General features: G+C 58.7%; 55 protein-coding genes and 1 CRISPR repeat array (2 of these 56 only partly in view). Of the genes, 24 read left to right on the plus strand and 31 right to left on the minus strand.

Annotated features, from left to right (window positions below; genetic code table 11):
• On the minus strand, positions 1–880 hold the 5' portion of the coding sequence (locus LG383_RS13065; protein WP_225759305.1) for a zinc-dependent alcohol dehydrogenase. It extends 359 nt beyond the left edge of the window; 880 of the gene's 1,239 nt are visible here — the first part of the coding sequence; its start codon is at positions 878–880; the stop codon falls past the left edge of the window.
• Positions 881–1,105: 225 nt separating this feature from the next.
• Here LG383_RS13065 and uspG point away from each other — a divergent pair, with 225 nt between their 5' ends.
• Positions 1,106–1,534, plus strand: coding sequence for a universal stress protein UspG (uspG, locus tag LG383_RS13070; RefSeq protein ID WP_106992310.1), 429 nt, complete (start codon positions 1,106–1,108; stop codon positions 1,532–1,534).
• Positions 1,535–1,590: 56 nt separating this feature from the next.
• Here the strand turns inward: uspG and ahpF are convergent, their stop codons facing one another.
• Together ahpF and ahpC are read right to left on the minus strand one after the other, a co-directional pair.
• Positions 1,591–3,153, minus strand: a complete 1,563-nt coding sequence (gene ahpF, locus LG383_RS13075) for an alkyl hydroperoxide reductase subunit F (protein ID WP_106992309.1) — start codon at positions 3,151–3,153, stop codon at positions 1,591–1,593.
• A 149-nt stretch (positions 3,154–3,302) separates the two neighbouring features.
• Positions 3,303–3,866: an alkyl hydroperoxide reductase subunit C gene (gene ahpC / locus LG383_RS13080; protein ID WP_106992308.1), complete on the minus strand. Its 564-nt coding sequence runs from the start codon at positions 3,864–3,866 to the stop codon at positions 3,303–3,305.
• 637 nt (positions 3,867–4,503) lie between these two features.
• On the opposite strand from ahpC, the gene LG383_RS13085 reads away from it, so the two are divergent.
• Complete coding sequence (locus tag LG383_RS13085) at positions 4,504–5,418, plus strand: LysR family transcriptional regulator (protein WP_225759306.1); 915 nt, start codon at positions 4,504–4,506, stop codon at positions 5,416–5,418.
• Positions 5,419–5,514: 96 nt separating this feature from the next.
• Here LG383_RS13085 and LG383_RS13090 read toward each other — a convergent pair whose 3' ends face one another.
• The gene (locus tag LG383_RS13090) at positions 5,515–6,675 is read right to left on the minus strand and encodes a pyridoxal phosphate-dependent aminotransferase (protein WP_225759307.1); all 1,161 of its coding nucleotides are present in this window, start codon (positions 6,673–6,675) and stop codon (positions 5,515–5,517) included.
• A gap of 120 nt (positions 6,676–6,795) precedes the next feature.
• Here LG383_RS13090 and LG383_RS13095 point away from each other — a divergent pair, with 120 nt between their 5' ends.
• The 3 genes from LG383_RS13095 to LG383_RS13105 are packed head-to-tail and all read left to right on the plus strand — an operon-like array spanning position 6,796 to position 8,635.
• Positions 6,796–7,410 (plus strand): methylthioribulose 1-phosphate dehydratase, encoded by a 615-nt coding sequence (locus LG383_RS13095; RefSeq protein ID WP_225759308.1) that lies wholly within the window; start codon positions 6,796–6,798, stop codon positions 7,408–7,410.
• A complete protein-coding gene (gene mtnC / locus LG383_RS13100; protein WP_225759309.1) occupies positions 7,407–8,096 on the plus strand; it encodes an acireductone synthase in 690 nt (229 codons plus the stop codon). Before LG383_RS13095 ends, mtnC begins: the two co-directional genes overlap by 4 nt.
• A complete protein-coding gene (locus LG383_RS13105) occupies positions 8,093–8,635 on the plus strand; it encodes an acireductone dioxygenase (protein WP_106992303.1) in 543 nt (180 codons plus the stop codon). Before mtnC ends, LG383_RS13105 begins: the two co-directional genes overlap by 4 nt.
• A gap of 103 nt (positions 8,636–8,738) precedes the next feature.
• Here the strand turns inward: LG383_RS13105 and mtnA are convergent, their stop codons facing one another.
• Positions 8,739–9,767, minus strand: coding sequence for an S-methyl-5-thioribose-1-phosphate isomerase (gene mtnA / locus LG383_RS13110; RefSeq protein WP_225759310.1), 1,029 nt, complete (start codon positions 9,765–9,767; stop codon positions 8,739–8,741).
• Between the two features lie 105 nt (positions 9,768–9,872).
• Between mtnA and mtnK the strand changes: the two genes are divergently transcribed.
• Positions 9,873–11,072, plus strand: a complete 1,200-nt coding sequence (gene mtnK, locus LG383_RS13115; protein ID WP_225759536.1) for an S-methyl-5-thioribose kinase — start codon at positions 9,873–9,875, stop codon at positions 11,070–11,072.
• A gap of 58 nt (positions 11,073–11,130) precedes the next feature.
• Here the strand turns inward: mtnK and LG383_RS13120 are convergent, their stop codons facing one another.
• The 4 genes from LG383_RS13120 to LG383_RS13135 form a co-directional block, all read right to left on the minus strand.
• The gene (locus LG383_RS13120) at positions 11,131–12,372 is read right to left on the minus strand and encodes an LVIVD repeat-containing protein (protein ID WP_225759311.1); all 1,242 of its coding nucleotides are present in this window, start codon (positions 12,370–12,372) and stop codon (positions 11,131–11,133) included.
• Between the two features lie 84 nt (positions 12,373–12,456).
• On the minus strand, positions 12,457–13,521 hold the full coding sequence (locus LG383_RS13125) for a sugar ABC transporter substrate-binding protein (RefSeq protein WP_106992299.1): 1,065 nt from the start codon (positions 13,519–13,521) through the stop codon (positions 12,457–12,459).
• 19 nt (positions 13,522–13,540) lie between these two features.
• Complete coding sequence (locus tag LG383_RS13130; protein ID WP_032616998.1) at positions 13,541–14,536, minus strand: ABC transporter permease; 996 nt, start codon at positions 14,534–14,536, stop codon at positions 13,541–13,543.
• Positions 14,533–16,035 carry a sugar ABC transporter ATP-binding protein gene (locus LG383_RS13135; protein ID WP_106992298.1) on the minus strand — a complete coding sequence of 501 codons (1,503 nt, stop codon included), beginning with the start codon at positions 16,033–16,035 and terminating at the stop codon, positions 14,533–14,535. The genes LG383_RS13130 and LG383_RS13135 overlap by 4 nt, the downstream gene beginning before the upstream one ends.
• A 161-nt stretch (positions 16,036–16,196) precedes the next feature.
• Between LG383_RS13135 and LG383_RS13140 the strand changes: the two genes are divergently transcribed.
• The 4 genes from LG383_RS13140 (at position 16,197) to LG383_RS13155 (ending at position 18,971) form a co-directional block, all read left to right on the plus strand.
• Positions 16,197–17,294 carry an oxidoreductase gene (locus tag LG383_RS13140; RefSeq protein WP_225759312.1) on the plus strand — a complete coding sequence of 366 codons (1,098 nt, stop codon included), beginning with the start codon at positions 16,197–16,199 and terminating at the stop codon, positions 17,292–17,294.
• A 61-nt stretch (positions 17,295–17,355) separates the two neighbouring features.
• Complete coding sequence (locus LG383_RS13145; protein WP_225759313.1) at positions 17,356–18,099, plus strand: SDR family NAD(P)-dependent oxidoreductase; 744 nt, start codon at positions 17,356–17,358, stop codon at positions 18,097–18,099.
• 190 nt (positions 18,100–18,289) lie between these two features.
• Positions 18,290–18,592 carry a type II toxin-antitoxin system RelE/ParE family toxin gene (locus tag LG383_RS13150; protein ID WP_225759314.1) on the plus strand — a complete coding sequence of 101 codons (303 nt, stop codon included), beginning with the start codon at positions 18,290–18,292 and terminating at the stop codon, positions 18,590–18,592.
• Complete coding sequence (locus tag LG383_RS13155) at positions 18,567–18,971, plus strand: helix-turn-helix domain-containing protein (RefSeq protein WP_106992294.1); 405 nt, start codon at positions 18,567–18,569, stop codon at positions 18,969–18,971. Before LG383_RS13150 ends, LG383_RS13155 begins: the two co-directional genes overlap by 26 nt.
• Here LG383_RS13155 and LG383_RS13160 read toward each other — a convergent pair.
• The 7 genes from LG383_RS13160 to entC form a co-directional block, all read right to left on the minus strand.
• On the minus strand, positions 18,968–19,165 hold the full coding sequence (locus LG383_RS13160; protein WP_106992801.1) for a YbdD/YjiX family protein: 198 nt from the start codon (positions 19,163–19,165) through the stop codon (positions 18,968–18,970). The genes LG383_RS13155 and LG383_RS13160 overlap by 4 nt on opposite strands.
• A gap of 104 nt (positions 19,166–19,269) precedes the next feature.
• Positions 19,270–21,375, minus strand: a complete 2,106-nt coding sequence (gene cstA, locus LG383_RS13165; RefSeq protein ID WP_225759315.1) for a pyruvate/proton symporter CstA — start codon at positions 21,373–21,375, stop codon at positions 19,270–19,272.
• Between the two features lie 271 nt (positions 21,376–21,646).
• Positions 21,647–22,060, minus strand: a complete 414-nt coding sequence (entH, locus tag LG383_RS13170) for a proofreading thioesterase EntH (RefSeq protein ID WP_166181828.1) — start codon at positions 22,058–22,060, stop codon at positions 21,647–21,649.
• Positions 22,061–22,816, minus strand: coding sequence for a 2,3-dihydro-2,3-dihydroxybenzoate dehydrogenase EntA (gene entA, locus LG383_RS13175; RefSeq protein WP_225759316.1), 756 nt, complete (start codon positions 22,814–22,816; stop codon positions 22,061–22,063).
• Positions 22,816–23,670, minus strand: coding sequence for an isochorismatase (locus LG383_RS13180; RefSeq protein WP_106992287.1), 855 nt, complete (start codon positions 23,668–23,670; stop codon positions 22,816–22,818). The genes entA and LG383_RS13180 overlap by 1 nt, the downstream gene beginning before the upstream one ends.
• Before the next feature lie 10 nt (positions 23,671–23,680).
• The gene (gene entE, locus LG383_RS13185) at positions 23,681–25,279 is read right to left on the minus strand and encodes a (2,3-dihydroxybenzoyl)adenylate synthase EntE (RefSeq protein WP_225759317.1); all 1,599 of its coding nucleotides are present in this window, start codon (positions 25,277–25,279) and stop codon (positions 23,681–23,683) included.
• 9 nt (positions 25,280–25,288) lie between these two features.
• A complete protein-coding gene (gene entC, locus LG383_RS13190; protein WP_225759318.1) occupies positions 25,289–26,464 on the minus strand; it encodes an isochorismate synthase EntC in 1,176 nt (391 codons plus the stop codon).
• Positions 26,465–26,651: 187 nt separating this feature from the next.
• Here entC and fepB point away from each other — a divergent pair, with 187 nt between their 5' ends.
• Positions 26,652–27,611 (plus strand): Fe2+-enterobactin ABC transporter substrate-binding protein, encoded by a 960-nt coding sequence (fepB, locus tag LG383_RS13195; RefSeq protein ID WP_225759319.1) that lies wholly within the window; start codon positions 26,652–26,654, stop codon positions 27,609–27,611.
• 94 nt (positions 27,612–27,705) lie between these two features.
• On the opposite strand, the gene entS is transcribed toward fepB, so the two are convergent.
• The gene (gene entS, locus LG383_RS13200; protein WP_225759320.1) at positions 27,706–28,950 is read right to left on the minus strand and encodes an enterobactin transporter EntS; all 1,245 of its coding nucleotides are present in this window, start codon (positions 28,948–28,950) and stop codon (positions 27,706–27,708) included.
• Between the two features lie 111 nt (positions 28,951–29,061).
• Here entS and fepD point away from each other — a divergent pair, with 111 nt between their 5' ends.
• From fepD to fepC, 3 genes are read left to right on the plus strand one after another with little or no spacing between them, the layout of a single operon-like run.
• Positions 29,062–30,066: a Fe(3+)-siderophore ABC transporter permease gene (gene fepD / locus LG383_RS13205; RefSeq protein WP_225759321.1), complete on the plus strand. Its 1,005-nt coding sequence runs from the start codon at positions 29,062–29,064 to the stop codon at positions 30,064–30,066.
• Entirely contained in the window at positions 30,066–31,055 is a 990-nt protein-coding gene (fepG, locus tag LG383_RS13210; RefSeq protein WP_225759322.1) for an iron-enterobactin ABC transporter permease, read from the plus strand. Before fepD ends, fepG begins: the two co-directional genes overlap by 1 nt.
• A complete protein-coding gene (gene fepC / locus LG383_RS13215; RefSeq protein ID WP_225759323.1) occupies positions 31,052–31,852 on the plus strand; it encodes an iron-enterobactin ABC transporter ATP-binding protein in 801 nt (266 codons plus the stop codon). Before fepG ends, fepC begins: the two co-directional genes overlap by 4 nt.
• 99 nt (positions 31,853–31,951) lie before the next feature.
• Here fepC and entF read toward each other — a convergent pair whose 3' ends face one another.
• The 3 genes from entF to fes are packed head-to-tail and all read right to left on the minus strand — an operon-like array spanning position 31,952 to position 37,244.
• Complete coding sequence (gene entF / locus LG383_RS13220) at positions 31,952–35,818, minus strand: enterobactin non-ribosomal peptide synthetase EntF (RefSeq protein WP_225759324.1); 3,867 nt, start codon at positions 35,816–35,818, stop codon at positions 31,952–31,954.
• Entirely contained in the window at positions 35,815–36,027 is a 213-nt protein-coding gene (locus LG383_RS13225) for an MbtH family NRPS accessory protein (RefSeq protein WP_166181817.1), read from the minus strand. The genes entF and LG383_RS13225 overlap by 4 nt, the downstream gene beginning before the upstream one ends.
• A 14-nt stretch (positions 36,028–36,041) precedes the next feature.
• Positions 36,042–37,244: an enterochelin esterase gene (gene fes, locus LG383_RS13230; protein WP_225759325.1), complete on the minus strand. Its 1,203-nt coding sequence runs from the start codon at positions 37,242–37,244 to the stop codon at positions 36,042–36,044.
• Positions 37,245–37,498: 254 nt separating this feature from the next.
• Here fes and LG383_RS13235 point away from each other — a divergent pair, with 254 nt between their 5' ends.
• Positions 37,499–39,739, plus strand: a complete 2,241-nt coding sequence (locus LG383_RS13235) for a TonB-dependent siderophore receptor (RefSeq protein ID WP_225759326.1) — start codon at positions 37,499–37,501, stop codon at positions 39,737–39,739.
• 318 nt (positions 39,740–40,057) lie between these two features.
• Here the strand turns inward: LG383_RS13235 and LG383_RS13240 are convergent, their stop codons facing one another.
• The 9 genes from LG383_RS13240 to LG383_RS13275 form a co-directional block, all read right to left on the minus strand.
• Entirely contained in the window at positions 40,058–40,255 is a 198-nt protein-coding gene (locus LG383_RS13240; protein ID WP_320530791.1) for a CPCC family cysteine-rich protein, read from the minus strand.
• Between the two features lie 2 nt (positions 40,256–40,257).
• Positions 40,258–40,512: a pyocin S6 family toxin immunity protein gene (locus LG383_RS13245; protein WP_166181814.1), complete on the minus strand. Its 255-nt coding sequence runs from the start codon at positions 40,510–40,512 to the stop codon at positions 40,258–40,260.
• A complete protein-coding gene (locus LG383_RS13250; RefSeq protein ID WP_225759327.1) occupies positions 40,509–40,691 on the minus strand; it encodes a colicin E3/pyocin S6 family cytotoxin in 183 nt (60 codons plus the stop codon). The genes LG383_RS13245 and LG383_RS13250 overlap by 4 nt, the downstream gene beginning before the upstream one ends.
• Before the next feature lie 79 nt (positions 40,692–40,770).
• Positions 40,771–41,028 (minus strand): bacteriocin immunity protein, encoded by a 258-nt coding sequence (locus tag LG383_RS13255; protein ID WP_139565432.1) that lies wholly within the window; start codon positions 41,026–41,028, stop codon positions 40,771–40,773.
• 4 nt (positions 41,029–41,032) lie between these two features.
• Entirely contained in the window at positions 41,033–41,482 is a 450-nt protein-coding gene (locus tag LG383_RS23030; RefSeq protein ID WP_341850036.1) for an HNH endonuclease signature motif containing protein, read from the minus strand.
• Positions 41,483–41,870: 388 nt separating this feature from the next.
• Positions 41,871–42,128 carry a bacteriocin immunity protein gene (locus tag LG383_RS13260; protein ID WP_225759328.1) on the minus strand — a complete coding sequence of 86 codons (258 nt, stop codon included), beginning with the start codon at positions 42,126–42,128 and terminating at the stop codon, positions 41,871–41,873.
• A gap of 1 nt (position 42,129) precedes the next feature.
• The gene (locus LG383_RS13265; RefSeq protein WP_225759329.1) at positions 42,130–42,822 is read right to left on the minus strand and encodes an S-type pyocin domain-containing protein; all 693 of its coding nucleotides are present in this window, start codon (positions 42,820–42,822) and stop codon (positions 42,130–42,132) included.
• 130 nt (positions 42,823–42,952) lie between these two features.
• Entirely contained in the window at positions 42,953–43,204 is a 252-nt protein-coding gene (locus LG383_RS13270; protein ID WP_225759330.1) for a bacteriocin immunity protein, read from the minus strand.
• The gene (locus LG383_RS13275; protein ID WP_225759537.1) at positions 43,205–43,837 is read right to left on the minus strand and encodes an S-type pyocin domain-containing protein; all 633 of its coding nucleotides are present in this window, start codon (positions 43,835–43,837) and stop codon (positions 43,205–43,207) included.
• A gap of 228 nt (positions 43,838–44,065) precedes the next feature.
• Between LG383_RS13275 and entD the strand changes: the two genes are divergently transcribed.
• The 5 genes from entD (at position 44,066) to LG383_RS13300 (ending at position 49,023) form a co-directional block, all read left to right on the plus strand.
• Entirely contained in the window at positions 44,066–44,710 is a 645-nt protein-coding gene (gene entD / locus LG383_RS13280; RefSeq protein ID WP_225759331.1) for an enterobactin synthase subunit EntD, read from the plus strand.
• Positions 44,711–44,845: 135 nt separating this feature from the next.
• Positions 44,846–45,787: a D-ribose ABC transporter substrate-binding protein gene (locus tag LG383_RS13285; protein WP_166181810.1), complete on the plus strand. Its 942-nt coding sequence runs from the start codon at positions 44,846–44,848 to the stop codon at positions 45,785–45,787.
• Between the two features lie 11 nt (positions 45,788–45,798).
• Positions 45,799–46,407 carry a DUF2291 family protein gene (locus LG383_RS13290; protein WP_106992273.1) on the plus strand — a complete coding sequence of 203 codons (609 nt, stop codon included), beginning with the start codon at positions 45,799–45,801 and terminating at the stop codon, positions 46,405–46,407.
• Positions 46,407–47,933 carry a sugar ABC transporter ATP-binding protein gene (locus tag LG383_RS13295; RefSeq protein WP_225759332.1) on the plus strand — a complete coding sequence of 509 codons (1,527 nt, stop codon included), beginning with the start codon at positions 46,407–46,409 and terminating at the stop codon, positions 47,931–47,933. The genes LG383_RS13290 and LG383_RS13295 overlap by 1 nt, the downstream gene beginning before the upstream one ends.
• Position 47,934: 1 nt before the next feature.
• Positions 47,935–49,023 (plus strand): ABC transporter permease, encoded by a 1,089-nt coding sequence (locus LG383_RS13300; RefSeq protein WP_225759333.1) that lies wholly within the window; start codon positions 47,935–47,937, stop codon positions 49,021–49,023.
• Positions 49,024–49,122: 99 nt separating this feature from the next.
• On the opposite strand, the gene LG383_RS13305 is transcribed toward LG383_RS13300, so the two are convergent.
• Entirely contained in the window at positions 49,123–50,073 is a 951-nt protein-coding gene (locus LG383_RS13305; protein WP_225759334.1) for a sugar-binding transcriptional regulator, read from the minus strand.
• Positions 50,074–50,368: 295 nt separating this feature from the next.
• On the opposite strand from LG383_RS13305, the gene LG383_RS13310 reads away from it, so the two are divergent.
• From LG383_RS13310 to LG383_RS13325, 4 genes are read left to right on the plus strand one after another with little or no spacing between them, the layout of a single operon-like run.
• Positions 50,369–51,199: a transketolase gene (locus tag LG383_RS13310; RefSeq protein ID WP_166181807.1), complete on the plus strand. Its 831-nt coding sequence runs from the start codon at positions 50,369–50,371 to the stop codon at positions 51,197–51,199.
• Complete coding sequence (locus tag LG383_RS13315; protein WP_225759335.1) at positions 51,192–52,142, plus strand: transketolase family protein; 951 nt, start codon at positions 51,192–51,194, stop codon at positions 52,140–52,142. The genes LG383_RS13310 and LG383_RS13315 overlap by 8 nt, the downstream gene beginning before the upstream one ends.
• Before the next feature lie 32 nt (positions 52,143–52,174).
• Complete coding sequence (locus LG383_RS13320) at positions 52,175–53,593, plus strand: L-fucose/L-arabinose isomerase family protein (RefSeq protein ID WP_225759336.1); 1,419 nt, start codon at positions 52,175–52,177, stop codon at positions 53,591–53,593.
• A 14-nt stretch (positions 53,594–53,607) separates the two neighbouring features.
• Positions 53,608–55,107, plus strand: coding sequence for an FGGY family carbohydrate kinase (locus tag LG383_RS13325; RefSeq protein ID WP_225759337.1), 1,500 nt, complete (start codon positions 53,608–53,610; stop codon positions 55,105–55,107).
• Positions 55,108–55,232: 125 nt separating this feature from the next.
• Positions 55,233–56,340: a CRISPR direct-repeat array (repeat unit 28 nt; unit sequence TTTCTAAGCTGCCTGCCCGGCAGTGAAC).
• Positions 56,341–56,469: 129 nt separating this feature from the next.
• Here LG383_RS13325 and cas6f read toward each other — a convergent pair.
• Positions 56,470–56,834, minus strand: the 3' portion of a protein-coding gene (gene cas6f, locus LG383_RS13330; RefSeq protein ID WP_225759338.1) for a type I-F CRISPR-associated endoribonuclease Cas6/Csy4. The gene runs 190 nt beyond the window's last position; the window shows 365 of its 555 coding nt (coding positions 191–555); its start codon lies beyond the right edge, outside the window; the stop codon is at positions 56,470–56,472.

Genomic DNA, 56,834 nt, shown 5'->3' on the forward strand with positions numbered 1-56,834 from the left:
ACTGCCGCAGGGCTTTACCGCTACTGCCCTCAAGTTTGAGGTTGGTCAGCACCGTTTCCGTGGTGCTCCCTTTCGCCTCAAAGCCGACCGCATCAATTACTGCGTCCACCCCGCGCTGGCCTTTGGTCTGCTCGATGATTTTTTCTGCGGCGTCGTCGTCGCGGTCAAAGTTGATCGGGATCGCGCCGTAACGCATCTCGGCGAAACGCAGCCGGTAGTCGTGGTGATCGACAATAAAAATCTGCTCAGCCCCGAGGTAGCGGGCACAGGCAATGGTCAGGAGTCCCACCGGCCCGGCACCAAACACCGCGACGCTGCTGCCCTTAGTAATCTGGGCATTTTTGACGGCCTGCCAGGCGGTGGGCAGGATGTCCGAGAGGAACAGCGCTTTATCATCTGACAGCAGCGGCGGGACTTTGAAAGGCCCGACGTTGCCTTTTGGCACGCGGACGTACTCCGCCTGGCCGCCGGGCACGCCGCCGTAGAGGTGGCTGTAACCAAAGAGCGCAGCCGGAGGTGGGATCTGTTTTTTGTTCAGCGCCGCGCCATGCCCGTCGTTGGTTGTTTCACAGGCGGCGTACTGCTGCATGCGACAGAAAAAACAGTCGCCGCAGGCGATGACAAAGGGGATCACCACCCGATCGCCCTTAACGAGATTTTTCACCTCCCGCCCGGTCTCCACCACTTCGCCCATAAACTCATGACCGAAGATATCGCCATGTTCAACCTTAGGTATCTTCCCGCGATAGAGATGCAAATCAGAACCGCAGATCGCGGTTGCAGTGATGCGCAGAATGATATCGTCAGCTTGCTCAATGACCGGATCGGGTACTGTTTCAACCTTAACGCTGTGTGGTCCGTGATACGTCAATGCTTTCATTCGACCTCCGGATTCAGAGAAAAAATGCGGGTTTACCTTAAAAGGGTAGCCATCAGCGGGGATATACCGGGAAATTGCACGGCTTTGGGATTATTCCTGGCTGCAAAGCGATACGGCAAAACGCTCACCATCGGGGCGATATTAAAAAGTGTCAGCGAGCTATCAGAATCTGAATATATTTTGTGTTTGAATGGATTAAGCGTAAATAAACAGGGAGAAACGGTTATGTACCAGACGATTATTATGCCGGTGGATGTTTTTGAGATGGAATTGAGCGACAAGGCGATCCGCCACGCTGAATTCCTGGCGCAGCAGGATGGCATTATTCACTTACTGCATGTTTTACCGGGCTCTTCCAGCTTTGGTTTGCATCGCTTTGCCGCCGATATGCGCCGCTTTGAGGAGCATATCCAGAACGAGGCACAAACCCGGCTGAAGACCATGGTCAGCCATTTCAGCATCGATCCGTCGCGGATCAGGACCCATGTCAGCTTTGGAAATGTGCGCGACGTGGTCAACGAGATGGCCAGCGAGCTGAAAGCGGATATCGTGGTGATCGGGTCGCGTAACCCGTCGATTTCCACCCATCTGCTGGGCTCGAATGCCTCCAGCGTGATCCGCCACGCTTACGTTCCGGTGCTGGTGGTGAGATAAAAAAAAGAGGCTACCGTCAGGTAGCCTCTTTACGTTGCAGGTGTTGTCTTACGTTTTTATGCTTTGGTACGAATCAGATGATCAAAGGCGCTCAGGGACGCTTTCGCCCCTTCGCCGGTGGCGATGATAATCTGTTTGTACGGTACGGTGGTGCAGTCGCCCGCCGCAAATACGCCCTTCACGCTGGTTTCACATTTGGCATCAATGATGATCTCGCCCATGCGGTTACGCTCAATCGCGCCTTCCAGCCAGGTGGTGTTTGGCAACAGACCAATCTGTACGAAGATCCCCGCCAGCGGCACGCTGTGCACATCGCCGCTCACGCGGTCACGGTACTCAAGACCGGTCACTTTGCTGCCATCGCCTTTCACTTCGGTAGTTTGCGCGTTCAGGATGATATCGACGTTTTTCAGGCTGCGTACTTTATCCTGCAGGACCTGATCGGCCTTCATCTCTGGTGCGAACTCCAGCAGCGTGACGTGCTCAACGATACCCGCCAGGTCGATAGCTGCTTCAACACCGGAGTTACCGCCGCCGATCACCGCCACGCGCTTGCCTTTAAACAGCGGGCCGTCGCAGTGCGGGCAGTAGGTCACCCCTTTGGTGCGATACTGGTCTTCGCCAGGCACGTTCATGTTGCGCCATTTGGCACCGGTGGCAATGATGATGCTGCGTGCTTTCAGCACCGCGCCGGATGCGGTTTCAATCTCATGGAAGCCGCCTTCCTGCGCCGCAGGCACCAGTTTGCTGGCGCTCTGGCTGTCAATCACATCCACTTCATAGTCATTGACGTGCGCTTTCAGGGCGCCAGCCAGTTTCTGACCTTCGGTTTTCGGCACGGAGATATAGTTTTCGATATCCACGGTATCCAGCACCTGGCCGCCAAAACGTTCGCCCATCAGACCGGTACGAATGCCTTTACGCGCGGAGTACACCGCAGCCGCAGCACCCGCCGGGCCGGAGCCGACGATCAGTACATCGTAGGCGTCGCGCTTGTTCAGCTCTTCCGCTGCGCGTTTTTCCGCGCCGGTATCTACTTTGGCGACGATTTCCGTCAGCGTCATACGACCCTGACCAAACTCTTTCCCGTTCACAAATACCGCCGGAACGCCCATCACGTTGCGATCGGTGATTTCGTTCTGGAACACGCCGCCATCAATCGCGGTGTGTTTGATGCGCGGGTTCAGCACCGCCATCAGGTTCAGGGCCTGCACCACGTCCGGGCAGTTGTGGCATGAGAGCGAGTAGTAAGTTTCAAACTCAAAATCACCGTCGAGGTCGCGGATCTGCTCCAGCAGCGCCTGGGCCTCTTTCGACGGATGACCACCGGTCCACAGCAGCGCCAGGACCAGAGAGGTAAATTCGTGTCCCAGCGGGGAACCGGCAAAGCGCGGGCCCTGGGTAGAGCCTGGGTTGGTGATCAGGAAGGACGGCTTGCGCACCGGCAGGCTGTTATCTTCTTTAAAGGTCACTTTCGCAGACAGTTCGGCAATTTCAGCCAGCAGTTCCTTGATTTCTGCCGATTTAGCGCTGTCATCCAGCGTGGCAATCAGCTCAACAGGCCTGGTCAGTTTCTCAAGGTAGGCCTTGAGCTGGGTTTTCATGTTGGTGTCGAGCATTATTCATCTCCTGCTTAAAAAACATCATCATGCAAGCGGCCTTATCCGGGCTGCCTGAATGCAACTTGCATCATGGTGTTGGAATGAAATGGGCGCAGATGCGCCCATTGATTGCCCGTGCAAGCGCAGCGCTGCCGGGCTTTTCAGACTTAGATTTTGCCAACCAGGTCCAGGGATGGAGCCAGAGTCGCGTCGCCTTCTTTCCATTTCGCCGGGCACACTTCGCCTGGGTGAGAAGCAACATACTGAGCCGCTTTGATTTTGCGCAGCAGGTCGGATGCGTCACGGCCAATACCTTCAGCGGTAACTTCGATGGCCTGGATGATGCCCTGCGGGTCAACGATAAAGGTGCCGCGGTCGGCCAGACCTTCATCTTCACGCATGTTTTCAAAGTTACGGGTCAGGGCGCCAGTCGGGTCACCGATCATCGCGTATTTGATTTTAGCGATGGTTTCAGAGCTGCTGTGCCACGCTTTGTGGGTGAAGTGGGTGTCGGTAGAGACAGAGTAAACGTCTACGCCCAGCTTCTGCAGTTCGTCGTAGTGATCTGCAACGTCACCCAGTTCGGTCGGGCAGACGAAAGTAAAGTCAGCCGGGTAGAAGAAGAACACGCTCCAGCGGCCTTCGGTATCTTTCTCGGTGATCTCTACGAAGTCGCCGTTTTTGAACGCCTGGTTTTTGAAAGGTTTGATTTTGGTATTAATTAAAGACATCTGTACTTCCTCCGTGTTTTCGTTGAGAGCTAAGGTAACCAACTTTGCCGTTTCGGGCTAATGCGTTTGCCGTATCAAATCAATCAGCAATACCTAACAACCCGTGCAGAGGCCACAAAGTAAAAAGGCCGCCTGACGGCGGCCCTGATACCTGAGCTACCCGAAGGTAACATCAGTGCCAGTCGAAGCTGGCGATGCGTTGCGCTCTACATTACCTTTAGCAAGGTCGTAACAGCGAAGGGATTACACCATCCTGCCAACGAAAGGGCAATTGGCTAACGGGGTGAAAATCCCTATGACTGTGATAGGTTTTACCGAACCTTCGCTTTAATAAATAGATAACAAACATGAATTATGCCCGGATATGGATACACCCGATAACAGCCTACCAGACAGGATGATGGCCACGTTAGTACAGGAGTGAAGGCGTAAATTCAACATGGGCTCCCGACTTTTGTGGATAAAATTATTTAAACAATAGCGTCGCTTTTATTTTATTAATCTGTAGCCATGATATATTAAGCTGGAATTTAAAATTAGTTAAGTTATCCAATCAAATGGATGGAGAATGGCTAACTAACTTCTATAGTTATCGTGTATAAGATTACGGTAACAGCACAGCTAATCAGGACGAATCATGGCTAATCTCTACGATCTAAAAAAATTTGATTTAAATCTGCTGGTCATATTTGAATGTATCTATCAGCACCTGAGTATCAGCAAGGCCGCTGAGACCCTGTTTATTACCCCTTCAGCCGTAAGCCAGTCGCTGCAGCGTTTACGCAACCAGTTGAACGACCCGCTGTTTATCCGCTCCGGTAAAGGCATCACCCCCACCACCGTGGGCGCCAACCTGCATAAGCACCTTGAAGAGAACCTGAATCAGCTTGAGCAGACGATTAACATCATGCATGGCTCGTCGCTGGAGAAGAATATCATCATCTACGCCCCACAGGTGCTGACGCCAGATCGCCTGTTCATGCCAATGAAGATGCTGATACGGGAACACAATTACGAGATCGAATATCATGATCTACTGCTCTCCAAGGATACGGCGGAAGATTTGCTGGCCTATCGTAAAGCCGATCTCATCTTTTCATTTTTCCCTATTAATAACCGCTCGATTATCTGTACCCATTTTTTGACCTTGCCCATTTCCATCGTTTGTCGACAGGATCATCCGCGCATCGGTGACAGTGCCACAATGGAGCAGTTGAAGGCAGAGAAATTCACCTATTTCATCGCTAATGAGCCCGGCATCAGTCACTTCCGCACCGAGACAGAAAAGCACTTACCTGACAGAAAAATCGGTTTTCGCAGCGACTCCTTTTTCTCGCTTATCAATATGATCAGCTCTTCTAATTTGCTGGGTTATGTTCCAGATCTAGCCTATCAACAGTATCGTGACACCTTGAAACTGAAAAAGGTGAGTACGCCCTTTGAATTGCCTCCAGTGAACATTTATATGATGTATAACCGTGCGGCATTAACCAGCAAAATATTCTCCAGCTTTATTGAAAAGATCAGCACGGAAGGGTTTGAATATGACTGATGCTAAAAATTATATTTCCGATTTATTTTTAGCATCAACAAAATACACCGGAGTTATTTTATTATTCCGGTGTATTTAATATAACAGGCTAACGGTTCAGAGCGTTACCAGCCGTTCCGCCGCCGCCAGTAATGTCGCTTCCTGCTTGGCAAAGCAGAGTCGAATCAGCCTGTGCGGGAACGGATCGGCGCAGAAGACCGATAATGGGATCGCCGCCACCCCCACCTCTTTGGTTAACCACTGGCAAAAACTGACGTCATCCAGATCGGAGATGGCGCTGTAGTCTGCCAGCAGGAAATAGGTCCCTTCGCAGGGTAAAATCTCCAGCCGGCTTGCGCTCAGAGCGTCGATAAACCGATCCCGGCGGGCGCGATAGAAGTCCGGCAGTTCCCGGTAATGTTCCGGCTGGTGACGTAGCATATCGGCAATCGCCAGCTGTGCCGGGGTGTTGACCGCAAAGGTCAGGAACTGATGCACCTTGCGCAGCTCGGCGCTGATGGCCGCCGGGGCCACACAGTACCCCACCTTCCAGCCGGTCATGTGGAAGGTTTTCCCGAACGACGAGACAGCAATCGCCCGCTCCCGCAGCTGCGGATGGGCCAGCACGCTGAAATGCCCTGCGTCGGCAAAGCAGATGTGCTCATACACTTCATCGCTCAGGACATAAATTTCACGCTCGGCAATGGCCTGCCAGAGGGCGGCGAAATCCGCCTGCTGCCACACCGTCGCCGACGGGTTATGCGGCGTGTTGAGGATCACCAGCCGGGTTTTATCGCTCAGCAGCGCCGCGAAGGCCTGCCAGTCCGGACGGAAGTGCGGCGGCTGGAGCGCCACGCGCTTGACCACGCCGCCAGATAATTCAATCGCCGGGGCATAGCTGTCGTAGCTCGGGTCAAAGCAGATCACCTCATCGCCGGTACGCACCAGGGCGGTGATCGCCGCGTACAGGGCTTCGGTGGCCCCGGCGGTCACGGTGATCTCCGCATTCGCATCGGGTTGATAGCCGTACAGCTCGGCGGTTTTATCGGCGATCGCCTCACGCAGCGGCTGCGCTCCGGTCATCGGCGCATACTGGTTGGCACCGTTCGCCACATGGTAAGCCAGCCGTTGTTGCAGATAGTCCGGGCCATCGAAATCGGGAAAACCCTGCGACAGGTTGATCGCCTTGTGCTGCTGCGCCAGAGCGCTCATCTGGGTAAAGATGGTGGTGCCGAGACCGGGAAGTTTACTCTCTGGAATCAATGGGTTATTACGCATGTCGACGGGCCTGTATGTAATACATATGTTGCTGCCACTATAACACGATGTTAGTATTTGGCAATCAAGACGCTTAGACGTCTAAACCATAATGATATTCCTGCCGAAGAGGTAAGAAGGATGACAGACAACCTGCAACTCACATCCCTGGTCGAAGCCTGCCACTGGATCGGCGCAAAGGGCTGGGCTCCGGCCACCGGCGGCAACATGTCCGTGCGGCAGGATGATACCTGGTGCTGGCTCAGCGAATCCGGTAAAGATAAAGGCAGCCTGACCCCCGATGACTTCCTGCAGGTTGAGATTGCCACCAACCGCGCCCCCTCCGGGCGAAAACCCTCGGCGGAAACCGGGCTGCATACCCTGGTCTATCGCCTCTACCCGGAAGCCAACGCGGTGCTGCATGTCCATACGGTGAATGCCACGGTGCTGTCACGGCTGGTTAAAGAGCCTGAGCTGCATCTCAGCGGCTTTGAGATGCAGAAATCCCTCCGCGGCCAGACCAGCCATCTCGATACCCTGCCTATTGCCGTGTTCGATAACGACCAGGACATCGACGCCCTGGCCGCCCGAATCGCTCACTACGCTCAGGAGCGCCCGCTGAATTATGGTTTTCTTCTGCGCGGTCATGGCTTAACCTGCTGGGGACGTGATGTGGCAGAAGCCCGGCGTCACCTTGAAGGCCTCGAATTCCTGTTCGAGTGCGAGATGCGTTTACGACAACTGGAGAGAGTATGATTCGCGCGATTGTGACGGATATTGAAGGCACCACCAGCGATATTCGTTTTGTCCATAATGTCCTGTTCCCCTATGCGCGCGAGCGGCTGGCGGCCTTTGTCAGCGCCCAGCAGTATGCCGAACCGGTCAACACCATTCTGGATAATCTGCGCGAAGAGATTGCTCAGCCGCAGGCCAGCACCAGCGACCTGATCGCTACCCTGTTCACCTTTATGGACGAAGATCGCAAATCGACGGCGCTGAAAGCGCTGCAGGGGATCATCTGGCAGGATGGCTACGTCAACGGCGACTTCACCGGCCACCTCTACCCGGACGTGCTGCCTGCACTGGAAAAATGGAAGTCGCAGGGCATTGATCTCTATGTTTATTCCTCCGGCTCCGTGGCAGCGCAAAAACTGTTATTTGGCTACAGCGACGAAGGTGATATTACTCATCTGTTCAGCGGCTATTTTGATACCCATATCGGTGCCAAGCGTGACGTCCAGTCTTACCAGAATATTGCGGCACAGATTGGCGCAGCCCCTTCGCAGATCCTGTTCCTGTCGGATATTCATCAGGAGCTGGACGCCGCAGAACAGGCGGGTTTCCGCACCCTGCAGCTGATTCGCGGGGATGAGGACGGCGCCAGCCATCATCATCAGGTGCACCAGTTCGACGACATCAATCCGGAGCAGATCCCTTCATGAGCGCATTGACCATTTTTTCCGATAAAGAAGCCAGTGAGCCGCAGTGGCACAGCACCGACCCTGAGGCGATCCAGCAGCAGCTGAATGCCCGTGGCGTCCGCTTTGAGCGCTGGGAAGCCGACCGGGATTTAGGCCACGATCCGGCTCCCGACGCCGTGATTAATGCCTATCAGCATGCCATCGACAGGCTGGTGGCAGAGAAAGGCTACCAGAGCTGGGACGTGATCAGCCTGCGGGCGGATAACCCGCAAAAAGAGGCCCTGCGCGCGAAGTTTCTAAATGAACACACCCATGGCGAAGATGAAGTGCGTTTCTTTGTCGAAGGTGCCGGGCTGTTCTGCCTGCACATTGATGACCAGGTCTGTCAGGTGCTGTGCGAGAAAAACGACCTGATTTCAGTCCCCGCCGGCACGCCGCACTGGTTTGATATGGGTTCCGAGCCGAACTTTACCGCCATTCGTATTTTCGATAACCCCGAAGGCTGGGTGGCGCAGTTTACCGGCGACGCGATTGCGGATAGCTATCCAAGATTGCCTTGAGGCTTTTCCCCTCACCCTAACCCTCTCCCCATAGGGGAGAGGGAACTGCACGGAGCCATCTTTTCTCCCTCGCCCCTATGGGGAGAGGGCCGGGGTGAGGGGCTCAGACCGCACTATTATCAAAAATCCCGCGCTCTACATCCTCCGGTAACACCACCCCACTATCCAGTACCCAGCCGCTAATAAGCGCCGCGGGCGTGACGTCGAATGCCGGGTTATAGACCTGCGCATCGTCCGGTGCCCACTGCACCGCGCCGAAGCTCCCTGCCACGCCGGTCACTTCCCGGGCATCGCGCTGCTCAATCGGGATCGCCTCCCCGTTCGGACACGCTGGATCGAGGGTGGTTTGCGGGGCCGCCACGTAAAATGGAATGCCGTGGAATTTCGCCAGCACCGCCAGAGAATAGGTGCCGATTTTGTTCGCCACGTCGCCATTGGCGGCAATCCTGTCTGCCCCGACCCATACCGCATCCACCTGCCCTTTCGCCATCAGGCTGGCGGCCATCGAATCGGTGATAAGTTGATACGGCACGCCCAGCTCGCCCAGCTCCCAGGCGGTTAATCTGCCGCCCTGCAACAGCGGACGGGTTTCATCCACCCAGACGTTACTGACGTTGCCCTGCTGATGCGCGAGGGCTATCACCCCCAGCGCGGTGCCGACGCCCGCCGTCGCCAGCCCGCCGGTGTTGCAGTGGGTCAGCAGGCGACTGCCCGGCTTCACAAGCTGACTTCCCGCCTGCGCAATGGCATCGCAGAGCCGCTTGTCTTCATCAATCAGACGCAGCGCCTCCGCCACCAGCGCCGGGACAAAATCCTCCTGCCACAACGCCTGCTTCATGCGGTCGAGATTGTTCATCAGATTCACCGCCGTCGGACGCGAGGCGCGCAACGTTTCCAGCGCGGTTGCCAGTTGGTCCCGGCTGTAACCGTTCTCCGCCAGCAGCGCCAGCAGCAGGCTGGCAGAGAGACCAATCAGCGGCGCACCGCGCACGCGCAGGGCGTGAATATGCCCCACCAGCGCCTCTACCGTCGAGGCATCCAGCCAGCGTTTCTCCTGCGGAAGGGCCTGTTGATCGAGAATAAATAACTGATTGTCCGCCACTCGCAGGCTGGTCGTCTGTAATCTCTGCATGTCGTTAATTCTCTGTTGCGTTGTTGTAGCACATTGTGTCAGGATAAAATTCAGATGTATAGACGTCTAAATGTCTTTATTACCGGAACAGATGAGGAACTGGCAATGTCGCAATACCGTACCTTTACCGCTCAGGACGCCGTGGCTTATGCCCAACAGTTTGGCGGCCTCGAAGACCCCTCGTCACTGGTGGAGGCGCAGGAGGTAGGCGACGGCAACCTCAATCTGGTGTTTAAAATTTTCGACCACGCAGGCGTGAGCCGCATCGTGGTTAAGCAGGCCCTGCCCTACGTGCGCTGCGTGGGTGAATCCTGGCCGCTGACGCTGGATCGCGCCCGTCTCGAAGCGCAAACCCTGGTGGAACACTATCAGCACAGCCCGCAGCACACGGTGAAAATCCATCACTTCGACCCGGATCTGGCGGTGATGGTGATGGAAGATCTCTCCAGCCATAAGATCTGGCGCGGCGAGCTGATCAACAATGTGTTTTATCCCCAGGCGGCACGCCAGCTGGGGGAATACCTGGCTCATACCCTGTTCCACACCAGCGATTTTTACCTCCATCCGCATGCCAAAAAAGCGCAGGTAGCGCAGTTCATCAACCCGGAGATGTGTGAGATCACCGAGGATCTGTTCTTCAACGATCCGTACCAGATCCACGAGCGCAATAACTACCCGGCGGCGCTGGAAAACGACGTCGCCGCTCTGCGCAACGACCATCAGCTGAAGATTGCCGTCGCTTCCCTGAAGCACCGCTTCTTCTCCCAGGCCGAAGCATTGCTGCACGGCGACATCCATAGCGGCTCAATTTTTGTCGCCGACGGCAGCCTGAAAGCCATTGACGCGGAGTTCGGTTATTTCGGCCCGATCGGGTTTGATATTGGCACGGCGATCGGTAACCTGCTGCTGAACTTCTGCGGTTTACCGGGCCACCTTGGCATTCGCGATGCGGCAGCCGCACGCGAGCAACGCCTGATCGATATTCAGCAGCTGTGGACCACCTTCTCGGAACGTTTCCAGGCGCTGGCTACGGAGAAATCCCGCGATGCAGCACTGTGCGTGCCGGGCTATGCCAGCGAGTTTCTGAAAAAGGTATGGCATGACGCGATTGGCTTCTGCGGCACCGAACTGATCCGCCGCAGCGTGGGTCTGTCCCACGTGGCGGATATCGACACCATCCGCGATGATGAGATGCGCCACGAGTGCCTGCGCCATGCCATCACCCTCGGCAGGGCCTTGATTGTGATTGCGGATCGGATCGACAGCGTGGATGAGCTGGTGGCAAGGGTGCGTCAGTATAGTTGAGTGCGGCCTGTTGCCCTCACCCCAACCCTCTCCCACAGGGAGAGGGAGAAAACCTCACTCATCCCAGATACTCAATCACCGACAACCCGCCGTTGTAATCCGTGCTGTAGATAATCCCTTCTGCATCAACAAACACATCGCACGACTGGATCACCTGCGGACGACCAGGCCGGGTATCCATCATCGTCGCCGGTGCCGCCGGGACCAGCGCCCCGGTTTCCACCGGACGATACGGATCGGAAATGTCATATGCCCGCACGCCCGCATTCTGGTACGTGGCAAAAATCAGCGTTGAGCTGACAAAGCTGCCGGGACGATTTTCATGCAGGTTGTGCGGCCCGAAGTGCGCCCCTTTGGCCACGTAATCCCGCTCTTTTGGTTGCGGGAAGGTGGCGATACTGACCGGGTTCGACGGCTCGCGAATATCAAACAGCCAGATCAGCTTTTCGCCATCCTCCTGATTGTCGAGCACCGCTTCGTCCAGCACCACCAAAAGGTCGCGATCCGGCAGCGGTAGCGCGGTATGGGTGCCGCCGCCAAACGGCGGGCTCCAGTTGCGGTGGCTGATCAACTTCGGCTGGCTGCGATCCTTCACATCCAGCAGCGTCAGGCCGCCGTCACGCCAGCTGCCGTAGGCGGTATCCCCGGCGATAATGGCATGATGCAGGGCATAGCGCTTGCCCTCCGGCCAGGCCGGTTTTTCGCCTGCCGCCTGGTTCATCCCCGGCAGCCACCAGCGCCCGGCAACTTCCGGCTTGCGCGGATCCGCCAGATCGATGGTCAAAAAGATGTAATCGGTAAAGCCGTCGATCAGCGCCGAGACATAGGCCCAGCGCCCGCCCACATACCAGATGCGGTGAATACCGATACCACTCAGCGAGAGAAAACCGATCTCCCGCGGCTTATCGGGGGTGGAGATATCAAAAATGCGCAGCCCGGCGCTCCAGCCTCTGTCCTGCACATCGCTGACCGTCTCCCCCACCTGGCGGGTGTAGTAGACCTTTTCGTCAGCAAAGCGGGCATCGGCAAACAGATCCCGGGCGTTGATCACCAGCAGTAGATCGTCATGTGCCTGGAGATGTACATTCCAGGTACCGGGCGGCGCAGGCACATAGCCTGCGGCCTTTGGGTTCTTCGGGTCGCGCACGTCGACAATCGAAAAGCCCTGCGACACCATATGGCCGATATAGGCAAAGCCGCGATGGACCATCAGCTGCACGCCGTCCGGGCGACCGCCCTGATCGCTGTGGCCGATTAAGCGCATATTGCGGCTGTATTCGGGGGTGGGTAAGGCAGACACGCAACCTCCTGATGCCCGGTGGCGCTGCGCTTACCGGGCCTACGGACTGTAGGCCGGGTAAGGCGCAGCCGCCACCCGGCAATGTTATTTTGCCTTCGCTTCTAAAGTAGCGAACCACGGGGCGATAAAGTCTTCGGTCTGGCCCCAGCCCGGGATGATTTTCCCTAGCGACGCTACGTTCACCGCGCCCGGCTGGGCCGACAGCAGCGCCTGCGGAATAGCCGCCGCTTTAAAGTCATAGGTCGCTGGCGTCGCTTCCCCGGCAATCTTGTTGGCGATCAGACGCACGTTGGTGGCGCCAATCAGCTTCGGATCCACCGCCACGCTCACCACCCACGGGCTGCCCGCCTCGCGCATCAGCTGCAGATCCTGATTGGAGATGTCGATGCTGTAGAGTTTAATCTCGGTACGACCGTTCTCTTTCAACGCTTTATACGCGCCCTGGCTGAAGGCATCCCAGGTGCCCCAGATGGCGTCGATCTTGCCTTTCGGGTATTTCGCCAGCACCGCGCCCACTTTGTTGGCGGTGTCACCCTGCACGTCGGACGACACTGCGCCGATGGACTCCAGCTCTTTGATGCCCGGGTTCTGCTTCAGCAGTTCCTGATAGGCGGTCTGACGACGCTCCATCGGCGGGAAGCCGGCCACCCACAGTTTGATGATGTTGGCCTGGCCGTTGAAATCTTTCACCAGCTGGCCGAAGGAGAGGTTGGTCAGGGAGGCATCATCCTGCTGGGTCACGGTCACGCCCGGGATCTCCCCGTTTACCGCGGTATCGAATACCGCCACCTTGATCCCGGCATCAACCGCCTTTTTCACCAGCGCGGTGGAGTACGGATCGCGCCCCTGGGAGAGGATAATCCCGTCATATTTCTGGGTGATCGCCTGGTTAACGAAGTCCTGGAATTTAGCGTCGTCGCCGTTGCTTAAAAAGGTGCTGACCTTAAAGCCGAGCTTTTTCCCTTCCTGGATGGCACCGGCCACAAACTGGGTGGTGTTGTCGTCAGAGCCGAGGTTACGGATCACCGCGATGCGGATCTGCCCGTCGTGGTTGGCGATGGCTGCCGGCACCGGCGCAGGGGTCGCCGCATAGCCCGGCAGTGAACTCAGTAATCCCAGGGTCAGCAAAGAGAGTGCAATTTTTTTCATTTTTATTCCCGTCGTGTTGTTAACGTTTTTGTACGTAGGTGATGGCCAGCGCAATCGCCAGCACCAGCCCTTTTATAATGTCCATGGCGTAATACGGCACCGAGAGCATCACCAGCCCGTTGGAGAGCACCCCGAGGATCACCGCCCCCACCAGGGTGCCCAGCGCGTTTGGTTTGCCGGAACCGGCGAGCGAAAAGCCGATCCACGCCGCCGCCACCGCATCCATCAGATAGCCACCGCCCGCATTCACCTGGGAGGAGCCAATGCGCGAGGCCAGCAGAATGCCGCCGAGGCCCGCCAGCAGCGAGGCAATAACGTAGGCCGCCACCTTATAGCGGGTGGTGCGAATTCCGGACAGCCGCGCCGCTTCCGGGTTGCCGCCAATGGCGTACATGCGGCGTCCGTGAGTGGTCAACGACAGCCCCAGCTGCGCCAGCAGGGTCACCGCCAGCATGATAATGACGATGGTCGGCACCTGCCCCAGCGCGCCAAACGCCGCCGGGATAGTCCCTTCCGCCATATCACCGCTCGGCAGGACCATGTTTTCGGTGATCGACCCGCCGTAGCTGTAGGTCATCGCCACGCCCTGGATCACAAACAGGCTGGCCAGCGTCGCGAGCATGTCGGGAATGCGCAGGATGACGATTAAAAAGGCGTTAAACAGCCCCACCAGGGTACAGAGCGCGAGGGTGATCAGAATGGATTCGGTAGTGCCGAAGCCGTGCCAGACAAACAGCGAGATCACCAGCGCATTGGCCAGCGAGGCGGTGGACCCCACCGACAGGTCAAACCCGCCTATGGTCAGCGAGATGGAGACGCCGATGGCAATCACCGTCACGATGGCGATGGAGCGCAGAATGTTGATGATGTTGTTCGGATCGAGGAAATTCTCTGACGCCACGCCGAAAATGGCCACCAGCGCGACCACCGTCAGCAACATGCCCCATTTGTAGAGAAAATCGAAAATTTGCTGACGGCCAGACGCCGCCGCCGTCACTGAAAGGGCCTTGCTCACGACGCCGTTCCTCCGGTTGAATAATAAAGTAATGTCTCTTCGCGGGCGGTTGCCCCTTCGAGTTCCGCCACGATGCGCCCGTCCCACAGCACGCAGATGCGGTCGCACAGGCCCACCAGCTCGGCGAATTCCCCCGAGGCATAAATCACCCCTTTGCCTTCCCGCGCCAGGCCGTCAATCAGCTGGAACAGATCGGTTTTGGCCTTCACGTCCACCCCTTTAGTGGGCTCGTCGAAGATCAGCACCTGGGCGTTGCCGCGCAGCCATTTGCCGATCGCCACCTTCTGCTGGTTGCCGCCCGACAGACGGCGCAGCACCTGCCCCGGCCCGCGGGTGCGCACGCCCACCCGGGCGATCACCTCTTCCGCCCAGCGCCACGCCTGGCGATGACCAAACAGGCTCCAGCGCGAGAAGCTGTTATCCGCTGACACCGCCAGGTTCATGCTCACCGGCTCATCGATAAAAATACCCTCTTTGCGTCGCTCTTCGGGCACCAGCGCCAGCCCGCGCAGGACGGAGTCCGCCGGGTCGCGCGGTTTCCACGCTTTTTGATTCAGTTCACCGCGCGCCACGCGGCTTTTGCTGGCGCCAAACAGCGCCTTGCAGAGCTCGGTTTTTCCGGCGCCCGCCAGCCCGGCAATGCCGAGAATTTCGCCCTTGCGCAGGTGCAGGGAGATATCCTTCAGCAGCCCTTCGTCATGTAATCCTTCCACGCGCAGCAAGGTTTCGCCGCTGTGTGGAGGTCGCGCAGGCGGGTAGATATCACTCAGCTGATGGCCCAGCATCTTCTCGACGATCGCTTCTCCGCTGAGATCCGCCATCGGGCCGGACTCAATCAGCTTCCCGTCCCGCAGCACCGTTAAGGTGTCGCAGATGGCCTTCAGCTCGTGAATGCGGTGAGAGATAAACACCACCCCGATCCCCTGCTGCTGCAGGCGTCGCACCACGGCGAACAGCCGCTCGCTCTCGTGGGCGTCCAGCGGGGCGGTGGGTTCATCCAGAATTAAAAAGCGGCAATGATGGGACAGCGCCCGGGCCAGCAAAATTTGCTGCTTTTCCGCCAGGGTGCAGCCGTCGATGGAACGCCGCACGTCAAGGGTGACGTCCAGCTGCGCCAGCGCCTGTCGGGCCTGCTCGCGCAGTTTCCCCCAGTGGAAGCGGTGTCCCGGCTGCGCCAGATGATCGAGCATGATGTTTTCCGCAATGCTCAGGCCGGGGATCAGCGCCACGTCCACCTCCTGCTGCACCAGATGGATACCCAGCTGTTTAGCATCCACCGGCTCGCGAAGGGTGACGAGCTGGTTATTGATGCTGATTTCGCCTTCATAGCGCGCGTGCGTACCGCACAGGACCGCCATCAGGGTGGATTTCCCGGCGCCGTTCGCGCCCGTTAGCGCGTGTACCGATCCGCCCGTCAGGGTGAAATCGACGCGCGACAACGCCTGAAAGCCAGAAAAAGCCAGGCTGATGCCGCGCATCTCGAGCCGACTGGTTGACATTCGCTGCGATCCCTTATCATTAATCTTTTGATTTATGGAATTTTTCACAGCCGGGACTGGCTGGCAACGAAGGAAAAAGCATAAGATAAAGCAAAATAGTATTAGCCATCTGGATGTCTAGCCATAACATCGGGTTAGCGCTTCATAAAAAGGACACCATCATGAGCAACACCGATATCCGCGTCGTACCTGGCCCGGCCAACTACTACTCTCACCGCGGAGCCCTTGCCCGCCTGGACGCCTTTTTCACCCCGGAACAGCTCTCCCGGGCGGTATGGATCTACGGTGAACGCGCCCTTGCCGGGGCGAAACCCTTCCTGCCGGAGAGCTTCCATACCGAGGGAGCCAGACATCTGCTGTTTAAAGGCCACTGCAGCGAGCACGATGTGAATCAACTGGTGCAGGAGGCGGGCGATAACCGCAGCGTGGTGATTGGCCTCGGCGGCGGCGCGCTGCTGGATACCGTCAAAGCGGTGGCCCGTCGTCTGGGCCTGCCGGTGGTTGCCATTCCCACCATCGCCGCCACCTGCGCCGCCTGGACCCCGCTATCGGTGTGGTACAACGATGCCGGTCAGGCGCTGCACTTCGAGATTTTTGACGACGCTAACTACCTGGTGCTGGTCGAGCCGGAGATTATCCTCAATGCCCCTGCGGAGTACCTGCTGGCGGGGATCGGCGATACCCTGGCGAAATGGTATGAAGCGGTGGTGCTGGCCCCGCAGCCCGAGCTGCTGCCGCTGACGGTCAGGCTCGGCATTAACGGCGCGCTGGCGATCCGCGACGTGCTGCTGGAACAGAGCGAGCAGGCGCTGGCGGACCAGACCCGCCGCGAGGTCACCCGGGAGTTTCATGACGTGGTGGACGCTATTATCGCCGGCGGCGGCATGGTGGGCGGGCTGGGAGAACGCTACACCCGCGTGGCGGCGGCGCATGCGGTGCATAACGGCCTGACGGTGCTACCGCAGACTGCGCAGTTCCTCCACGGCACCAAAGTGGCGTACGGCATTCTGGTGCAGAGCGCCCTGCTGGGCCAGGACGAGGTGCTGCGCGAGCTGATTGCGGCGTACCAGCGCTTTAACCTGCCGACCACCCTGCGCGCGCTGGAGGTGGACATCCACAACCGCGACGAGCTGGATCGGGTGATCGCCCATACCCTGCGCCCGGTGGAGTCGATCCACGCCCTGCCGATTGCCCTGACGCCAGCGATCCTGCGCGCCGCGTTTGAGAAAGTGGAAAACCTCAGCCACCCGGCGCATTGACGCCGGACACGCGCCTTCTATACCTAATGAGGGTTCTCATCACTCTTGAGTTGAGGTCATCATGCAGATCGATTTAACAGGTAAGAAGGCGCTGGTTACCGGTGCCAGTCGGGGTTTAGGTCGCGCCATTGCGCTCTCGCTGGCGAAGGCGGGTGCCGATGTGGTTATCACCTACGAGAAATCCGCCGATAAAGCCCAGGCCGTTGCCGATGAAATTACGGCGCTGGGGCGTCTCAGCGAGGCGATTCAGGCTGACAGCGCCAGCGCAGAGGCCATTCAGGATGCCGTCACCCATGCGGCGCGTACCCTGGGTGGGCTGGATATTCTGGTGAATAACGCCGGGATTGCGCGCGGCGGCCCGCTGGAGTCCATGACCCTGGCGGATATTGATGCCCTGATTAACGTCAATATTCGCGGCGTGGTGATCGCTATCCAGGCCGCGCTGGGGCATATGTCCGACGGCGGACGCATTATTAATATCGGCAGCTGTCTGGCCAACCGCGTCGCCCAGCCGGGTATCGCGGTCTATTCGATGACCAAATCGGCGCTCAACTCCCTGACCCGCGGCCTGGCGCGCGACCTTGGCCCGCGCGGTATTACCGTCAATCTGGTCCACCCCGGCCCTACCAACAGTGATATGAACCCGGAAGATGGTGAGCAGGCCGCATCCCAGCGTCAGCTTATTGCCACCGGGCATTACGGTCAGCCAGAGGATATCGCCGCCGCGGTCACCTTCCTCGCCAGCCCCGCCGCCGGGCAGATCTCCGGCACCGGGCTGGACGTGGATGGCGGCCTGAACGCCTGACGCCTGCTCGCAAAGGTTATGCATGCCTCTGTCGCCCGACAGAGGTATTTTCGACCCGCCTCGACGATCCACCTTTTGCCGCTTTCTCCGCGCCAGACCCCGACCTACAGTACCTCATAAGACATTCGGAATTTATCTAATAGTCTTATTATTTCCTTATATTTTGTGTGGGCGTACAGTGGAGGTACGGATGAAGATTGTGTGGTCAAATGCGGCAAAAAAAGCACTTTCCAGAATTGATAGTCGTTATCAAAAACGCATTGAGGCGAAATTAGCTGAGCTGAACGACCGCTCCGCCCCACCGCCTGATATTAAAAAAATGACCTTTCCAGACGATCACTATCGTTTGCGGGTAGGTGAATACCGAATCATTTTTACTGTCGGTGAGGAAACGCGAAATGACTGTTACGTTTTATCTGTGAAGCGCAGGACAACAACAACTTATCTACATGAGGAACATGTAAATTATGACAGTCCAGTTCATAAAGGATGATGAAGGAAAAACGCAGTTTGTCGTAATCCCCTACGATGAATACTTTCGTATGTGTTTGCAGTTATCGGAAATCGACGACGAAACAGATGACGATCTGGAAGATATCGAGATCGAGCACAATATCTACGATGACGTTGAATTACCCGGTGAGGTGTGCAGCATCATGACCTGGCAGGAGGTCAGCCTGCAGGCCGCCTGGCGCATCCTGCGCGGCTTATCGCAACAGGAGGTGGCCGACAAACTGGGCATCAGCCAGTCCGCCGTGTCACAGCTGGAAGCCGTCGACTCTCGTCCGCAAAAACGCACCCGTGAAAAACTGGCGGCTATTTACGGCTGTAAGCAAGAGCAGATCAGCCTGTACTTGCCGAAAGAGGGTTAACAGCACTTCGCTCCGCCTTTGGCGCCGTAACGGGCATCCTGGCGATCGCGGAAAAACGCTTCATAGGTCATTGGCGTCTGGTCAGGATGGTTGATGCGCATATGCTCAACGTAGTTGTCGTAGTCCGGCACGCCGATCATCATTTTTGCGGCCTGGCCTAAGTACTTACCTGCTTTGGATAGGGTGTCGAACATGATGTTTCTTCTCTGTTTGTATCCCCTCACCCCGCCCTCTCCCAAAGGGAGAGGAGGATAAGGCTCGTAGGCCGGGTAAGCGCAAGCGCCACCCGGCATTGTCTTTAATGGGCACTTTTCGCCTGGGTCACAATCTCTTCATAGTTGGCAGGCATCGGCTCATACGGTGTCTCTTTCGCCGTTGGCTTGTCCTGCTTCAGGGCGGCCAGCGCGGTCTTCAGAGAATACAGCGCCAGTACCACAACCACCACCATAAAGAAGATGGTCAGCCCGGCATCCAGACGGTTGTTAAACACCAGCTGTGACAGCTGCGACTCGGTGTACTGCGCCGGAATCTTGCCGCTGTCGATCATCCCCTGGAACTTATTGGCGATAGCAAGGAAGCCGACTTTCGCATCCGGGCTGAAGGCTTTCTGCCAGCCGGCGGTCAGGGTACAGATCAGCAGCCAGGCCGTTGGCACCAGGGCCACCCAGGCATAACGCTGACGTTTCATCTTGAACAGCACCACCGCGCAGAGCATCAGCGCCATACCGGCCAGCATCTGGTTAGCAATACCGAACAGCGGCCACAGGGTGTTGATGCCGCCCAGCGGATCGACCACCCCCTGATGCAGGAAGTAGCCCCACGCCAGTACGCAGAGTGCCGTCGCCAGCAGGTTGGCCGGCAGCGATTCGGTGCGTTTCAGCCCAGGAGAGATGACCCCCAGCAGATCCTGCAGCATAAAGCGTGCCGCACGGGTTCCCGCATCCACCGCCGTCAGGATAAACAGCGCTTCGAACAGGATCGCAAAGTGATACCAGAACGACACATCCATCAGGCCGCCCAGCGCGCCGTGCAGAATGTACGCCATCCCTACCGCCAGGGTCGGCGCCCCGCCCGCACGGGAGATAATCGACTGCTCACCCACCTCATTGGCGATATGAGTCAGGGTTTCCGGGGTAATAGCAAAGCCCCAGCCGCTCACCACCTGGGCCGCCGAGGCCACCACGTCCGCCGTACCGGCTGGAGCCAGCACTGCAATCGGGCTGTTCATCGCAAAGTAGACGCCCGGATCGATAATGCATGCCGAAACCAGGGCCATAATGGCGACGAAGGACTCCATCAGCATGCCGCCGTAGCCGATAAAGCAGGCCTGGCTTTCATTGGCCAGCATCTTCGGCGTGGTGCCGGAGGCGATCAGGGCATGGAAGCCAGAGACCGCACCACAGGCGATGGTGATAAACAGGAACGGGAACATGTTGCCGGACCAGACCGGGCCGGTGCCGTCAATAAACTTGGTCACCGCAGGCATGGTCAGGGTCGGACGCATAATCAGAATGCCGATCGCCAGGCCGACGATGGTGCCGATTTTCAGGAAGGTGGAGAGGTAATCGCGCGGAGCCAGCAGCAGCCACACCGGCAGCACCGCCGCCACAAAGCCATAGCCCACCAGCATCCAGGTCAGCTGGACGCCGGTATAGTCAAAGTACGGGGCCCAGGTTGGGCTCTCGGCCACCCAGCCACCGGAGATAATGGCGAAAATCAGGAAGAACAGACCAATCACCGACACTTCGCCAATGCGCCCCGGGCGCAGATAGCGAATGTAGATCCCCATGAAGATCGCCAGTGGAATAGTAAAGGCGACGGTGTAGGTTCCCCACGGGCTGTGGGTCAGGGCTTTCACCACGATCATCGCCAGCACGGCGAGGATAATCACCATGATCATAAAGCAGGCCACCAGGGCAATCACCCCGGCGGTAGGGCCCATCTCCTCTTTCACCAGCTCGCCGAGCGAGCGCCCGTCGCGGCGGGTGGAGACGAACAGCACCATAAAGTCCTGCACCGCACCGGCCAGCACCACCCCGGCGAGGATCCAGATCATCCCCGGGAGATAGCCCATCTGTGCGGCAAGCACCGGCCCGACCAGCGGCCCGGCCCCGGCAATCGCGGCAAAGTGGTGACCAAACAGCACCTTTTTGTCGGTCGGCACATAGTCCAGACCGTCGTTATGCCGCACCGCAGGTGTCATGCGCGTCGGGTCGACAGAAAGCACGTTACGGGCGATAAACTTACCGTAAAAACGGTAGGCAATCAGATAGATACAGACCGCTGCGACGACTATCCACAGCGCATTGATCTGTTCACCGCGGTTGAGGGCGATATAGCCCAGCGCAAAGGCCCCCACCACGGAGAGCCCTGCCCAGATGAGGTATTTCCCTGAGTTGTTCATGATATGGTTTCCATCATCGCAGAAGTGAGATGTTACATTTTGTATCTATAACACTCGCTTAAGATTTAACAACTCAACTACACGTAAAAACAGACATCCAACCAGTCATTTACATAACATTGTTAAGCCGATCACTTTCACCCAGGATGAGGTTGTTAACTCGGTGCACGAAATGCCCGGTGGCGCTTCGCTTACCGGGCCTACAACAGCCACGAACCGTAGGCCGGGTAAGCGTCAGCGCCACCCGGCAACAGCGCACAACCTACCCCAACTACCCCAACACCATGGTACTCAACCTACAGGTACAGCAACGCCGCCCTTGCTCGTCATACACCACAATCTCCCAGCTCTGGCTGGTGCGCCCGAGGTGAAGCGGCTGACATACTCCGCGCACGATCCCCTGCGACACCGCCCGGTGATGGGTGGCGTTCAGCTCGGTCCCCACCACGCTCTGTCCGTCGCGGGTCATCAGAAAACCGGCCATCGACCCCAGGGTCTCCGCCAGTGCCGCCGAGGCGCCGCCGTGCAATAAACCAAACGGCTGATGGGTGCGGGTATCCACCGGCATCTCGGCTTCAAGGGTGTCGTCGCCGATGCGGGTATAGAGGATCCCCAGATGCGCCACCATGGTGTTAAGGCTGGTGGCGTTCAGCTCCTCCAGGGATAAATGTCGTCTCCAGATCATCTAGGCCCCCAGGGTGGAGCCGCCATCCACCACAATATCCTGCAGAGTGATATGGCTGGCGAGATCGGAGGCGAGGAACAGCACGGTACTGGCAATCTCCTGCGGACGGGCGATTTTGCCCAGCGGAATGCCGAGCTTGAACTGCTCGCCAAAGCCGCGAATACGCTGCTGTTCTGCGTCGTCGCTCACCCACAGGGTGCGCTGCATGTCGGTATCGGTAGAGCCCGGCGACACCAGATTACAGCGCACGCCGCTGCCCGCCAGCTCGAGGCCGACGGTCAGGGCCAGGCTTTTCAGCGCCGCTTTCGAGGCCCCGTAGGCGCTCATACCGATGCGCGGAGTGTGCGCCGCGTCGGAGGCGACGGTGACAATCGCCCCGCCCTGCTGATGACGGAACTGGCCCATTGTCTGCTGGAACAGGTTGAATGCCCCGCCGACGTTAACCGCAAAGGTCTGCTGCCAGTCCTCCTGCGAGAGCTGGTCAGTCGCCCCCATCCGCAGGATCCCGGCTCCATTCACCAGCACATCCAGACGTTCAACCGTCGCCAGTAAACGTCCGCAGACATCGTTCACCTGAACAGCGTCCGCCACGTTCAGCACTTCGGTGGCAAAGGGATAATTTGCCTGCGGGAAGGCGACGTCAAAGCCCGTCACCTGCGCGCCCGCCTCAGCGAACGCCAGCGCGGTGGCGTAACCGATGCCTTTCCCGGCTCCGGTCACCCAGACGGTTTTCCCGGTGAAATCGAACGTAGCCATTACTTCACCTCGCGGGAGAGCAGCGCCCACCAGGCGTCCAGAGTCGGGTTTTTCGCCAGCATCACGAAGTCGATATCGCCATGCACTTTGCGCCAGCGCGCCGCCAGGGCCATCATCCGCACCGAATCCAGACCGTAGTCGATCAGGTTTTCGTCATCCATCGGCTCGTCGGACTCATCCAGCAAAGGCAGGATCAGCTCGCGCAGCGCCGCTTTCGAAACCGGAATGGACGGCAGCAGTTCGTCGGTGGTCACCACGCGCCCGGACCGACCGGCCACATAGTTGAGCGACATCAGATGCTCGTCACGGGTGAAATCTGCCAGCGCATCGGCGACGAAGAACGGCTGAATGTCGCGCATAAAGGCGTCGGTGGCGGTGGTCATGCAGCCGATGTGAGCGTACACGCCGGTGATAATCAGCTGGTCGCGGCCGCTTTCTTTCAGCATCTGCTCCAGCGGCGAGCGGTGGAAGGCGCTGTAGCGCCACTTCACCAGCACGGTGTCGGCTTCATCCGGGGTGAGCTCCGCAACAATGCGCTGCTGCTCCGGGGAGCGGGTCAGGCCCGGCCCCCACATGTCGTTCAGCAGGGCACGGTCTTCATCGCTCTGCTCTTTCGGCTGGGCGGTGTAGTAGACCGGGATATTGTGCTGTTTGCAGTAGTCGCGCAGGCGGGCGATGTTCGCCACCACCTGAGCCATCATCGGGCAGTTATCGCCCCAGAAATTGAGGAAATACTCCTGCATATCGTGGATCAGCAGCGCGGCGCGCGCGGGCTCCATCGTCCAGCTCACTTTGTTGGTCGGCAGATCTGCCGCGCCTGGCAGCGCGTAACCGGTTAATTTTGGAATTGCCATCTTCTGCTCCTCAGCCCTGCGCCCGTTCGGCCAGCCACAGGCGTAATTGTTTTTTATCGACTTTGCCTACCGGCGTCAGGGGCAGTGCCTCCAGGCACTCCACGCGATCCGGCAGTTTGAATTCAGCCACGCCCTGCTCGCGCAGGAAGCGGCGCACTTCGACCGCGCGCAGGGGCTGTTTCACCACCAGATACGCGCAGCTCTTCTCGCCCAGCAGGCTGTCCTCCATGCTGACCAGCGCGGCGTGGATCACCGCTTCGTGGCGCAGGAGCAGGTTCTCCACCTCTTCGGCGGCAATTTTTTCCCCGCCGCGGTTGATCTGATCTTTCTCGCGCCCCTGCACGGTGATGTAGCCCTGCTCGTCAATGGCGATCAGATCCCCGGAGCAGTAAAAGCCGTTGGCATCAAAGGCGCTGGCGTTGTGTTCCGGGCTCTTGTAGTAGCCGCGGAAGGTGTAAGGCCCGCGGGTCATCAGACGCCCCACCTCGCCGCGCGGGAGCGGATTGCCGTTCTCGTCGGCTACCCACACTTCGTCATCCGCGCACATTGGGCGGCCCTGGGTATTCATGATGCGTTCCGGGGCATCGTCCAGCGCGGTGTAGTTCACCAGCCCTTCGGCCATGCCAAACACCTGCTGGAGCTGGCAGCCGATCTCCGCCGGAATACGGGCCGCCAGGGTGGCAGAGAGTCGCGCCCCGCCCACCTGCAGCAGCTGCAGCGAGGCCAGTTGACCATTGCCTGCCCCTTCCGCGATAGCCTGTAGCCACAGGCTGACCGCAGGCGGCACCAGCGAGGTGACGGTAATCTGATGCTGTTCGATTAGCGGGAAGCAGAGCGTGGCGCTCGGATCGTGGGCCAGCACCACGCAGCCCCCGGCCATAAAGATCCCCAGCGAGCCGGGGGAACTCATCGCGAAGTTATGCGCCGCCGGAAGAGCGTTCAGGTAGCGGGTTTGCGCACTAATACCGCAGATCTCGTTACTGCGACGAATGCTGTAGTAATAGTCGTTATGCGTGCGCGGGATCAGCTTCGGCGTGCCGGTGCTGCCGCCGGAGAGCTGGAAGAACGCCACCTCATCCGCCGGGGTCGGGCTGGGGATAAAGTTCTCTGCCGGACGGGCAATCTCTGCCTCCAGCCCTTCGCCGCGCAGCAATACCACCCGCACGGAGCGGTGCTGATTGACAAAGGTATTGATGAAGTCGTCGCCAGCAAACAGCCCATGGGCGCGGTCGGCAATCAACAGCGTGGGTTCAATCTGGCTGGCGTAGGCGTTCAGCTCGCTGCGCTGATGGCTAAAGAGGGCATTGACCGGGGCCACGCCCACCTGCAACAGCGCGAAAAAGGTGATGTAGAACTCGGCGACGTTGCCCAACTGCACCAGGGCGGTTTCACCCCGCTGGACTCCCTGCGCCTGCAGGGCTGCCGCGAGATTATTGACGGACTGCTGGAACTGGCGATACGTGAAGCGACGCTCGCCGTCGATAATCGCCAGCGCATCGCTGTCGGCGTGGCGGGTCAGAATCTCTGTCAGGGGCAGATCCTGCCAGTAGCCTTTCTCACGGTAGCGGCGGGCGAAGTCGTCGGGCCAGCGGGTAAAGGGAATAGTCATGGTGGATCCTTAGTGCAGGCCGAAAACGTTGAGCATAGTGGTCAGTTTGACGCCGGTCTCGCGCCACTCGGCCACCGGTGAGGAGGCAGGGACAATCCCGGCGCCGGCAAACAGGCGCACGCTGTTGGCGCGAAGGCGCGCGCAGCGGATGGTCACTACCCACTCGCCGTTGCCTTCGCTGTCGCACCAGCCGACGATGCCGCCGAACAGTTCGCGGTCGAACGGCTCCAGCTCGGCAATCAGTTCTTTGGCCGCCTGGTGCGGGAAGCCGCTCAGGGCCGGGGTCGGGTGCAGCAGGCAGGCCAGGGTCAGGGCGTTTTCATCTTCACGCGCGTCGCCTTCCACCGGGGTGGCGAGGTGCCACAGGGTCGGGGTGGTCACCAGCTGCGGAGAAGCAGGCATGGTCAGCTGATGGCTGCGCGGGGTCAGGACCGCTTTCATCGCCTGGGTGACCAGCTCGTGTTCGTGACGATCTTTTGCCGAGGCCAGCAGCTTGTTGCCCGCCTCGCGATCGAGCATGTCGTCCGGCTGACGCCGCGCGGAACCGGCCAGCGGCAGGGAGCTGAAATGCGCCCCCTCTTTGCGCAGCAACAGTTCGGGGCTGGCACCGAGCAGCACCCCGCCATCCTCCAGCGGGACGTGGAAGTTAAAGCTGGCCGGGTTCTGGGCAATCAGTTTTTCCAGCAGCGCGCCGCTGTCGAGATGCTGTTCAGTGGTGATATCGATCAGGCGCGACAGCACCACCTTATTGACGCGCGGGGTGGCGGTCAGGGCGGCGGCGCGGGCCACCATCTCTTCAAAGGCTAACTGGGCCGGGATCTCGGTGCGGGATGTGACCGTCAGCGGTGAGGTCCGGGTGGCATAGCGGGCAGACTGCTGGCGCGCCGGGCGGGCAAAGCTTTGCCACTCCTGCGGAATGAACAGCGACGACGGCTGGCGGGTATCAAAGGGGATCGCCCCCACCATCACCGGGTTAGCAATCCCGGCGGCTTTGGCGTCGGCAAAGGCCTGCGCCAGCTGCTGCTGAAACGCGCTGGCCGGATCGTCGCCGCCGACGGCTGGGGTGGAAAATCGGGCAAAACAGCCAGACGTGGTAAAGCTGCGATAAGGCGACATAAAGAAGAAGCTCTCTTTTTGCAGCGTGGTCGCGGTGTGCTGAACGTCCTCAGCCAGTGACGTATCCATATCATCCTCCTGAAATGATAAAAGCAGTAAGAATTATTATCATTTATATTTTCGCTGGCTAACCTAATCCCAGAGCGCGATGGTGTCAACCGTCGACGGCGCAACTTGTGCGACTATCGCTTGCATCCCGGCGGCTCATTTATGAAAATGAGAAGCATTAACCTCAACGAAAACAGGATGCCCCTTAGTGAAACTGCCCGCTGTTTGTCGTAACACCCTGCTTTTAACGGGACTTTTAATTTCAGGATTAACCTCAGCGCTGGCCGCCGACTGGCCGCGTCAGGTCACGGACAGTCACGGAACCCACACGCTGGACAGCAAACCGACGCGGATTGTCTCCACCAGCGTGACCCTCACCGGCTCGCTGCTGGCGATTGATGCCCCGGTGATTGCCAGCGGGGCGACCACGCCAAACAACCGGGTGGCGGACGATCAGGGCTTTTTACGCCAGTGGGGCGAGGTGGCTAAACAGCGCAAGCTCGCACGCCTGTACATCGGTGAGCCGAGTGCCGAAGCCGTTGCCGCCCAGATGCCGGATCTGATCCTGGTCAGCGCCACTGGCGGGGATTCTGCCGTGGCGCTGTACGATCAGCTGTCGGCCATCGCCCCGACGCTGGTGATTAACTACGACGACAAAAGCTGGCAGGCGCTGCTGACCCAACTGGGCACCCTTACCGGACAGGAGAAGCAGGCCGCGGCGCGGATTGCGGAGTTTGATACCCAGCTCACCCGGGTGAAACAGCAGCTGAAGCAGCCCCCGCAGCCGGTGAACGCCATTGTCTATACCGCCGCGGCCCATAGCGCCAACCTCTGGACCGCCGAGTCGGCACAGGGCAAGCTGCTGCAACAGCTGGGCTTCACGCTTGCCACCCCGCCAGCCGGGCTGAACGCCTCCCAGAGCCAGGGCAAGCGCCACGACATTGTGCAGTTAGGGGGTGAGAACCTGGCGACCGGCCTGAACGGCGAAGGGCTGTTCCTGTTTGCCGGGGATCAGAAGGATGTGAATGCGATCTACGCCAACCCGCTGCTGGCCCATCTGCCAGCGGTGCAAAACAAACGCGTCTGGGCGCTGGGTACCGAGACTTTCCGTCTGGATTACTTCAGCGCGATGCGGGTGTTAGGGCGTTTAGAGGAATTGTTTAAATAAAGGGCTCTGACCCCGTAGGCCCGGCAAGCGCAGCGCCGCCGGGCGCTTTTGCCGGATGGCGGCTACGCCTTACCCGGCCTACAAAACCCAACCATTATACTTCTTCAATAACTGTCGGCTCCTGCCGGAACCGGCGTAACTCCGCCAGGGCCACCAGCAGTATCGCCCCTACCATCGCCAGCACAAACCCGCTGCTGCTGGCCGAGGCCGCCGGGGTCATAATCACCCCCAGCCCGCCGAGAATGGCGGCGCCTATCGCATCACCCGTCACGTTCTGCGCCGTCCACAAACCGTTGATGCGGCCAAGCATCGCTTCCGGAGTCTGGGTCTGGATCAGGGTATATTGCAGCAGCGAACTGACCGCGCTCAGCCAGCCGAACAGCGCCAGACAGATCACGCCCAGCGCCCAGACCGGCATCAGGCTGAAGAAACCAATCGCAATAAACGAGGCCAGGGTCGCCACCAGCATAATCAGACCCGGACGGGCACTCTGCGCCAGGTTACCGCTGGTGAGCGCGCCAAAAGCCGCCCCCAGCGGGATCGCCGCATACAGCAGGCCAATCTGCGACACGCTCATCTGCCACTCCATCGCCAGTGCCGGATAGAGTACCCGCACCGCGCTGGCCATCGTCAGCAGGCCGCCCAGCAGGGCGATGCCGCCAATCAGCGGATTACTGAACAGAAAACGGATCGCCGCCATCAGCGATTTCAGCGGATGTTCACGCGGCTGCGGCGGTGGCGGCAGCAGCGGCAGACGCAGCAGGGTTAAGGTGGTGATAAAGGTCCCCGCCGCCGCCAGGCCATAGTTCCAGGCCACATTGCCGGTGCCGAGCAGCAGGCCGCCCACCATCGGCGAGATCACCGAGCCCAGACGCACGGTCAGCATGGTGATCGCCCCCGCCTGCATCAGGTTTTCACGCCCTACCAGCGCCGGTGTCGCTGCCAGCAGCGCCGTCACCCCTATTGATGCAAAAAAACCGTCCCACAGGCCCAGGGCATAGATGGCAATCAACGACGGCTCCGGCAGCATCGCATTCAGACATAACCCGACAAACCCCACTCCGCAGGTGCCGCGCGCCAGCAAAATCAGCTTCTTACGCTCGTAGCGATCCGCCAGCACCCCGCCGACCATCAACCCGATAAACATCGCCCCGCCGGTCAGGGTGACAGCCAGCCCCACCAGCCAGCTGGAGTGGGTCATCATCTGGATTTGCACCGGTACGGCCACGCCGAGCAGGCCAAGGGATAAAATCGAGATAAAACGGGCAATAAAAACAGCACGAAACGCCGGATGGGTCTTCAGCAGACTCAGATTGAGCAGCCAGGATTGTCGGGTCATTACAAAGCCTTAATGGTTTCTTTTGTACCAATTCCATGGCCGCACATGCTAACATAGCTAAATAAGATAGATAACGATAATTACTATCATTATCAAATCATGGACGTTGCTATGTCGTACTCCTCTTCCGCGTCACGCGCCCTTGCCGTGCCCGGTTTACTGCTGCTACTCACGTTTGCCATCGCCCTCAGCCTGTCGGTGGGTGCGAAACCGCTGCCGTTTTCCGTGGTGGTGGATGCCCTCACCGCCACCTGTCAAAGCGCCGACTGCACTATCGTGCGGGATGCCCGTCTGCCGCGCACCCTCGCCGGACTGCTGGCCGGTGCCGCCCTCGGTCTCGCCGGGGCGCTGATGCAAACCCTGACCCGCAATCCGCTCGCCGACCCGGGGATTCTCGGCGTTAACGCCGGAGCCAGCTTCGCCATCGTGCTGGGCGCGGCGCTGTTTGGTTTCTCCTCCCCCGGCGAACAGCTGGTGATGGCTCTGTGCGGGGCCTTTGCCGCCTCGCTGCTGGTGGCCTTTACCGGCAGCCAGGGCGGAGGCCAGCTCAGCCCGGTACGCCTGACCCTGGCGGGCGTGGCGCTGGGCGCGGTGCTGGATGGTCTCTCCAACGGCATTGCCCTGCTCAACCCGGACGTCTACGATCAGCTGCGCTTCTGGCAGGCGGGCTCGCTGGATATCCGCACCCTGCAAACCTTACAGGTGGTGAGCGTGCCGGTGCTGATCGCCGCCGCCGTGGCGCTGCTGTTAAGCCGGGCGCTCAACAGCCTGAGCCTCGGCAGCGACACCGCCACCGCCCTCGGCAGTCGCGTGGCGCGTACCCAGTTGCTCGGATTACTGACCATCACCGTTCTGTGCGGCAGCGCCACGGCGGTAGTGGGCCCGATTGCCTTTATCGGCCTGATGATGCCGCACATGGCACGCTGGCTGGTAGGCGCCGATCACCGCTGGTCCCTGCCAGTCACCCTGCTTGCCACCCCTGCCCTGCTGCTGTTTGCCGATATTATCGGGCGCCTGCTGGTGCCCGGCGAGCTGCGGGTATCGGTGGTCAGCGCCTTTATTGGCGCGCCGGTGCTGATTTTCCTGGTGCGCCGCAAGCGCGGAGGTGGACTGTGATGGCCCCGTCCCGTCGTTTAGTTATCAGCTGCCTGATGCTGATATTGGTCAGCCTCGGCGTGGCCCTGTTTAGCCTGCGCAGCGGGGCGGTGACGCTTGATTTCGCCCAGGTCTTTAATGCCCTCACCGGCAGCGCACCACGCAATATCACCATGGTGGTCACCGAGTGGCGCTTACCAAGGGTGATGATGGCCCTGCTGGTAGGCGCTGCTCTTGGGATCAGCGGCGCGATTTTCCAGTCGCTGATGCGCAACCCGCTGGGCAGTCCGGACGTGATGGGCTTTAACACCGGGGCCTGGAGCGGCGTGCTGGTGGCGATGGTGCTGTTTGGTCAACACCTGACGGCCATTACCCTGGCGGCCATGGCGGGCGGCATTCTCACCTCGCTGATCGTCTGGGGGCTGGCGTGGCGTGACGGGATCGAAACCTTCCGCCTGATCATCATTGGCATCGGCATGCGCGCCATGCTGATGGCCTTTAACACCTGGCTGCTGCTGCAGGCCTCGCTGGAGACCTCGCTCTCTGCCGGGCTGTGGTTTGCCGGGTCGCTTAACGGCCTGACGTGGGCCAAAACCCTGCCCGCCGCCCCGCTGATCCTGCTGATGTTTGTCTGCGCCTTGCTGCTGGTGAAAAGAATGCGTCTGCTGGAGATGGGCGACGACAGCGCCTGCGCGCTGGGAGTCAGCGTTGAGCGCTCGCGTCTGCTGCTGATGCTGGTCGCCGTCGTCTTAACCGCCGCGGCGACTGCCATTGCCGGGCCGATCTCCTTTATTGCGCTGGTGGCACCGCACATCGCCCGTCGCCTGAGCGGCACCGCCCGCTGGGGGTTAACCCAGTCGGCGCTGTGCGGATCGCTGCTGCTGCTGGCCGCCGATCTCTGCGCCCAGCAGCTGTTTATGCCGTATCAACTTCCGGTGGGGGTCGTGACCGTCAGTCTTGGCGGCATCTACCTCATCGTCTTGCTTGTTCAGGAGTCCCGCAAGAAATGAGTGCCAATCAAACCCGCTTGCGCGGCGAAAATCTGACCCTCGGTTACGGTAAAAAAATCGTGGCCGAGGATCTGCAGGTGGCGATCCCCGACGGCCACTTCACCGCCATTATCGGCCCTAACGGCTGCGGCAAGTCGACGCTGCTGCGCACCCTCAGCCGCCTGATGACCCCGCTGCACGGCAACGTGTTTCTGGATGGCGAACAGATCCAGCGCTACGCCAGCAAAGAGGTGGCACGCCGGGTCGGACTGCTGGCGCAAAATGCCACCACGCCGGGAGACATCACGGTGCAGGAGCTGGTGGCACGCGGGCGCTATCCGCACCAGCCGCTGTTCACCCGCTGGCGTAAAGAGGATGACGTGGCGGTCACGAAAGCGATGCAGGCCACCGGGATCACCGATCTGGCGGCGCAAAGCGTGGACACCCTCTCCGGCGGGCAGCGCCAGCGGGCGTGGATTGCGATGGTGCTGGCTCAGGAGACGTCGATTATGCTGCTGGATGAGCCGACCACCTGGCTGGACATCAGCCATCAGATCGATCTCCTGGAGCTGCTGAGCGACCTGAACCGCATCCAGGGCTTTACCCTGGCGGCGGTGCTGCACGACCTGAACCAGGCCTGTCGCTATGCCACCCATTTAATTGCCCTGCGCGAGGGTAAGATTGTGGCCGAGGGCGCGCCGAAAGAGATTGTCACCCCGGAATTGATCGAGCGGATCTACGGGATGCGCTGCATGATTATTGACGATCCGGTAGCGGGCACGCCGCTGGTGGTGCCGCTGGGGAAACGTGCGGTCTGAGCCCCTCACCCTAACCCTCTCCCCATAGGGGAGAGGGGATCGCACGGAGCCGTCTTTTCACCCTCGCCCCTATGGGGAGAGGGCCGGGGTGAGGGGAAATTACCCCAGAATCCCCTTAATCACCGGTCCTATCGTCTCAAACGCCTGCGGGGAGATAATGTCCACGTGGGCGCAGTCCTGAGAGTAGACCTCCAGCTCTCCTACCCATGGCGTCCAGGCCTGGTGCGGATCCATGGTTCGGGTGCGTTCGGCAACAAACAGCGTCGCTTTGCCGTCAAACTTCGCACTGTGCGCCGTGGTCAGGAGACGCACCGCATCGGCATAGTTGCCTTCGATGGCGCTGAACAACTCCCCGGATGCCTGCCCCTGTTGGGCGGCGAGAAACGCCTGACGCTCACGCTCGATCTCCGCTAATACTTCCGGATCGAGACCGTTAGCCTCTTTTTCGGACCAGTTTTGCGTCTCCGGCGGCCAGGTATCCAGCAGGCCGAGGAACGCTACCTCTTCACCCTGCGCGCGCAGGCGGGCGGCGATGCCCTGCGCCAGCGTGCCGCCCAGCGAATAGCCGAACAGATGATAGGGTCCGTGCGGCTGTTGAGCCCGCAGCGTTGCCAGATGATGCTCGATCACCTCATCCAGGGTGGCGCAGTGCTGCATCGGGCCCGGTCGCGGCGACTGGATACCCACGATTGACCAACGAGGATGGAGGTAGCGCGCCAGGACGCTAAACTGCCAGGCGAATCCGGAGGCCGGATGGAAGCAGAACAGCGTCGGGCCGTGGCTTTCGCGCAGGGGCAATATCGTCTCGTAACCCAGACGCCGGGCCTGCTCGTCGCTGATATCGGATGCCAGCAACGCACTCAGCTTGCCCACCGTCGAGGCTACCATCACCTGGCCGGGGGTAACCTGGCGGGCAAAGTGACGACTCAGGCTGGCGGCAAGGCGCATCGCCAGCAGCGAGTGGCCGCCGAGGGCAAAGAAATCCGCCTCAATATCGTTGATCTCGCAGCCCAGCAGCGTAGAGAACGCCGCGGCAATCGCCCGTTCGGTATCGCTTTCCGGGGCGCGGCCCTGGGTTTTCACCGTTAGTTCCGGCAGCGGCAGCGCCTTGCGATCCAGCTTACCGTTGGCGCTGAGTGGCAACGCGCTGAGCTGCAGCAACACCACCGGCACCATATGCGGCGGCAACTGGGTTTTCAGTTCAGCCAGCAAGGCGTCGCGATCCAGCGGCAGGCCGGACTCCGACACTACGTAGCCCACCAGCTGACGGGCATCGCCGCCGGTGTCCGCCGCCTGGTTGATGACGCAGGCATGGGTCACCGCCTGGGCCACGTCCGGCAGGGTCAGCATCGCCCGGTCGATTTCCCCGAGCTCAATGCGCTGGCCACGAATTTTCAGCTGATCGTCGCTGCGGCCGAGATACTCCACCGCGCCGTTATCCAGCCAGCGGGCCACGTCGCCGGTGCGGTACATGCGCTCGCCCGGCGCGAACGGATCGGCGATAAAGCGGCTGGCGGTCAAATCCGGACGGCCCAGATAGCCCTGCGCCAGCTGGATGCCGGTGAGATAGAGATCCCCCGCCACGCTGAACGGCACCGGACGCATCATCGCATCCAGAATGCGCAGGCCGGTATTCCACACCGGGAAACCGATCGGCACGCTGTTACCTGTAACCAATGCCAGTTCCGGGCCAAAGGCCGGATACCAGCTGACATCCACCGCGGCTTCGGTGGGGCCATACAGGTTATGCAGCGGCGCGTGGGTGAGTTGCTCCCACTCCCGGCACAGGGCGGTTGGCAGGGCTTCGCCGCTGCAGAACACCTGTTTCAGGCTGGCGCAGCAGGCGACGTTTTCCGGGGTCAGCGAGGCGACAAAGGCCGCCAGCATCGACGGGACAAAGTGGGTGGTGGTGACGCCGTACTTCGCGAAGAAATCCTGCATCGCCAGCGGATCGCGGTGCGCTTCCGGCTCGGCCATCACCAGCTTCGCCCCGGCGATAAACGGCCACCAGAACTCCCATACCGAGACGTCAAAGCTGCACGGCGTTTTCTGGGCCACCACGTCGGCGGCGGTGAGCGGGTAGTGGTTTTGCATCCACAGCAGGCGGTTGACGATGGCGGTCTGGCCGACCATCACCCCTTTCGGCCGCCCTGTCGAGCCGGAGGTAAAGATGATATAGGCGGTCTGTTCCGGGGCACTGAGGTTGAGCGGTGCGCTGCTCTCAGCATTGAATAGTGTGTTGTAACTAAACACCGCCACGGGCAGATGGCTGAAGCGCGGGCGCTGGTCGTCAGTAGTGATGAGCAGCGACGGTTTCGCGTCCTCGATCATCATCTGCAGGCGGTCGTCGGGATAGCCGGTGTCCAGCGGCAGCCACGCGGCCCCTGCTTCGACGATGGCGTGCAAGGCCAGGGTCAGGAATACCGAACGCGGTAGCGCCACCGCCACGCTGTCGCCGGGCTTCACGCCCCGGGCACGGAGCTGGTTCGCCAGGGCCACCACCTGCTCGCGCATCTGGCGATAATTCAGTTCGTATTGCGTATCGGCCAGCGCCGGGGCGTCCGGGGTTTTCGCCGCCTGCTCTGCCACCAGCCCGCTCAGGGTGGTGAGCGGCAGAGAAACCGCTGTCTGGTTAATCTTTTCCAGCTGCTGGTATTCGGCCTCGGAAACCGTTTCGGCCTCCCCGCAACGCAGGTCGATATTGGCGGCAAACTGCGCCAATAACCCATGCAGGCGCCCGACGTGGCGCACCAGGGTGGCCTCATCGTAACGCTGCTTGTTGGCGAGGATCTCAATGCTCAGGCCGCCCTCCTCGTCCGGGAACAGTGCTATCTCCAGATCGTTGACCGGGCCGGTGGCGAGAGTGTGAGTCACCGCCTGCACGCCTTCGATATCCAGCTGATAGTCGAAGACCTTGACGTTGAACACCGGGCCAAACAGGGCCTCGTCGCTGGCGGCGCGCCCGCTGTCGCGGACAATCTGCTCGGCGTCGTAACGCTGATGGCGGCGCATCTTTTTCATCTGCCCGGCCAGGCGCTGGGCCAGCTCCGGCAGGGTTTCCAGCGGATTAATGTTTACCGCCAGCGGCAGGACATTCAGCACCGGGCCGGTAGCGGTCAGCGCCGCGGAGCCCATCCGGCGCATAAAGATAAACCCGGCGGCATAGTTCATCCGTCCGGTGAGGCGGGCCAGCCACAGGGCCACCAGCGCCAGGGCGAGGTCGGTGCGCTGGGTCTGGCTGGCCGTCGTCAAACGGCTAAACGCCTGACGATCGGCGGTCAGCTTCAGACGCAGAATATCGGTGGTAGCGGCGCGACCCGGCAGCGGCGCGCTGGAGAGCGATACCGGCGGCGGGAGCTGCTGGCGCTGTTCGCCCCAGAAGGTGCCGTCGCGCACATATGCCTCGCTGTCGCGGTAACGTTGATACTCCTCCACCACCTCCGCAAACGGCGTAAACGGCGATTCCGGCGTGGCGTCGCCGTCAGACCAGGCGCGATAAATGGCGGCGATCTGGCGGGTAATGGCCGGGAAGCTGAAGCCATCCACCACCAGATGGTGATAACGCTGATACCAGTACCAGCGGTTGTCCGCCACCTGAATCAGCAGGTGGAAGGCCAGCGGCTGACCGCTGTCGACGCGCAGGTTCTGGTTAAGATCGGCGTGCATCTGCGCCAGCGCCGCGGCATGCGGATCGGCGTTAGCTCGCAGGTCGATGATCTGCGGTGCCGGCAGAATGACACTCTCGTCCACCCACTGGCGGATCTCGCCGTTGTCTTCGGTAAAACGCATGCGCAGGGTATCGGCCTGCATCATGCCCGCCACCACCGCTTTCGCCAGCAGGGGTGCGTCAATCGGGCCGGTCAGCTCCACGTAATGGGCTACGCTCCAGGCGTTAGGCAGGTCGGAAAGCTGTTCCGCCATCCAGATCCCAGGCTGGGCGGCCACGAGAGGAAGTTGTGCGCTCATGGGTTCACCTGTGCAAAATGGGCCGGGATCAGGGTTTGCCACCGGGCGGCAAGCCACTGCTGACAGGCGTCCTGCGACTGCGGCTCGCACACCACGCGCCAGCCGTCAGGTAAGGCGCACTGCTGCGGCCACAGGCTGTACTGCTGCTGCGCGTTTTGCACAATGGCGAACAGACCCTGCGGATCGTCGAAGGGGTTACTGAATTCCATACCAGACTCCGTCATTAAATAATCGGCTGCCAGAGAGTCATCAGCCCCTGCGTCAGCCCTCCCCGCCAGCAAAGTGCATCATGTCCGCCGTCCACCGGACGCCAGTAAACCGGCTGCTGCGTATGCTGTAGCTCGGCGTACAGCGCCTGACAGGCGCGGTAGATCAGCGGTTCCCGTCGCCCCGCCTCCAGCACAATGCGCAGGCCCCGGGCCGACAGCTGTTGGTTTTTAAGCTGTTCGATAATCTCGCCGTCCTGCTTGCCTCCGCGATGTGGCCACCAGAAGGAGCCCGACTGGCTGAGCACGCAGCCGAAACGCTCCGGCCAGTGCAGCCCGGCATAGAGGGCGGAGAGTCCGCCGAAGCTCTGTCCGGCGACCACCGTGCGGTCGGCGCGATCGCTGAACGGGGCCAGCTTGCGCACCTGCGGAAGGAGTTCCTCCTGCACCGCCAGCCAGAAGTCGGGGTTACAGGGCAGCTCGCGGCTGCGATGGGCGGTGTCGATCACATCGATCAGCACATAGACCGCGGGCGGCAGTTGGCCTGCGGTGGTGAGCGCAGAAAGCGCGGGCCAGACCGGCATGCTTTCAGCCCAGAACTGGCCGTCGAGCAGCACCGCCAGCGGACGTTCCTGAGAGGTATCTTCACCGGTAGTGAAGATCCACACCCGGCGGGTGTTGCCGAGCCTGGCGCTCTGCCAGGAAACAGACTGCGGAGGAATATAAGGGGTGTCAGGCTGATTCCAGCCGGGCTGAACCGGGGCCTCGGGCATCTCCAGCGCCGACACCGGATGGCCGCGTCCGCCGCGCCAGTGCTGGCGGTTAAGCGGATCGGCAATCGCGCGCGGCAGCAGCTTGCGCCAGCCTTCGCGCAGCGCCATGCGGTCCGGCGGATCGGTGGCAAATACCGCCTCACTGAAGTCGTCTTCATTAACAGAGGGGATAAAACAGTAGCTGCCCCGCCAGTGTGGGCTGAACTCGCCCTGCCACTGCCAGACGTCGGTTTCGGCAATGCGCGCCAGCGTCTGCGGACGGGCATTATGATGGTGATCGGTCACGCCGGTGATGTAGAGCCACACCCGCTTCAGGGGCGAAGTCTGCTCTGTTCCGCCCGGATCGCGCCAGCAGAAGGTCACCCGGTAATGGTCCCCTTCCCGTACCCACTCGGGCCCCTGTTTCGACTGCCACCAGGCGTCGCTTCCCGTTTCCAGCGTCGTCACTGATATAACCTCATGACCTGTTCGGTTTTTTTGATTAAAGATAAACAATATCGATAATATTATTGATAACTATTTTCATTTGCAATAGCGTATGGGCGCGCTGTGGGAAGCGCGAACAGTAAATAACCATGCCATGCGCTGCGTACTGACTCAGGGTCGAGGGGTTTTCGCAGACTGCGGGCGATATCCTTCCGCCGCCTCATCCATTCGGGACGGAGCCCTGAGGCATGCGGCATTGAAAAGCAGGACAGACAATGAATAATAAGCTTCACTCACTGGCCTTACTGGTCAATCTGGGGATTTACGGTGTGGCCCTGCCTGCGATGGCAGCCGAAACCGCGGGCAACGAAGACACCATGGTGATCACCGCCGCCGAGCAGAACCTGCAGGCGCCGGGCGTATCGACCATCACCGCCGATGAAATTCGTAAAAACCCGGCAGCACGCGATGTGTCTGAGATCATCCGCACCATGCCCGGCGTAAACCTCACCGGTAACTCCACCAGCGGCCAGCGCGGCAACAATCGCCAGATTGATATCCGCGGCATGGGCCCGGAAAACACCCTGATCCTGATTGACGGTAAGCCGGTAACCAGCCGCAACTCTATCCGTCTGGGCTGGCGCGGCGAGCGTGATACCCGCGGCGATACCGGCTGGGTGCCGCCAGAGATGATCGAGCGCATCGAAGTGATCCGTGGCCCGGCAGCAGCACGATACGGCAACGGCGCGGCGGGTGGTGTGGTGAACATCATCACCAAAAAGGTCAGCAACGAGTGGCATGGCTCCTGGAACACCTATCTGAATGCCCCTGAGCACGACGAAGAGGGCTCCACCAAACGCACCAACTTCAGCCTCAATGGCCCGCTGGGCGGGGATTTCAGCTTCCGTCTGTATGGCAACCTGGATAAAACTCAGGCCGACGCCTGGGACATCAACCAGGGTCATCAGTCTGAACGTACCGGCGCCTACGCCGATACCCTGCCTGCCGGACGCGAAGGGGTCGAGAATAAAGACGTCAACGGCGTGCTGCGCTGGGACTTTGCCCCGATGCAGGCTCTGCAGTTCGAAGCCGGTTACAGCCGCCAGAACAACCTCTACGCGGGCGATACCCAGAACACCAACAACGACAACAGCAGCAACGGGCTGGTGAAGAAGAACTACGGCAAAGAGACCAACCGTCTCTATCGCCAGAACTTCGCCCTGACCTGGACCGGCGGCTGGGATAACGGCATCACCACCAACAACTGGGCGCAGTACGAACATACCCGCAACTCGCGTCTCGGCGAAGGGCTGGCGGGCGGTCTGGAGGGGCTGTTCAACAGCAACACGTTCACCGATACCGACCTGTCCGACGTGATGCTGCACAGCGAAATCAGCCTGCCGATCGACTTTATCGTTAACCAAAACCTGACGCTGGGCGCCGAGTGGGATCAGCAGCGGATGAAGGATATGTCCTCCAACGGCCAGGCCCTGCAGGGCGGTGCGGTTCCGGGGATAAGCGACAGCCGCAGCCCGTACTCCGATGCGGAGATCTTCTCCCTGTTCGCGGAGAACAACATGGAGCTGACCGACAGCACCATGCTGACCCCGGCGCTGCGCTTCGACCATCACTCCATCGTGGGCAACAACTGGAGCCCGTCCCTGAACCTGTCCCAGGGTCTGGGAGATGATTTCACCCTGAAGATGGGCATCGCCCGGGCCTATAAAGCCCCGAGCCTGTACCAGACCAACCCGAACTACCTGCTCTACAGCAAGGGCCAGGGTTGCTACGCAAGTTCCGACGGCGTCGGCTGCTATATGCTGGGTAACGAGGATTTGAAAGCCGAAACCAGCATCAACAAAGAGATCGGCCTGGAGTGGAAACGCGACGGCTGGCTGGCGGGCGTGACCTGGTTCCGTAACGACTATCGCGACAAGATTGAAGCGGGCTATGCCCCGGTGGGGCACACCTCTTCCGGTAAAGTGCAGACCGATATTTACCAGTGGGAAAACGTGCCGAAAGCGGTGGTGGAAGGGCTGGAAGGCACCCTGAACGTGCCGGTCAGCGATACCATCAACTGGACCAACAACATTACGTACATGCTGCAAAGCAAGAACAAGGAGACCGGCGACCGTTTGTCGATCATCCCGGAGTACACGCTGAACTCAACCCTGAGCTGGCAGGTACAGCAGGATGTCTCCCTGCAGTCGACCTTCACCTGGTACGGCAAGCAGCAGCCGAAGAAGTACAACTACAAAGGCCAGCCGGCGAGCGGATCGGAGCTGGACGAAGTGAGTCCGTACAGCATCGTTGGCCTGAGCGCGACCTGGGACGTGACCAAATACGTCAGCCTGACCGGCGGTGTGGATAACGTCTTCGATAAACGCCAGTGGCGTGCGGGGAATGCCCAGACTACCGGGAATGCCACCACCGGGGCCTATATGTATGGCGCAGGGGCGTATACCTATAACGAACCGGGCCGCACCTGGTATATGAGCGTGAATACGCAGTTCTGATAGTTAAAAGCAAAACGGCGACCTGGTCGCCGTTTTGAGGGTCGTACCGTCCATGTACCATAGATAGCAAAGCGCCCGCCAATCTGTTTAAGAACGTTAACCCCAGCGGCAGCTGTCTTTACTCTGGTTGCACTGGCTGCGGCTGCAACAGCGGCCTGATACTCTATTTCTTCATGGTTGCCGTTAAGCCATTTGTACAGGGCGCTGCGCTTCTTCGGTATTCCACTTTGTGTTACAGATAAAGCGAATTAGCAAACAACAGAAAGGCTGGGGCAAAACCCAGCCATTCCGCTCACAGATGAAATGCACCAAATCAGGCTAACTTAATTTTCGGCCTTGCCGGAATGCTTCGCGCGCTTCGTTCAAACTCATAACATTAGCCCCACCTCTGTAGTCTGGTTCTTCAGCCTGAACAGGATCATCTTCCCAGTTGCAAACCGGGCAAATCTCATAACTTCCCTCTTCGGGGAATTCATACTGACCGCAACAAGAGCATGAGTGTACAAGATCCATCATTTTCAAACTTCGCCACCTGAAATCTGATAGTCGAGATCTTCCTGATAGAATTCTTGGCCTAAAATCCCTTCAATGGCTCTAACTTTTTGTTCGGTCAGATTCCACCCCCCAAGCCCCGCAGCAAAGTCGTTATAGTCCTCTTCGCTCCATTCCATAACCTCACTAACTTCAGGAAGTTTTTCTTTAGGTACTTCAACCTCAAAAACAAGTAGTTCATCTACACGATCAAATGCATCAACAGTATAAATAATTGTCATTTTTCTACCCTTCTGGTTGGATCCGCTGGCTTAGTCTGCTCTCCTGATACAGGATCAAACTCCCCGAGATGGTTTCGGCCTGATCGATCATACATTTCAACCGTACCGTGCTGTGAGTCCCACTCGAAAATACGCCCTTTAGAATCCTTCCAACTTGAACGTAATTTTCGGTATTCCACTTTGTGTTGCAGATAAAGCGAATTAGCAAACAACAGAAAGGCTGGGATAAAGCCCAGCCTTTCTGTTCACACATGGGATTTACTCACCGCGAAAGCCGGGTTTACCGTTGGCTTTACGCCATTCTTTAACCAGTTGAACGATACCTTCCGGGCTATCGTCCTGTCCGTCTTCAGGGTAAAAGATAAGGTCCGAACCAGAAGGATGTTCGCATAACCTTACAAACTCCAGGATATTTTCCACATCTTCCTGCTCAGTTTCCCCTTCAGCATTAAAGATTTTACGTACAAAGCCCAAAAATTCGTTCTCGGTATAATCAGAGATTTCTTTCCTATCCATCATATTATTTCCTCGATCCTGCGAGATGTATTTCTATGTGGCGCTTCGGGGTTACAACGCCCATATTATCGACATTGTAGACCTCACCACCTTTGCTTATGAGTTTGATGTGATGTATTTCAAACTTTGTTCTCCCACCGACTCTGCCATCACCAAAAGATACTGGCGCTCTTCCTTTCTGCATATGTCGAATATTTGCTCCCCGAAATTGTCTTGATAGCTCAGGGGTTTTACTGACTTCTTCCCAGAATGCTTCCCTGAATCTGTCAAAGTTTGAGAAGGTATGCCCACGCAGCTTATCGGCAATCTGAGACGGGACAGGCGAGCAGTTGCCCTGATTCGCATCGGCTAACCATATGCCTGTAACCTTCTGACCTTTACCTGTGACTTGTCCCGGATTGTTGCGAATGTAGATATAAATCGGTGGGATAGCGCATACGAGTCGGCGCTTCACTCATCTGTGCAAGCCGCATACGGTCGATGAAATCCTGTTCACCGTCGTTCAGTCGTCCGGGCATCATGCCAACTAAAAAACCGGCAACGGATGCACCTGCACCAGCCGTTGCGATTTCAGCCCCGCGTACCGCCCATGTACCATAGGTAGCAAAGCGCCCGCCAATCTGTTCTAGAACGCTAACCCCAGCGGTAGCTGTCTGTACTCTGGTTGCACTGGCTGCGGCTGCAACAGCGGCCTGATACTCCATTTCCTCATGGTTGCCGTTAAGCCATTTGTACAGGGCGCTGCACTTTTTCGGTATTCCACTTTGTGTAGCAGATAAAGTGAATTAGCAAACAACAGAAAGGCCGGGATAAAGCCCAGCCTTTCTGTTCACACATGTGATTTACTCACCGCGAAAGCCGGGTTTACCATTAGCTTTTCGCCATTCTTTGATTTCTTGAACAATCGCGAGCGGTCCACCTTTCCCTTCTTCCGGGTAGTAAATCAAGTCTGAGCCTGAAGGATGCCCAGAAATCCTTTCAAATTCAGCAACAGCAGCCATATGAGCCTTTTCTGAGGGGTAGGTATCGTTACAGATATCTTCGACAAACTTGAGGAATTCAGCTTCAGTAAAATCAGCGATTTCTTTATGTGCTACCATTTTATTTTCCTTGATGAATTTCTATGTGCCGTTTCGGCGTGGTGACGCTCAAATTATCAACGTCATAAACTGCACCGCCATTTCTAATCTCTTCGATATGGTGAAGCTCATATTTTACCCTTTGCCCAACACTTTCAAATTTTCTGGCATAAGCAGAACGACCATTCTTCATAGTCGCTAAGTTACGGATATCAAATTGACTTGATAACTCAGGGGTTTTACTGACTTCTTCCCAGAATGCTTCCCTAAACCCATCAAAATTGGAGAAGGTACGACCGCGCAGTTTATCGGCTATCTGAGATGGTATCGGCGAGCCGTTGCCCTGATTCGCATCAGCTAACCATGTGCCTGTAACCTTCTGGCCCTTGCCTGTGACTTGCCCCGGATTGTTGCGAATGTAGATATAAATCGGCGGGATGTCTGATACGGGAAGGATGAGAATGTAATCCGCGAAATTCTTCTCATCCGGTGCCGGGGTTGTCGTACTGGTGATCTGAGTTCCATCAGGTAACGGGTTAACGAGTATTGTTCCCGGCAGCCTCGGTGGTGTCTGGTTACCCGTGTTTGTCGGAGTGTTAGCCCCAGAATGATCGGGAGTCCAGATGATGGTTACCGGGCTTTCTTCCTCGGTGGTGAAGGTGTACGCCTGCCGGGTGCTGTCCCACTGCATTTTACGGACCCTCCATTTCTTCATGGTTGCCGTTATGCCACTTGTACAGGGCGCTGCACTTTTTCGGTATTCCACTTTGTGTTGCAGATATAGTGAATTAGCAAACAACAGAAAGGCCGGGATAAAGCCCAGCCTTTCTGTTCACACATGTGATTTACTCACCGCGAAAGCCAGGTTTACCGTTGGCTTTACGCCATTCTTTGACCTGCTGAACGATACCTTCCGGGCTATCGTCCTGTCCGTCTTCAGGGTAAAAGATAAGATCAGAACCTGCGGGATGTTCCGTAAGCCTATTAAATTCTAAAATATTTTTGATGTCTTCACTTTCGGTTGTATTCGCAAAATCGCATAGTCTACGGACAAACTCTAAAAACTCACTTTCAGTATAATCGCTTATGTTTTTCATCTACTCACCTCGATGGATCTCAATATGTCGTTTCGGAGTAACAACTCCAAGATTATCAACGTCGTAAACCTCACCACCTTCGGCTATTGGTTTAATATGGTGAATATCGTATTTGACCTTACCACCAACTTGCTCTGATGTTTTTGGTGCAGGAGCCTTGCCGTTCTTAATATTGCCTAAATTATGTCGTCTAAATTGTTGGCTCAGTTCTGGGTCTTTTGAAACTTCTTCCCAGAATGCTTCCCTGAATCTGTCAAAGTTTGAGAAGGTATGCCCACGCAGCTTATCGGCAATCTGAGACGGGATAGGCGAGCCGTTGCCCTGATTCGCATCGGCTAACCATGTGCCTGTAACCTTCTGGCCCTTGCCTGTGACTTGCCCCGGATTGTTGCGAATGTAGATATAAATCGGCGGGATGTCTGATACGGGAAGGATGAGAATGTAATCCGCGAAATTCTTCTCATCCGGTGCCGGGGTTGTCGTACTGGTGATCTGAGTTCCATCAGGTAACGGGTTAACGAGTATTGTTCCCGGCAGCCTCGGTGGTGTCTGGTTACCCGTGTTTGTCGGAGTGTTAGCACCAGAATGATCGGGAGTCCAGATGATGGTTAGCCAGAATTTCCGGAGTAAGATCGTTGTTGTACTGTTTCATAAGTCCCTCTACTTGTTATAGAAATAATCACAGAGGTCATTTTACAAGCAATAACCATATTCTCAACAAGGATTTGACTTAAGAAAAATTCCCATCGGCGACATTCAATAAACGGTCTTTCATGCTTCCACTACTCTCACCAAAGGGGAGAGGGAACAGTCGGAACGCGTGTGCTACCATGGCGTTCCTTTTTTAGCGGTGAGAAACAGATGTACACCATTTACTCCACGTTTCTTCTGGCCGGGCAAACCGTTCACTGCATCACCTTCGATTCTGCGACCTTTACCGAGGCCGATCTTCTGTGGCTGCCGCACCATCAACAACTGAGCCACGCCGGGCGCAAGCGTAAAGCCGATCATCTGGCCGGTCGGCTCGCCGCGTTTCATGCCCTGAACCGGCAGGCTATTCCTGCCATTGGCAGCAGCGGTGAACCGCTGTGGCCTGCGGGGGTGAGCGGGAGCATTTCCCACAGCGGCAATCAGGCCGTGGCGATCTGCCAGGAAAACAGCCTTGTGGGTATCGATTGTGAGGCTATTATTGACGAAATCGAAGCCCGTGAAATTCAGGACGGCGTGATTGATGCGCAGGAAGCTCAACTCCTGGTCGCGAGTCATCTCCCCTTCGATCTGGCCTTTACCCTCGCCTTCAGCGCCAAAGAGAGCCTGTTCAAAGCCCTGTTCCCTCAGGTGCAGGCGTGGATGGGCTTCGACTGTGCGCGCATCACGGCACTTACCGCCCACACCCTGACCTTAACCCTCACCCGACCTCTCCTGCCCTTTGCACAAAATCAGGCATTTACCGCGCACTGGTGTCAACACGACGCGATGGTAGTGACCCTGATCTGTGCTGCTTAATTGCTCAGGATCGTGATCCTTTTCTCCTTTTAAACAAATTAGCTGCCTAAACCGTAGACAGTTTTATCAGGCAGACTTATCGTTACATTGAATAATAAATCATTATTGAATAAATATTCAATGTGGAGAAAAAGAATGAACACGACCTTTGTAAAATCCGCTTTACTGGCCTCAATGATCGCCGCTTCCGGTTCCCTGTTTGCCGCCGATAACGGACTCATTGCGATCATTACCCCCTCACACGACAACCCGTTCTTCAAGGCAGAAGCCGACGGCGCGGCGGCAAAAGCGAAAGAGCTGGGTTACACCACTCTTGTCGCCTCGCACGACGACGACGTGAACAAACAAAACCAGCTGATTGAGACCGCCATCGCCCGTAAAGCGAAAGCGATCATTCTGGATAACGCCGGGGCGGATGCCACCGTCGGTCCGCTGGAGAAGGCCAAAGCGGCAGGGGTCCCTGCCTTCCTGATCGACCGTGAGATCAACAAAACCGGTATTGCGGTGGCGCAGATTGTGTCGAACAACTATCAGGGGGCCCAGCTTGGTGCAGAGAAGTTCGCCAAACTGCTGGACGGCAAAGGCAAATACGTTGAGCTGCTGGGCCGTCCGTCGGATACCAACGCCCATGTCCGCTCCCAGGGCTATCACGACGTGCTGGATGACTACCCGGACATGAAGATGGTGGCGCAGCAGACCGCTAACTGGAGCCAGACCGAAGCCTTCACCCGTATGGAAGCCATCCTACAGACCAACCCGGATATCGTGGGCGTCATCTCCGGCAACGACACCATGGCGCTGGGTGCCGAAGCGGCGCTGAAAGCCGCCGGAAAAACCAACGTCATTGTGGTCGGCTTTGACGGCAGCGACTACACCCGCGACTCGATCCTGAAAAACGGCAACATCAAAGCCACGGTTCTGCAGCCGGGCTGGGAGCAGGCGCAGATGGCCGTTGAGCAGGCGGATTACTACCTCAAAAACGGCAAAGCGCAAAAAGAGGAGAAACAGCTGATGGATTGCGTGCTGATTGATGAGACCAACGCCAGCAAGCTGAATGTGTTCAATCTCAGCAAATAAGCGGAGGCAGTATGCGGTTAACACAATGGGGCGCCGCGCTGACAGGCGCAGCCGCCCTGTTGCTGACGGCCTGTACGGTGGTGGATCTGGATGAGAACGGCAAGCCAATCATGCCTGCCGATCCCAACGCCAAAGCGAGCTTTGACAACCAGACCCCACAGCAGATCGCGCAACAAACCTGGCAGCCGCGGATCCTCGACGCCGCCAAAAATCATGCCCTGGACGCCAGCGCCCTATCCACTCAGCTGAAGACCCCCTCTGACAAACCGCAGAGCGTCTTTGTGCGCCTCAGCGGCAAAGTGGAGCGCGTGGAGGCGAGCAGTGCCAACGAGCAGAAACTGGTGATGACGGTGAACGGCCAGCCGCTTCAGATCCAGACCGGGCCGGTGATGCGCGGCAACGCCCTGCGCGATGCCGCCGGGTTCCGCTTCGATGAATTTACCAATCAGGTGCAGTACGCCCAGCTCTCCCGGGCGTTGAACCGCGAGGCGGTAAAGCATCTGCCGAAAGTGGATGAGAGCTGGAGCGGCAAAAATGCCACAGTCCTGTTCGCCACCACCCTGACGGGCGGCAAAGCGAATGAAGCGGCAGCGCTGGAACTGAAACAGGAGGCGCCGTGATGAGCGAAAGCCCTGTAGAGGAGATTATCCTCAGCACCCGCGGTATCTCGATGCTGTTCCCCGGTACCGTGGCGCTGGATAAGGTCGATTACCGCGTCTGGCGCGGCAAAGTGAACGTCATTATTGGTGAGAACGGCGCCGGGAAATCGACGCTGATGAAGATCCTTGCCGGGGTGCAGCAGCCCAGCCTCGGCGAGATGTGGCTCAACGGTAAGCAGGTGGCGTTCGCCAGCACCCGTGACGCCGCCGCCCACGGGATCGGCATGGTGCATCAGGAGCTGAACCTGTTTGAAAACCTCAGCGTGGCGGAGAACGTCTTCCTCGGCCGCGAGCTGCAAAAAGGGGTGACGCCGATCAACGAGGCGGAGCAGGAGTCCCGCACCGCGGCGCTGCTGAAACGCCTCGATCAGCCCATCTCCCCGCGCGAGCTGGTCGGCAACCTGAAGGTCGGGCAGCAGCAGCTGATTGAGATTGCCAAGGCGCTGGCCGAGGACGCCGACATCCTGATCCTCGACGAACCCACCTCGGCGCTGAGTAAAACCGAGGTGGAGATCCTGTTTCGGGTGATCCGCGAGCTGACCCGCCAGGGGGTCACCATCATCTATATCTCCCACCGGCTGGAAGAGCTGATGGCGATAGGTGATGTGATCACCATCCTGCGCGACGGCAAATTCCAGGCCGAAGCGAAGGTGCAGGAGATCGACGTGCCCTGGATTGTGCGCGAAATGCTCGGCAGCGACCCGGTGAGCAACTTCCTCGAGCCGGGCCGCACCTTCGGGGCACCGGTGCTGGAGGCGGAACATATCACCTGCGTCAATGCCGCCGGGAATACGGTGGTCAATGACGTCAGCTTCCAGGTGAACGCCGGGGAGATTGTCGGGATTTATGGCCTGATGGGGGCCGGGCGCACCGAGCTGTTCGAGTGCATGCTCGGCACCGAACGCAACTATCTGGGCAAGCTGTGGCTCGACAGCAAACCGGTGCCGCAGCGCTTAACCACCGCCGATCGCATCCGCATGGGGATGAGCCTGGTGCCGGAAGACCGCAAACGCACCGGGATATTTCCGGGCTCGTCGGTGGCCAGCAACCTGACCATCGCCAGCCTCTGGCGCCGCTTGCAGCGTGGTTTCACCATTGCGCAGAAAGCGGAGCAGGCGGTGGTGGCCAGTACCATCGGCAATCTGTCGATCAAGGTCTCCACCCCGGAGGTCGAGATCCAGGCCCTGAGCGGCGGTAATCAGCAAAAAGTGGTGATTGGCCGCTCGCTGCTGACCAATCCGAAGGTGCTGTTTCTCGATGAACCGACGCGCGGCATTGACGTGGGAGCCAAAGCGGACGTGTTTCGCATGATGGTGGAGCTGTCGCAGCAGGGCATCGCGGTGGTCTTCTCCACTTCGGATTTGAAAGAGATTATGGCGGTATCGGACCGCATTCTGGTGATGTCCGGCGGCAAACTGACCGCCGATATTGTTCGCGATCGGGCCGACGAATCGGCACTGGTAACCGCAAGTGCTCAGGGGTTCTAAGATGAAAACAACACAGTCTGTCGCGCTGACGCCGCAAAAAGGGGCCGCGCCTTCCCGGGAAAAACTGCTTCTGCTGCTGTTGAAAATGCGCACCTTCATTGCGCTGTTTTTGATTGTCGGCTTTTTCACCCTGACCGTGCCGGGCTTTCTCTCGGCGGGCAGTCTGGTGATCATGATTAAGCATATCGCCATCAACGCCTTCCTGGCGCTGGGGATCACCTTCGTGATCATCACCGCCGGGATCGACCTGTCGATCGGTGCCACGCTGGGGCTGTGCGGGATGATCGCCGGGTGGATGATCACCAAAGGGATCGTGCTGCCGATGTTTGGCATCGCCATCTTCCCGAGCGTGTGGGTGATTGTGCCCGTGGTGCTGCTGATTGGCGCGCTAATAGGCGCGATGAATGGCTGGATCATCACCCGCTATAACGTCGCCCCCTTTATCTGCACCCTCGGCACCATGTACGTCCTGCGCGGGGCGTCGATGCTCACCTCCGACGGCCAGACCTTCCCGGGTCTCTCTGGCAATCCGCAACTGGGGAATACCGGCTTCGATGAGATTGGTGCCGGAACGCTGCTCGGCATTCCGTGGGCCATCTGGATGATGATCGTGCTGGCGCTGGTGATCGCCTATATCGCCCGCCGTCTGCCGTTTGGCCGCCACGTCTACGCCATCGGCGATAACGAGCGCGCGGCGGAACTCTCCGGCGTGCGGGTCAAGCAGGTAAAAGTGCTGGTCTATACCCTGTCGGGATTCTGCGCCGCCATCGCCGGGATTGTGGTCTCCGCGCAATTGCTGGCCAGTCACCCGGCCAACGGCACCGCCTTTGAGATGAACGCCATCGCCGCGGTGGTACTGGGTGGCACCTCGCTGGCAGGCGGGCGCGGCACCATTCTCGGCACCCTGATTGGCGCCTTCGTGATCGGCTTCCTCGCCGACGGCCTGGTGATGATGGGAGTCAGCGAGTTCTGGCAGATGGTGATCAAAGGGATCGTGATTATCGTGGCGGTGATCATCGACCAGATGCAAAACCGGATGCAGCAGAAGGCAGCCGTGGTGGCGCAGAAAGCGGTGATGGAAGGGAGGTAAAAGCAAAACGGCAACGCAAGTTGCCGTTTTTAGTGTTTGCACCCTCGGACCAAAGGAGAGGGTCGGGGTGAGGGCATCAAGCCGCACCGCTTTGCCTGATTACCCTTTCAACAAACTCCGCGCCGTCGGGTAATCGGTGATCAGCACATCGATATACTTCCCGACCAGCGCCCCGTGAATGGCATTGCGTTTTTCGGCGCCACCGGCCAGGGCAATCACCTGCGGACAGGCGCGGATCTGCGCCAGCTCCATGCCAATCACCGGGTCCTCTTCCGGGCTAAGCACCGGCTCGCCTTTCGCATCGTAGTAATGCAGGCAGATATCCCCTACCGCCCCGCGTTCGGCCAGTAGCTTGAGCATCTCTTCGGTGTAATAGTTGCCGGAGTTTTTCAGCAGCTGCGACGGCTCCAGCTCGCCAATGCCGACAATCGCCACGTCCACTTCGGCAAACTTGCCCACCACCGCCGCCACGTCCGGGCTGCTCACCAGCCGGGCGCGCTCCTCCACCGAGTGTTCAATACTCTGGGACGGCAACAGTCCCGCCGGACAGCCGAGGTGCGCCGCCAGCTGCTGGGTCAGAATGGTGGCCTGCACGTTGCCGTTCGGCCCGACGCCGCCTAACAGCTGGATCACTCCGGCGGCGCGGATATTCTGCGGGTGCATCTCATCCACCATGCAGCGGATGGTGCTGCTCCAGGAGGAGATCCCCACCAGGTCTTCCGGGCGCAGACGGGTTTCGACATAGTGCGCCGCCGCGCTGCCGATGGAGTGCTTGATCTGGGCGTTGGTCGGGTCTTCGCCTACGTCCACCACGATGGCCTGGCGGATGCCGTACTGATCTTCAAGCGCCTTTTCCAGCGAGACAAAAATGTTGGTCGGTTGCACCACGGTAATTTTGACCAGCCCCTCTTTCTGGCAGCGGGTCAGCGCCCGCGAGACAAAGGACTGCGAGAGATGCAGCAGCGAGGCAATCTCGGACTGCTTTTTATTCTCGCTGTAGTAAAGTGTGGCGATCTTGACCAGCAGTCGCTGTTCATCCTGCTTCGACATAACGTTCCCCTTAATCGGCTGTCGTTATTTTTATTCATCACTGAATATTTAACAAGCCAACGCCGCCGCGATCCGCCGGGCAAATGTGATCCTTTTCTCTTTTCTTCGAAATATGCCTGCGCAAACCGTAGACAAACGCCTGAGCCGGGCATATCTTACTATCATGAATAATAAATCAGCATTGAATATATATTCAAAGCGGTCATAGCTCCCTGCTCTGACAACGAGAACAGGGAAAAAACGTACCCGGCTGGAATAATTATTCACAACAGATTATAAATTCAGGAGGTATGTTATGAATCCGTTTTCGCTCTCCATCGCGGAGCTCGAAACCCGGGCGCGCTCGATTCGTCGCAAGATCATCGTGCTGAATGCCGAAAGCCCGGCGGGCGGCCATACCGGGGCCGATCTTTCGCAGGTCGAACTGCTCACCGCCCTCTATTTCCGCATTCTGAACTGCTCCCCGCAGCTGAAGGAGAGCGATGAACGCGATATCTACATCCAGTCGAAAGGCCACGCGGTGGGCGGCTATTACTGCGTGCTGGCCGAAGCCGGGTTTATCCCCGTCGAGTGGCTTTCCACCTATCAGCATGCCGACTCTCACCTGCCGGGCCATCCGGTGAAACACAAAACGCCAGGCATTGAGCTGAATACCGGCGCGCTGGGCCATGGTCTGCCGGTGGCGGTGGGGATCGCCCTGGCGGCGAAACGCAGCAACAGCAAACGCCGGGTGTTCGTGGTAACCGGGGATGGCGAACTGGCGGAAGGCAGCAACTGGGAAGCCGCGCTGGTGGCCGCCCATTACCAGCTGGATAACCTGTTTATTATCAACGACAAAAACAACCTTCAGCTGGCGGGCTCTACCAAAGAGATCCTCAATACCGACCCGCTGGATGCGAAATGGAAAGCGTTCGGCCTGGAAGTGACCGGCTGCAACGGCAACGACATGGCGGATGTGGTCGCCACCCTCGAAGGCCTGAAGCCCAACGGCAAACCGCATGTGGTGATCGCCCACACCACCAAAGGCGCGGGGATCTCGTTTATCCAGGGACGGCCTGAATGGCACCACCGGGTGCCGAAAGGGGAAGAAATTGAACTGGCGCTGGAGGAACTGAAAGATGAGTAATAGCGAACACCTTGCCACGGTGATGGTTAATGCCTTTATCGATGCCGTCGATCGCGGCGTGGATCTGGTCCCGGTGGTGGCAGACTCCACCTCGACGGCAAAAATCGCCCCCTTTATGCAGCGCTTTCCGGGCCGACTGGTCAACGTCGGCATCGCCGAGCAGACGCTGGTGGGTGCTGCCGCCGGGCTGGCGATTGGCGGCAAGATTGCCGTCACCTGCAACGCCGCGCCGTTTTTGATCTCGCGCGCTAACGAGCAGATCAAAGTCGACATCTGCTACAACAACACCAACGTCAAGCTGTTTGGCCTGAACGCCGGCGCCAGCTACGGCCCGCTCGCCAGCACCCACCACAGCATCGACGATATCGCCATTATGCGCGGCTTCGGCAACATTGAGATTTATGCCCCGTCGAGCCCCAACGAGTGCCGTCAGATCATCGACTACGCCCTTGACCACGTCGGCCCGGTCTATATCCGTCTCGACGGGAAAAACCTGCCGGAACTGCACGATGAAAGCTACCGGTTTGCGCCGGGCAAGATTGACGTTCTGCGAACGGGCCAGGATGTGGCGCTGGTGGCCATGGGTTCTACCGTACATGAAATAGTGGAAGCCGCCGCACAACTCGCGGAAGAAGGTATTGACGCCACTGTTATCAACGTTCCATCTATTCGTCCCTGTGATACCCAACAGCTGCTGGCAGCCATAGGATCCTGCAAGGCGGTGGTGAGCGTCGAGGAGCATAACGTCAACGGCGGCGTCGGTAGCCTGGTGGCGGAAGTGCTGGCCGAAGCTGGCTGCGCCATCCCGCTGAAACGCCTTGGGATCCTGGATGGACAATATGCGATTGCCGCCGACAGAGCGTCAACGCGGGCACGCCATGAGATTGATGTCGCCGGAGTGGTGAAACACGCCCGGGAAATGATCGCGCGACTGGCTTCCTGAAAATAACAACAACATCTTACTGGAGAAATGCAATGTCCCGAATTCCTCAACAACTGACGATGGGCGTGATCATCGGCAACCGCGGATTTTTCCCGAGCTATCTGGTGGCAGAAGCGCGCGAGCAGGCGATTGCCCTGTTTGGCCGTCTGGGTATCAACACCATCATGCTCGATCCCAGCCAGACCGAACTCGGCGGCGTCGAAACCCGTCAGGATGCCAAAGTCTGCGCCGAACTGTTTCGCGCTCATCGCGATCGCATTCACGGCGTGGTAGTGCTGTTGCCCAACTTCGGCGATGAAAAAGCGATTGCGGAAACCCTGCGTCTCTCCGGCCTGAACGTGCCGGTGCTGGTCCAGGCCGAGGAGGACAACCTCGACAAAATGGGGCTGGCAACCCGCCGGGACAGTTTCTGCGGCAAGATCTCCCTGTGCAACAACCTGCGTCAGTACGGCATTCCGTTCACCCTCACTACCCAGCACGTCTGCGCTCTGACCGGCGAGGTATTTGAGCAGGATTTGCGGCGCTTCGAACAGGTGTGCCGCGTGGTCACCAGCATGCGCGGCGTGCGCGTGGGGGCGATCGGTGCCCGTCCGGCAGGCTTTAACACCGTGCGCTACAGCGAGAAACTGCTGGAACGCCTGGGCATTGCGGTGGAAACCCTCGACCTGTCTGAAGTCTTTACCCGGATTAAAACCCTGCGCGATGACGATATCCGTGTGGATGAAAAACGCCGGATCCTGATCGACAATGCCGATGCCAGCCGTATTCCAGCCGACAAGCTGGTGACCATGGCGAAGCTGTTTGTGGTGATCAGTGAGTGGGTGGTCGCCAACGACATTGATACCACCGCTATTCAGTGCTGGACCTCCCTGCAGGAGAACCTCGGAATTAACGTCTGCTCAATCATGAGCGTGATGTCCGGGCAGCTGATGCCGAGCGCCTGTGAAGTGGACGTGATGGGAGCGCTGTCGATGTTCGCCCTGGCCAGCAGCAATATGAATCCGGCCTCGATTGCCGACTGGAATAACAACTTCGGCGACGATCGCGACAAATGCGTTCTGTTCCACTGCGGCAACTTCGCCGCCTCCAGCCTCGAATCCCCACATATGGGGACCGCCGATATCATCGGCACCACCGTCGGGAAAGAGAACACCTGCGGCGCGGTTCATGGGCGTCTGAAAAGCGGTCCACTGACCTACTTCCGCCTGAGCACCGACGATCTCACCGGGGAGATCAAAGCGTACGTCGGCCAGGGACAGTCGGTGGACGATCCGCTGGATACGGTGGGCTGCCGGGCGGTGATCCAGGTTCCGCATCTGGAGAACCTGCTGAACTGGATCTGCCGTAACGGCTTTGAGCACCACGTGGCGATGAACCACTCCGCCACCGCGGAGATCCTGCATGAGGCCTTCACCCGCTACCTCGGCGTCTCAACTTATCTCCATCGTTAAGGCCGGAGGCCGCTATGTCGGTGAACAAGGACATCATTATTGCCCTCGACGAGGGCACCACCAATGCCAAAGCGGTGGCGCTGGACGCAAACGGGCACGTGGTGGCGAGCTTCTCCCGGGCGCTGGCGATCCAGACCCCGCACGAAGGCTGGGTGGAGCAATCCGCTGAACTGCTGGTTGAAGCCTCGCTTGAGGTGGTGGCCCGGGCTGTTGCCACCGTCGGAGTAGACCGGGTTGCCGCCCTGGCGATCAGCAATCAGCGTGAAACCGTGGTGGGCTGGGATCGGGCAACCGGCAAGCCCATTGCCCCGGCGCTCAGTTGGCAGTGCTCCCGCACCGCGGCCTTTTGCCACCAGCTGCGTGAGCAGGGCCACGGACCGAACATCAAAGCAGCGACCGGCTTACCCATCGCGCCGCTGTTTTCGGCCTCCAAAATGCGCTGGCTACTGGATAACACCCCCGACGGTGCGCAGCGTGCCGCCCGGGGCGAGATTTGCCTCGGCACTGTCGACAGCTGGCTACTGTGGAACCTGACCCAGGGTCAGGCCTTCAGCTGCGACTATGCCAACGCCGCCCGCACCCAGCTGATGAATCTGCACGCTGCGGACTGGGACCCGGAGATGCTGGCGCTGTTTGCCATCCCACGAGCAGCGCTACCGGATATCAAGCCCTCCAGCGGCCTGTTTGGTTACACCCGCGGCTGCCCGTCGATCCCGGACGGACTGCCGGTGATGGCGATGATCGGTGATTCCCACGCCGCGCTGTTTGCTCACGGTCTGGGCGCCGAAGGTTGCGTGAAAGCCACCTACGGCACCGGTTCGTCAGTGATGGCGCCGGTCTCCTCCGCCGACTGCGGCGTCAGCGCCCTGGCGACTACCGTGGCGTGGCATGACGGTGACAATCTGGTCTACGGTCTGGAGGGCAATATTCCGCACACCGGCGATGCGGTGGCGTGGATGGCGGACAGCACCGGCTTAAGCGAGCTGTCGCAGGCGGAACTGGCCCATGAGCTGAACACCCTCCCCCGCTCGGTGGATTCGACCCTCGGGGTCTACTTTGTGCCGGCTCTGACCGGCCTCGGCGCACCCTGGTGGGATGAAAACGCCCGCGGCATGATCCACGGCCTGAGCCGGGGGGTGAAGCGAGCGCACCTGATCCGCGCGGCGCTGGAGTCGATCGCCTATCAGATTGCCGACGTGGTGCTGGCGATGCGCGTTCATCCGGGCTTTAGCCTGAACGCGCTGATGGTCGACGGCGGGCCGACGAAAAACGACTGGCTGATGCAGTATCAGGCGGACCTGCTCGGCTGCCCGGTGATGCGCAGCGACGTCGCTGAACTTTCCGCGATGGGGGCAGCGCTGCTGGCGCGAAAGACACTACTCAATCTGACCACTACGCAGCTGCGCCAGTATCTGCCGGAACATGTGACTTTTACGCCGGATATGGCGCGTCACGTCCGGTTGCAGACCCGCTGGCAGGCATGGCAGGAGACGGTTGCGCGGGTCAGGACGTAAAAATGCCCCGCCTGGCTCATCACCAGACGGGGCAAAAAAACGGGTGCCTGTACCAGACCGACAATCGGATAAGCGGGGATTGCTATTCGCGCAAAGAATTGGAGTAATGCTTATTGATATCCGGTAGGCAGAGCTGCCTGTACGGCAGTAAACATTACAGGTAGTGCTGTCCTGATGCTCTGGTATTTCTAGGCTGCCTGCACGGCAGTGAACAAACGACATGTTTCCCTGTGAGTTCGAAGCATTTTCTAAGCTGCCTGTACGGCAGTGAAGGCGCTGATATGTGATGATGGGGAAGCGATAGATTTCTAAGCTGCCTGTACGGCAGTGAACACCAGCAAAACATCTTCCATCGCTGGCTGGACTTTCTAAGCTGCCTGTACGGCAGTGAACCTCGATCCCTCGCTGGCTATCAAAATCATCATTTTCTAAGCTGCCTGTACGGCAGTGAGCTGGTACTCATCTGCGATTGCGTCAGCAACGTTTTTCTAAGCTGCCTGTACGGCAGTGAACGTGAACGACCGGTGGTGCAGGCGCGTCATATTTTTCTAAGCTGCCTGTACGGCAGTGAACGAGTTTTGAACTGTTGCAGTGGTCATTTGAAGTTTCTAAGCTGCCTGTACGGCAGTGAACCATATCTCCGGCCACCATGAACGGGGCTACAATTTCTAAGCTGCCTGCCCGGCAGTGAACGGCACCGGCTTCCGGCAGGCGAATATCATGCATTTCTAAGCTGCCTGCCCGGCAGTGAACGATAGAGAAACGTTAGCCGCAGCGGCTATTTTTTTCTAAGCTGCCTGCCCGGCAGTGAACGACCATTGCATACCCTTCTGAAAACGCCAGCATTTCTAAGCTGCCTGCCCGGCAGTGAACAGGGCATGGCTCACTTTGACGACGAGTGTGTATTTCTAAGCTGCCTGCCCGGCAGTGAACCCAGCGCTGCAGCTAACAACAGTATCGGGATTTTTCTAAGCTGCCTGCCCGGCAGTGAACACGCTGTGGAACACCGGCGCGAGAGTCAACGATTTCTAAGCTGCCTGCCCGGCAGTGAACGTCTGCGCCCAGGCTGCTTTTGCTGTCGTACTTTTCTAAGCTGCCTGCCCGGCAGTGAACATAAACTGCACGAAAAACTTTCATAATGTGGATTTCTAAGCTGCCTGCCCGGCAGTGAACCAACTCGCAAGGTTTTGCAGAAAGAACTGATTTTTCTAAGCTGCCTGCCCGGCAGTGAACTGGAACCTAAAACCACTATCCCTTTGTTACTGTTAGATAAACCCACTTTCTCTACGTTAAACCCTTTTTTATTCCCATCACTACCACTCATTTGAAATCAATAGGTTATCGCCTTACGAGAAAAAAGGGTTAAAACCAAGGTACTGTTGCCGTGTCGCTCAGACCATAACTACTAAACAAACCACTGACAGGCATCGTTTGTAATTCACTATGGCGGATAAATAACCTAAAACATTGCCCGGTAGACAAGCTTTTAAGATGTAAGAAAGGCAAATGACTACGTCTGTCTTTTCCTTGCGCTATTCGCTGCTGCGCCTGATCCTCGGTTATCCACCCCTTTCGTAATGAACGACGAACGAGTCGTTCAACGCTGCTCTTGACCTGCACGCGGCTGACAATGCACCAGCTGGTAACGTCTGGTACCGCCAGGATCGCCGTCGCACTACAATAGTCATTCAGACCCGCTCGCCACCGGCTCTCCTCCAGTTTGCTGA

The organism is Leclercia sp. Marseille-Q4284, assembly GCF_916618945.1.
In the GTDB taxonomy this organism is placed as follows: domain Bacteria; phylum Pseudomonadota; class Gammaproteobacteria; order Enterobacterales; family Enterobacteriaceae; genus Enterobacter; species Enterobacter tamurae.

Excerpts from the sequence above, each read along its gene's own strand:
- uspG (WP_106992310.1), top strand. The coding sequence starts at position 1,106 with ATGTACCAGACGATTATTATGCCGGTGGATGTTTTTGAGATGGAATTG.
- ahpF (WP_106992309.1), bottom strand. The coding sequence starts at position 3,153 with ATGCTCGACACCAACATGAAAACCCAGCTCAAGGCCTACCTTGAGAAA.
- ahpC (WP_106992308.1), bottom strand. The coding sequence starts at position 3,866 with ATGTCTTTAATTAATACCAAAATCAAACCTTTCAAAAACCAGGCGTTC.
- LG383_RS13085 (WP_225759306.1), top strand. The coding sequence starts at position 4,504 with ATGGCTAATCTCTACGATCTAAAAAAATTTGATTTAAATCTGCTGGTC.
- LG383_RS13090 (WP_225759307.1), bottom strand. The coding sequence starts at position 6,675 with ATGCGTAATAACCCATTGATTCCAGAGAGTAAACTTCCCGGTCTCGGC.
- LG383_RS13095 (WP_225759308.1), top strand. The coding sequence starts at position 6,796 with ATGACAGACAACCTGCAACTCACATCCCTGGTCGAAGCCTGCCACTGG.
- mtnC (WP_225759309.1), top strand. The coding sequence starts at position 7,407 with ATGATTCGCGCGATTGTGACGGATATTGAAGGCACCACCAGCGATATT.
- LG383_RS13105 (WP_106992303.1), top strand. The coding sequence starts at position 8,093 with ATGAGCGCATTGACCATTTTTTCCGATAAAGAAGCCAGTGAGCCGCAG.
- mtnA (WP_225759310.1), bottom strand. The coding sequence starts at position 9,767 with ATGCAGAGATTACAGACGACCAGCCTGCGAGTGGCGGACAATCAGTTA.
- mtnK (WP_225759536.1), top strand. The coding sequence starts at position 9,873 with ATGTCGCAATACCGTACCTTTACCGCTCAGGACGCCGTGGCTTATGCC.
- LG383_RS13125 (WP_106992299.1), bottom strand. The coding sequence starts at position 13,521 with ATGAAAAAAATTGCACTCTCTTTGCTGACCCTGGGATTACTGAGTTCA.
- LG383_RS13135 (WP_106992298.1), bottom strand. The coding sequence starts at position 16,035 with ATGTCAACCAGTCGGCTCGAGATGCGCGGCATCAGCCTGGCTTTTTCT.
- LG383_RS13140 (WP_225759312.1), top strand. The coding sequence starts at position 16,197 with ATGAGCAACACCGATATCCGCGTCGTACCTGGCCCGGCCAACTACTAC.
- LG383_RS13145 (WP_225759313.1), top strand. The coding sequence starts at position 17,356 with ATGCAGATCGATTTAACAGGTAAGAAGGCGCTGGTTACCGGTGCCAGT.
- LG383_RS13150 (WP_225759314.1), top strand. The coding sequence starts at position 18,290 with ATGAAGATTGTGTGGTCAAATGCGGCAAAAAAAGCACTTTCCAGAATT.
- LG383_RS13155 (WP_106992294.1), top strand. The coding sequence starts at position 18,567 with ATGACAGTCCAGTTCATAAAGGATGATGAAGGAAAAACGCAGTTTGTC.
- LG383_RS13160 (WP_106992801.1), bottom strand. The coding sequence starts at position 19,165 with ATGTTCGACACCCTATCCAAAGCAGGTAAGTACTTAGGCCAGGCCGCA.
- cstA (WP_225759315.1), bottom strand. The coding sequence starts at position 21,375 with ATGAACAACTCAGGGAAATACCTCATCTGGGCAGGGCTCTCCGTGGTG.
- entH (WP_166181828.1), bottom strand. The coding sequence starts at position 22,060 with ATGATCTGGAGACGACATTTATCCCTGGAGGAGCTGAACGCCACCAGC.
- entA (WP_225759316.1), bottom strand. The coding sequence starts at position 22,816 with ATGGCTACGTTCGATTTCACCGGGAAAACCGTCTGGGTGACCGGAGCC.
- LG383_RS13180 (WP_106992287.1), bottom strand. The coding sequence starts at position 23,670 with ATGGCAATTCCAAAATTAACCGGTTACGCGCTGCCAGGCGCGGCAGAT.
- entE (WP_225759317.1), bottom strand. The coding sequence starts at position 25,279 with ATGACTATTCCCTTTACCCGCTGGCCCGACGACTTCGCCCGCCGCTAC.
- entC (WP_225759318.1), bottom strand. The coding sequence starts at position 26,464 with ATGGATACGTCACTGGCTGAGGACGTTCAGCACACCGCGACCACGCTG.
- entS (WP_225759320.1), bottom strand. The coding sequence starts at position 28,950 with ATGACCCGACAATCCTGGCTGCTCAATCTGAGTCTGCTGAAGACCCAT.
- fepD (WP_225759321.1), top strand. The coding sequence starts at position 29,062 with ATGTCGTACTCCTCTTCCGCGTCACGCGCCCTTGCCGTGCCCGGTTTA.
- fepG (WP_225759322.1), top strand. The coding sequence starts at position 30,066 with ATGGCCCCGTCCCGTCGTTTAGTTATCAGCTGCCTGATGCTGATATTG.
- fepC (WP_225759323.1), top strand. The coding sequence starts at position 31,052 with ATGAGTGCCAATCAAACCCGCTTGCGCGGCGAAAATCTGACCCTCGGT.
- entF (WP_225759324.1), bottom strand. The coding sequence starts at position 35,818 with ATGAGCGCACAACTTCCTCTCGTGGCCGCCCAGCCTGGGATCTGGATG.
- LG383_RS13225 (WP_166181817.1), bottom strand. The coding sequence starts at position 36,027 with ATGGAATTCAGTAACCCCTTCGACGATCCGCAGGGTCTGTTCGCCATT.
- LG383_RS13235 (WP_225759326.1), top strand. The coding sequence starts at position 37,499 with ATGAATAATAAGCTTCACTCACTGGCCTTACTGGTCAATCTGGGGATT.
- LG383_RS13240 (WP_320530791.1), bottom strand. The coding sequence starts at position 40,255 with ATGATGGATCTTGTACACTCATGCTCTTGTTGCGGTCAGTATGAATTC.
- LG383_RS13245 (WP_166181814.1), bottom strand. The coding sequence starts at position 40,512 with ATGACAATTATTTATACTGTTGATGCATTTGATCGTGTAGATGAACTA.
- LG383_RS13255 (WP_139565432.1), bottom strand. The coding sequence starts at position 41,028 with ATGGATAGGAAAGAAATCTCTGATTATACCGAGAACGAATTTTTGGGC.
- LG383_RS13260 (WP_225759328.1), bottom strand. The coding sequence starts at position 42,128 with ATGGTAGCACATAAAGAAATCGCTGATTTTACTGAAGCTGAATTCCTC.
- LG383_RS13265 (WP_225759329.1), bottom strand. The coding sequence starts at position 42,822 with ATGAAGAAATGGAGGGTCCGTAAAATGCAGTGGGACAGCACCCGGCAG.
- LG383_RS13270 (WP_225759330.1), bottom strand. The coding sequence starts at position 43,204 with ATGAAAAACATAAGCGATTATACTGAAAGTGAGTTTTTAGAGTTTGTC.
- entD (WP_225759331.1), top strand. The coding sequence starts at position 44,066 with ATGTACACCATTTACTCCACGTTTCTTCTGGCCGGGCAAACCGTTCAC.
- LG383_RS13285 (WP_166181810.1), top strand. The coding sequence starts at position 44,846 with ATGAACACGACCTTTGTAAAATCCGCTTTACTGGCCTCAATGATCGCC.
- LG383_RS13290 (WP_106992273.1), top strand. The coding sequence starts at position 45,799 with ATGCGGTTAACACAATGGGGCGCCGCGCTGACAGGCGCAGCCGCCCTG.
- LG383_RS13295 (WP_225759332.1), top strand. The coding sequence starts at position 46,407 with ATGAGCGAAAGCCCTGTAGAGGAGATTATCCTCAGCACCCGCGGTATC.
- LG383_RS13300 (WP_225759333.1), top strand. The coding sequence starts at position 47,935 with ATGAAAACAACACAGTCTGTCGCGCTGACGCCGCAAAAAGGGGCCGCG.
- LG383_RS13305 (WP_225759334.1), bottom strand. The coding sequence starts at position 50,073 with ATGTCGAAGCAGGATGAACAGCGACTGCTGGTCAAGATCGCCACACTT.
- LG383_RS13310 (WP_166181807.1), top strand. The coding sequence starts at position 50,369 with ATGAATCCGTTTTCGCTCTCCATCGCGGAGCTCGAAACCCGGGCGCGC.
- LG383_RS13315 (WP_225759335.1), top strand. The coding sequence starts at position 51,192 with ATGAGTAATAGCGAACACCTTGCCACGGTGATGGTTAATGCCTTTATC.
- LG383_RS13320 (WP_225759336.1), top strand. The coding sequence starts at position 52,175 with ATGTCCCGAATTCCTCAACAACTGACGATGGGCGTGATCATCGGCAAC.
- LG383_RS13325 (WP_225759337.1), top strand. The coding sequence starts at position 53,608 with ATGTCGGTGAACAAGGACATCATTATTGCCCTCGACGAGGGCACCACC.